This window comes from Allokutzneria multivorans (assembly GCF_039537405.1).
In the GTDB taxonomy this organism is placed as follows: Bacteria; Actinomycetota; Actinomycetes; order Mycobacteriales; family Pseudonocardiaceae; genus Allokutzneria; species Allokutzneria multivorans.
Genome location: NZ_BAABAL010000022.1, coordinates 1 through 56,808, shown reverse-complemented (window position 1 = coordinate 56,808; position 56,808 = coordinate 1). Strand labels below are relative to the sequence as shown.

The 56,808-nt window shown below is 70.3% G+C and carries 55 protein-coding genes, 1 pseudogene and 1 riboswitch (1 of these 57 only partly in view); of the genes and pseudogenes, 23 read left to right on the top strand and 33 right to left on the bottom strand.

Annotated features, from left to right (window positions below; translation table 11 throughout):
• A protein-coding gene (locus tag ABD798_RS33745; RefSeq protein ID WP_344884393.1) for a LysR family transcriptional regulator crosses the window boundary here: on the top strand, nucleotides 1-829 show its 3' portion. Its footprint begins 74 nt before the window's first position; only the last 829 of its 903 coding nucleotides appear in the window; the start codon falls outside the window, past its left edge; its stop codon occupies nucleotides 827-829.
• Nucleotides 830-952: 123 nt separating this feature from the next.
• Here ABD798_RS33745 and ABD798_RS33740 read toward each other — a convergent pair whose 3' ends face one another.
• Together ABD798_RS33740 and ABD798_RS33735 are read right to left on the bottom strand one after the other, a co-directional pair.
• Nucleotides 953-2,410, bottom strand: coding sequence for a leucyl aminopeptidase (locus ABD798_RS33740; RefSeq protein WP_344884390.1), 1,458 nt, complete (start codon nucleotides 2,408-2,410; stop codon nucleotides 953-955).
• 126 nt (nucleotides 2,411-2,536) lie between these two features.
• On the bottom strand, nucleotides 2,537-2,704 hold the full coding sequence (locus ABD798_RS33735) for a DUF3117 domain-containing protein (protein WP_086819543.1): 168 nt from the start codon (nucleotides 2,702-2,704) through the stop codon (nucleotides 2,537-2,539).
• Nucleotides 2,705-2,900: 196 nt separating this feature from the next.
• Here ABD798_RS33735 and ABD798_RS33730 point away from each other — a divergent pair, with 196 nt between their 5' ends.
• Both ABD798_RS33730 and ABD798_RS33725 read left to right on the top strand, forming a co-directional pair.
• Nucleotides 2,901-3,701, top strand: a complete 801-nt coding sequence (locus ABD798_RS33730) for a PaaX family transcriptional regulator (RefSeq protein ID WP_344884383.1) — start codon at nucleotides 2,901-2,903, stop codon at nucleotides 3,699-3,701.
• Between the two features lie 19 nt (nucleotides 3,702-3,720).
• Nucleotides 3,721-4,533, top strand: a complete 813-nt coding sequence (locus tag ABD798_RS33725) for an enoyl-CoA hydratase-related protein (protein ID WP_344884380.1) — start codon at nucleotides 3,721-3,723, stop codon at nucleotides 4,531-4,533.
• A gap of 154 nt (nucleotides 4,534-4,687) precedes the next feature.
• Here the strand turns inward: ABD798_RS33725 and ABD798_RS33720 are convergent, their stop codons facing one another.
• From ABD798_RS33720 to folP, 7 genes are read right to left on the bottom strand one after another with little or no spacing between them, the layout of a single operon-like run.
• A complete protein-coding gene (locus tag ABD798_RS33720) occupies nucleotides 4,688-5,236 on the bottom strand; it encodes a DNA-3-methyladenine glycosylase I (protein ID WP_344884377.1) in 549 nt (182 codons plus the stop codon).
• A 34-nt stretch (nucleotides 5,237-5,270) separates the two neighbouring features.
• Nucleotides 5,271-5,714, bottom strand: coding sequence for an SRPBCC family protein (locus ABD798_RS33715; RefSeq protein WP_344884374.1), 444 nt, complete (start codon nucleotides 5,712-5,714; stop codon nucleotides 5,271-5,273).
• On the bottom strand, nucleotides 5,711-6,031 hold the full coding sequence (locus tag ABD798_RS33710) for a DivIVA domain-containing protein (protein WP_344884371.1): 321 nt from the start codon (nucleotides 6,029-6,031) through the stop codon (nucleotides 5,711-5,713). The genes ABD798_RS33715 and ABD798_RS33710 overlap by 4 nt, the downstream gene beginning before the upstream one ends.
• A gap of 39 nt (nucleotides 6,032-6,070) precedes the next feature.
• Entirely contained in the window at nucleotides 6,071-6,715 is a 645-nt protein-coding gene (locus ABD798_RS33705) for a permease prefix domain 1-containing protein (protein WP_344884368.1), read from the bottom strand.
• Entirely contained in the window at nucleotides 6,697-7,035 is a 339-nt protein-coding gene (locus tag ABD798_RS33700) for a PadR family transcriptional regulator (protein ID WP_086819536.1), read from the bottom strand. Before ABD798_RS33700 ends, ABD798_RS33705 begins: the two co-directional genes overlap by 19 nt.
• Nucleotides 7,032-8,000 (bottom strand): glucosyl-3-phosphoglycerate synthase, encoded by a 969-nt coding sequence (locus ABD798_RS33695; protein ID WP_344884363.1) that lies wholly within the window; start codon nucleotides 7,998-8,000, stop codon nucleotides 7,032-7,034. The genes ABD798_RS33700 and ABD798_RS33695 overlap by 4 nt, the downstream gene beginning before the upstream one ends.
• 13 nt (nucleotides 8,001-8,013) lie before the next feature.
• Nucleotides 8,014-8,910, bottom strand: a complete 897-nt coding sequence (gene folP / locus ABD798_RS33690) for a dihydropteroate synthase (protein WP_425549316.1) — start codon at nucleotides 8,908-8,910, stop codon at nucleotides 8,014-8,016.
• A gap of 124 nt (nucleotides 8,911-9,034) precedes the next feature.
• On the opposite strand from folP, the gene ABD798_RS33685 reads away from it, so the two are divergent.
• Nucleotides 9,035-10,612, top strand: a complete 1,578-nt coding sequence (locus ABD798_RS33685) for a CocE/NonD family hydrolase (protein WP_344884357.1) — start codon at nucleotides 9,035-9,037, stop codon at nucleotides 10,610-10,612.
• 19 nt (nucleotides 10,613-10,631) lie between these two features.
• Complete coding sequence (locus tag ABD798_RS33680) at nucleotides 10,632-11,201, top strand: GNAT family N-acetyltransferase (protein WP_344884354.1); 570 nt, start codon at nucleotides 10,632-10,634, stop codon at nucleotides 11,199-11,201.
• Here ABD798_RS33680 and ABD798_RS33675 read toward each other — a convergent pair.
• On the bottom strand, nucleotides 11,198-11,977 hold the full coding sequence (locus tag ABD798_RS33675) for an LOG family protein (protein WP_344884351.1): 780 nt from the start codon (nucleotides 11,975-11,977) through the stop codon (nucleotides 11,198-11,200). The two genes, ABD798_RS33680 and ABD798_RS33675, sit on opposite strands and share 4 nt — an antisense overlap.
• A gap of 81 nt (nucleotides 11,978-12,058) precedes the next feature.
• Nucleotides 12,059-13,135, bottom strand: coding sequence for a succinyl-diaminopimelate desuccinylase (gene dapE, locus ABD798_RS33670; RefSeq protein ID WP_344884432.1), 1,077 nt, complete (start codon nucleotides 13,133-13,135; stop codon nucleotides 12,059-12,061).
• 50 nt (nucleotides 13,136-13,185) lie between these two features.
• Here dapE and dapD point away from each other — a divergent pair, with 50 nt between their 5' ends.
• Nucleotides 13,186-14,169, top strand: a complete 984-nt coding sequence (gene dapD, locus ABD798_RS33665) for a 2,3,4,5-tetrahydropyridine-2,6-dicarboxylate N-succinyltransferase (protein ID WP_344884348.1) — start codon at nucleotides 13,186-13,188, stop codon at nucleotides 14,167-14,169.
• A 26-nt stretch (nucleotides 14,170-14,195) separates the two neighbouring features.
• Nucleotides 14,196-15,506 (top strand): DUF2185 domain-containing protein, encoded by a 1,311-nt coding sequence (locus ABD798_RS33660; protein ID WP_344884345.1) that lies wholly within the window; start codon nucleotides 14,196-14,198, stop codon nucleotides 15,504-15,506.
• Between the two features lie 26 nt (nucleotides 15,507-15,532).
• Here ABD798_RS33660 and dapC read toward each other — a convergent pair whose 3' ends face one another.
• Together dapC and fdxA are read right to left on the bottom strand one after the other, a co-directional pair.
• Complete coding sequence (dapC, locus tag ABD798_RS33655; RefSeq protein WP_344884342.1) at nucleotides 15,533-16,645, bottom strand: succinyldiaminopimelate transaminase; 1,113 nt, start codon at nucleotides 16,643-16,645, stop codon at nucleotides 15,533-15,535.
• On the bottom strand, nucleotides 16,642-16,968 hold the full coding sequence (gene fdxA, locus ABD798_RS33650; protein WP_344884339.1) for a ferredoxin: 327 nt from the start codon (nucleotides 16,966-16,968) through the stop codon (nucleotides 16,642-16,644). The genes dapC and fdxA overlap by 4 nt, the downstream gene beginning before the upstream one ends.
• Before the next feature lie 154 nt (nucleotides 16,969-17,122).
• Here fdxA and ABD798_RS33645 point away from each other — a divergent pair, with 154 nt between their 5' ends.
• From ABD798_RS33645 to ABD798_RS33635, 3 genes are all read left to right on the top strand, one after another.
• On the top strand, nucleotides 17,123-17,851 hold the full coding sequence (locus ABD798_RS33645) for a GNAT family N-acetyltransferase (RefSeq protein ID WP_344884336.1): 729 nt from the start codon (nucleotides 17,123-17,125) through the stop codon (nucleotides 17,849-17,851).
• Nucleotides 17,852-17,916: 65 nt separating this feature from the next.
• Nucleotides 17,917-18,315 carry a hypothetical protein gene (locus ABD798_RS33640; protein WP_344884334.1) on the top strand — a complete coding sequence of 133 codons (399 nt, stop codon included), beginning with the start codon at nucleotides 17,917-17,919 and terminating at the stop codon, nucleotides 18,313-18,315.
• Nucleotides 18,312-18,905, top strand: a complete 594-nt coding sequence (locus tag ABD798_RS33635; RefSeq protein WP_344884331.1) for a DUF3558 domain-containing protein — start codon at nucleotides 18,312-18,314, stop codon at nucleotides 18,903-18,905. The genes ABD798_RS33640 and ABD798_RS33635 overlap by 4 nt, the downstream gene beginning before the upstream one ends.
• Here the strand turns inward: ABD798_RS33635 and ABD798_RS33630 are convergent, their stop codons facing one another.
• The 10 genes from ABD798_RS33630 to ABD798_RS33585 form a co-directional block, all read right to left on the bottom strand.
• Nucleotides 18,906-19,304, bottom strand: coding sequence for a hypothetical protein (locus ABD798_RS33630; protein ID WP_344884328.1), 399 nt, complete (start codon nucleotides 19,302-19,304; stop codon nucleotides 18,906-18,908).
• Nucleotides 19,304-20,173: an N-acetyl-1-D-myo-inositol-2-amino-2-deoxy-alpha-D-glucopyranoside deacetylase gene (mshB, locus tag ABD798_RS33625; protein WP_344884324.1), complete on the bottom strand. Its 870-nt coding sequence runs from the start codon at nucleotides 20,171-20,173 to the stop codon at nucleotides 19,304-19,306. The genes ABD798_RS33630 and mshB overlap by 1 nt, the downstream gene beginning before the upstream one ends.
• A 256-nt stretch (nucleotides 20,174-20,429) precedes the next feature.
• A complete protein-coding gene (locus ABD798_RS33620; protein WP_344884321.1) occupies nucleotides 20,430-21,470 on the bottom strand; it encodes an ABC transporter ATP-binding protein in 1,041 nt (346 codons plus the stop codon).
• Nucleotides 21,467-22,600 (bottom strand): ABC transporter ATP-binding protein, encoded by a 1,134-nt coding sequence (locus tag ABD798_RS33615; RefSeq protein ID WP_344884318.1) that lies wholly within the window; start codon nucleotides 22,598-22,600, stop codon nucleotides 21,467-21,469. Before ABD798_RS33615 ends, ABD798_RS33620 begins: the two co-directional genes overlap by 4 nt.
• Complete coding sequence (locus ABD798_RS33610) at nucleotides 22,600-23,520, bottom strand: ABC transporter permease (RefSeq protein WP_344884314.1); 921 nt, start codon at nucleotides 23,518-23,520, stop codon at nucleotides 22,600-22,602. The genes ABD798_RS33615 and ABD798_RS33610 overlap by 1 nt, the downstream gene beginning before the upstream one ends.
• Complete coding sequence (locus ABD798_RS33605) at nucleotides 23,513-24,511, bottom strand: ABC transporter permease (RefSeq protein WP_344884311.1); 999 nt, start codon at nucleotides 24,509-24,511, stop codon at nucleotides 23,513-23,515. The genes ABD798_RS33610 and ABD798_RS33605 overlap by 8 nt, the downstream gene beginning before the upstream one ends.
• 218 nt (nucleotides 24,512-24,729) lie before the next feature.
• Nucleotides 24,730-26,502, bottom strand: a complete 1,773-nt coding sequence (locus tag ABD798_RS33600) for an ABC transporter family substrate-binding protein (protein WP_344884308.1) — start codon at nucleotides 26,500-26,502, stop codon at nucleotides 24,730-24,732.
• A 481-nt stretch (nucleotides 26,503-26,983) separates the two neighbouring features.
• Nucleotides 26,984-28,768: an ABC transporter family substrate-binding protein gene (locus tag ABD798_RS33595; protein WP_344884305.1), complete on the bottom strand. Its 1,785-nt coding sequence runs from the start codon at nucleotides 28,766-28,768 to the stop codon at nucleotides 26,984-26,986.
• Nucleotides 28,769-29,087: 319 nt separating this feature from the next.
• Nucleotides 29,088-30,998, bottom strand: coding sequence for a translational GTPase TypA (gene typA, locus ABD798_RS33590; RefSeq protein WP_344884302.1), 1,911 nt, complete (start codon nucleotides 30,996-30,998; stop codon nucleotides 29,088-29,090).
• Nucleotides 30,999-31,366: 368 nt separating this feature from the next.
• Nucleotides 31,367-31,672, bottom strand: a complete 306-nt coding sequence (locus ABD798_RS33585; RefSeq protein ID WP_344884299.1) for a YciI family protein — start codon at nucleotides 31,670-31,672, stop codon at nucleotides 31,367-31,369.
• A 203-nt stretch (nucleotides 31,673-31,875) separates the two neighbouring features.
• Between ABD798_RS33585 and trpS the strand changes: the two genes are divergently transcribed.
• Complete coding sequence (gene trpS, locus ABD798_RS33580) at nucleotides 31,876-32,847, top strand: tryptophan--tRNA ligase (RefSeq protein ID WP_344884296.1); 972 nt, start codon at nucleotides 31,876-31,878, stop codon at nucleotides 32,845-32,847.
• Between the two features lie 99 nt (nucleotides 32,848-32,946).
• On the opposite strand, the gene ABD798_RS33575 is transcribed toward trpS, so the two are convergent.
• From ABD798_RS33575 to ABD798_RS33565, 3 genes are read right to left on the bottom strand one after another with little or no spacing between them, the layout of a single operon-like run.
• The gene (locus ABD798_RS33575; RefSeq protein ID WP_344884293.1) at nucleotides 32,947-33,792 is read right to left on the bottom strand and encodes an NUDIX domain-containing protein; all 846 of its coding nucleotides are present in this window, start codon (nucleotides 33,790-33,792) and stop codon (nucleotides 32,947-32,949) included.
• A gap of 18 nt (nucleotides 33,793-33,810) precedes the next feature.
• Nucleotides 33,811-35,154 carry a sensor histidine kinase gene (locus tag ABD798_RS33570; RefSeq protein WP_344884291.1) on the bottom strand — a complete coding sequence of 448 codons (1,344 nt, stop codon included), beginning with the start codon at nucleotides 35,152-35,154 and terminating at the stop codon, nucleotides 33,811-33,813.
• Nucleotides 35,151-35,852 (bottom strand): response regulator transcription factor, encoded by a 702-nt coding sequence (locus ABD798_RS33565; RefSeq protein ID WP_344884288.1) that lies wholly within the window; start codon nucleotides 35,850-35,852, stop codon nucleotides 35,151-35,153. Before ABD798_RS33565 ends, ABD798_RS33570 begins: the two co-directional genes overlap by 4 nt.
• A 145-nt stretch (nucleotides 35,853-35,997) precedes the next feature.
• Here ABD798_RS33565 and ABD798_RS33560 point away from each other — a divergent pair, with 145 nt between their 5' ends.
• Genes ABD798_RS33560 through ABD798_RS33550 form a run of 3 tightly spaced genes read left to right on the top strand, consistent with a single transcriptional unit; the run spans nucleotide 35,998 to nucleotide 38,956 of the window.
• Nucleotides 35,998-37,107 (top strand): LolA family protein, encoded by a 1,110-nt coding sequence (locus ABD798_RS33560; RefSeq protein WP_344884285.1) that lies wholly within the window; start codon nucleotides 35,998-36,000, stop codon nucleotides 37,105-37,107.
• 2 nt (nucleotides 37,108-37,109) lie between these two features.
• On the top strand, nucleotides 37,110-38,093 hold the full coding sequence (locus tag ABD798_RS33555; RefSeq protein ID WP_344884429.1) for an ABC transporter ATP-binding protein: 984 nt from the start codon (nucleotides 37,110-37,112) through the stop codon (nucleotides 38,091-38,093).
• Entirely contained in the window at nucleotides 38,090-38,956 is an 867-nt protein-coding gene (locus tag ABD798_RS33550) for an ABC transporter permease (RefSeq protein ID WP_344884280.1), read from the top strand. Before ABD798_RS33555 ends, ABD798_RS33550 begins: the two co-directional genes overlap by 4 nt.
• Before the next feature lie 45 nt (nucleotides 38,957-39,001).
• Here ABD798_RS33550 and ABD798_RS33545 read toward each other — a convergent pair.
• The 3 genes and pseudogenes from ABD798_RS33545 to ABD798_RS33535 form a co-directional block, all read right to left on the bottom strand.
• A pseudogene (locus tag ABD798_RS33545) lies at nucleotides 39,002-39,709 on the bottom strand (ABC transporter ATP-binding protein); the annotation flags it as partial.
• Nucleotides 39,709-41,304 carry an ABC transporter permease gene (locus ABD798_RS33540; RefSeq protein WP_344884277.1) on the bottom strand — a complete coding sequence of 532 codons (1,596 nt, stop codon included), beginning with the start codon at nucleotides 41,302-41,304 and terminating at the stop codon, nucleotides 39,709-39,711. The gene ABD798_RS33540 and the pseudogene ABD798_RS33545, both read right to left, overlap by 1 nt.
• 3 nt (nucleotides 41,305-41,307) lie before the next feature.
• Nucleotides 41,308-42,351, bottom strand: coding sequence for a thiamine ABC transporter substrate-binding protein (locus ABD798_RS33535; protein ID WP_344884274.1), 1,044 nt, complete (start codon nucleotides 42,349-42,351; stop codon nucleotides 41,308-41,310).
• A 41-nt stretch (nucleotides 42,352-42,392) separates the two neighbouring features.
• Nucleotides 42,393-42,503, bottom strand: a riboswitch (TPP riboswitch).
• 48 nt (nucleotides 42,504-42,551) lie between these two features.
• On the opposite strand from ABD798_RS33535, the gene ABD798_RS33530 reads away from it, so the two are divergent.
• Entirely contained in the window at nucleotides 42,552-42,884 is a 333-nt protein-coding gene (locus tag ABD798_RS33530; RefSeq protein ID WP_344884272.1) for a 4a-hydroxytetrahydrobiopterin dehydratase, read from the top strand.
• A gap of 449 nt (nucleotides 42,885-43,333) precedes the next feature.
• On the opposite strand, the gene ychF is transcribed toward ABD798_RS33530, so the two are convergent.
• Complete coding sequence (gene ychF / locus ABD798_RS33525; RefSeq protein WP_344884270.1) at nucleotides 43,334-44,413, bottom strand: redox-regulated ATPase YchF; 1,080 nt, start codon at nucleotides 44,411-44,413, stop codon at nucleotides 43,334-43,336.
• A gap of 127 nt (nucleotides 44,414-44,540) precedes the next feature.
• On the opposite strand from ychF, the gene ABD798_RS33520 reads away from it, so the two are divergent.
• On the top strand, nucleotides 44,541-46,037 hold the full coding sequence (locus ABD798_RS33520; protein ID WP_344884426.1) for an AlkA N-terminal domain-containing protein: 1,497 nt from the start codon (nucleotides 44,541-44,543) through the stop codon (nucleotides 46,035-46,037).
• A gap of 83 nt (nucleotides 46,038-46,120) precedes the next feature.
• Nucleotides 46,121-46,600 carry a methylated-DNA--[protein]-cysteine S-methyltransferase gene (locus ABD798_RS33515; RefSeq protein WP_344884423.1) on the top strand — a complete coding sequence of 160 codons (480 nt, stop codon included), beginning with the start codon at nucleotides 46,121-46,123 and terminating at the stop codon, nucleotides 46,598-46,600.
• A 6-nt stretch (nucleotides 46,601-46,606) separates the two neighbouring features.
• Here the strand turns inward: ABD798_RS33515 and ABD798_RS33510 are convergent, their stop codons facing one another.
• Together ABD798_RS33510 and ABD798_RS33505 are read right to left on the bottom strand one after the other, a co-directional pair.
• Entirely contained in the window at nucleotides 46,607-49,558 is a 2,952-nt protein-coding gene (locus ABD798_RS33510; protein ID WP_344884266.1) for an AAA family ATPase, read from the bottom strand.
• Nucleotides 49,555-50,706, bottom strand: a complete 1,152-nt coding sequence (locus ABD798_RS33505; protein ID WP_344884263.1) for an exonuclease SbcCD subunit D — start codon at nucleotides 50,704-50,706, stop codon at nucleotides 49,555-49,557. Before ABD798_RS33505 ends, ABD798_RS33510 begins: the two co-directional genes overlap by 4 nt.
• Before the next feature lie 321 nt (nucleotides 50,707-51,027).
• On the opposite strand from ABD798_RS33505, the gene ABD798_RS33500 reads away from it, so the two are divergent.
• Both ABD798_RS33500 and ABD798_RS33495 read left to right on the top strand, forming a co-directional pair.
• The gene (locus tag ABD798_RS33500) at nucleotides 51,028-52,002 is read left to right on the top strand and encodes a DNA recombination protein RmuC (RefSeq protein WP_344884420.1); all 975 of its coding nucleotides are present in this window, start codon (nucleotides 51,028-51,030) and stop codon (nucleotides 52,000-52,002) included.
• Nucleotides 52,003-52,182: 180 nt separating this feature from the next.
• Nucleotides 52,183-53,085 (top strand): DUF6542 domain-containing protein, encoded by a 903-nt coding sequence (locus ABD798_RS33495; protein WP_344884261.1) that lies wholly within the window; start codon nucleotides 52,183-52,185, stop codon nucleotides 53,083-53,085.
• A 106-nt stretch (nucleotides 53,086-53,191) separates the two neighbouring features.
• On the opposite strand, the gene ABD798_RS33490 is transcribed toward ABD798_RS33495, so the two are convergent.
• Complete coding sequence (locus ABD798_RS33490) at nucleotides 53,192-54,160, bottom strand: 4-hydroxy-3-methylbut-2-enyl diphosphate reductase (protein WP_344884258.1); 969 nt, start codon at nucleotides 54,158-54,160, stop codon at nucleotides 53,192-53,194.
• A gap of 157 nt (nucleotides 54,161-54,317) precedes the next feature.
• Here ABD798_RS33490 and ABD798_RS33485 point away from each other — a divergent pair, with 157 nt between their 5' ends.
• From ABD798_RS33485 to ABD798_RS33470, 4 genes are read left to right on the top strand one after another with little or no spacing between them, the layout of a single operon-like run.
• Complete coding sequence (locus ABD798_RS33485; protein WP_344884255.1) at nucleotides 54,318-54,800, top strand: lipid droplet-associated protein; 483 nt, start codon at nucleotides 54,318-54,320, stop codon at nucleotides 54,798-54,800.
• Nucleotides 54,801-54,831: 31 nt separating this feature from the next.
• Nucleotides 54,832-56,055: an exodeoxyribonuclease VII large subunit gene (xseA, locus tag ABD798_RS33480; RefSeq protein WP_344884417.1), complete on the top strand. Its 1,224-nt coding sequence runs from the start codon at nucleotides 54,832-54,834 to the stop codon at nucleotides 56,053-56,055.
• Between the two features lie 22 nt (nucleotides 56,056-56,077).
• On the top strand, nucleotides 56,078-56,512 hold the full coding sequence (locus ABD798_RS33475; RefSeq protein ID WP_344884252.1) for a hypothetical protein: 435 nt from the start codon (nucleotides 56,078-56,080) through the stop codon (nucleotides 56,510-56,512).
• The gene (locus tag ABD798_RS33470; RefSeq protein ID WP_344884249.1) at nucleotides 56,509-56,751 is read left to right on the top strand and encodes an exodeoxyribonuclease VII small subunit; all 243 of its coding nucleotides are present in this window, start codon (nucleotides 56,509-56,511) and stop codon (nucleotides 56,749-56,751) included. The genes ABD798_RS33475 and ABD798_RS33470 overlap by 4 nt, the downstream gene beginning before the upstream one ends.
• The last annotated feature ends 57 nt before the right edge of the window (nucleotides 56,752-56,808 follow it).

The window sequence follows — 56,808 nt, the reverse complement described above, 5'->3', positions numbered from 1 at the left end:
ACAGCACATCACCCATGTCGCCGAGCGCCTCGGAGTGCCGCAGCCGACGGTCAGCCGCTGGCTCGCCGAGCTGAGCCGATCCCTCGGCGCACCCGTCGTCGTGCGCTCCGGTCGCGGCGTCCAGCTGACCCGCGCGGGCCGGATGCTCGCCGAGGCCGCCACCCAGTCGCTCGGCGCGCTCGAACCGGGCTGCCGCCGCGCGGCCGAGGAGGCGGACCCGAAGGGCGGCCACGTGGCTTTCGGTTTCCTCCGAACGATGTCGCCGTGGGTGCCCGCACTGCTGCGCGAGTTCAAGCTCCGCCGCCCCACCGTCCGCTTCACCCTGATCCAGAGCGCACATCCGACGGTCCTGGAGAAGCTGCGCGAGGGCGCGATCGACCTCGCGCTGACCGCGCCGCTGCCGCTGGAGGAGCCCGACCTGGAGAACCATCCCTGGGTGGAGCAGGAACTCGTGCTCACCGTGCCCGCCGATCACCGCCTCGTCGCCCGCAGGCGCGTCCGCCTGCGCGAGGTCTCCGACGAGCCGTTCGTGACGACCAAGCCCGGCTACGGCCTGCGCCAGATCACCGACAAGGTCTGCGCCGCAGCGGGTTTCACACCGCAGCTCGCCTTCGAGGGCGATGACGTGGACACCGTGCGCGGCATGGTCAGCGCGAGCCTCGGCGTCGCCGTCCTACCCCGCGCCGACCCGCCCGCCCGAGGCGTCGTGGAGCTGGCGATCACTCCCCGCCCCACGCGAACCGTCGGCCTGGTGTGGGTGGCAGGCCGACCGATCCCCGCCGCAGGCCGTGCTTTCCGCGACTTCGCCATAGCCCACGCCCACTCCTGATCACCCTCCGCAACACCACACGGCTCCCCCAGCCCGCGTTTACGTACCCAATGTGACATTTGTTTCGCGAGACGTAACCAATGCCACATTGGGTCGATAGCGGAGCGTGAGTGAGGGCGGGGGTTAGGGGAGGTAGGAGGCGGCGAGGGTGATCAAGGTGCGGGCGGCGAAGCCGGTGCCGCCGGGGTTCACCTCGTCGTAGGCCTTCTCCGCGCGCGCCGGGCCCGCGATGTCCAGGTGCGCCCACGGCAGGTCGGCGGCGAACTCGCGGAGGAACAGCGCGGCGGTGATGCCACCGGGGCCGGGCGGGCACTGGCGGAGGTCGGCGATCTCGCTGCGGACGTCGGCGGCGTGCGCGTCCAGCAACGGCATCTCCCACCAGGACTCCCCGGTGTCGGCACCGGCGGTGGTGATCCGCTTGGCCAGCTCGGGCGAGGTCGCGAAGACACCGCCGGTGCGCAGGCCCAGCGAGACCTTCATCGCGCCGGTCAGCGTGGCCACGTCGACGAGCACGTCGGGTGCGTGCTTCTCGACCGCGTAGGCCAGTGCGTCGGCGAGCACCATGCGGCCCTCGGCGTCGGTGTTGGTGACCTCGGTGGTCTTCCCGCCGTAGTGGCGCACGACGTCGCCGGGGCGGTAGGCGGTGCCGGAGACGTGGTTCTCCGCGCAGGGAACGAGACCGGTCACGCGGATCGGCAGCCCGAGCGCCGCGATCCCGCGCAGCGCGGCGATCACCGCTGCCCCGCCGGACATGTCGGTGCGCATCAGGTGCATGCCCTCGGCGGGCTTGATCGAGATGCCGCCGGTGTCGAAGGTGATGCCCTTGCCGACGAGGACCAGGTGCGGCGTGCCTTCGGTCACCGCAGCGGGCTTCCAGGACAGCTCGACGAGGCGGGGCGGGCGGGTCGAGCCACCGCCGACCGCGAGGACTCCGCCGAAGCCGTGCTTGGCGAGCCACTTCTCGTCGCGGATCCGCACGTCCAGCGCGGAGCAGGCCTTGCGCGCGGTCTCGGCCAGCCAGGCCGGGTCCTTGATGTTGGAGGGAGTTCCCGCGAGGTCGCGAGCGAGCGCGGTCGCCTCGGCGAGGACCACTGCGCGAGCGACGGCTTCGGCGACGTCAGCCGAGTCGCTGAGCAGCTCGACGGACTTCACCCGCTGCGGGCGCTCGCCGGTGACCTTCAGCTCGTGACCGCCCAGCACGGCACCGAGCGCGAACTCGCCCGCCAACTCCGGCGCAAGATCACCCGGAAGCGCGATCTGGATCGGGCGTGGCGCCTCGTCCAGCTCACGAGCGCGCGCGGTGGCGACGCGCACGAGCGCGGCACCGGCGGCACGCCAGTCGCGCGGAGAGCCGTCGCCGACGCCGACCAGCCAGCCGGGGCCGTGGGTCAACGGGAGCGGGTTGACCTCGGTCGCAGCACCGGTCACCGCGAGCGCGCCGAGCAGATCCACATCGAGGGCACCCGAGCGCAGCTCCGGTCCGGTGCCCGCGATCAGCACGCGCAGGCCGTCACGGCGGGCCTTGGTGGTCACCGACACGCGCGGCAAGGGAGTGGGCACGGACGGCGACACCGGGGGCACGGGGACTCCTCGTTCACGGGACGACTTCACGACAACGAGTCCCCGGGTCGCGTGCGTGACGCGCCGGGGACTCGGTGGGACTGCGGGGTGTGGCCGGGCGAGCGCCCAGCCGACTGCGCGGTGGGATTACTCCACGACAGCCTTCAAGGCTTCGCCCAGCTCGGCGGCCTCATCTGCCGACATCTCAACGACGAGCCTGCCCCCACCTTCCAGCGGGACGCGCATCACAATGCCGCGTCCTTCCTTGGTGACCTCAAGGGGACCGTCGCCGGTCCGGGGCTTCATGGCCGCCATAGCGTGCTCCCTCCGTCAACTTCTTCCCCACGGCACATCCCCCGACGTGCCGCTTATGGAGCCCATTCTCCCCCATATGGCCGCACGAGAGAAACCGAACCGATCACTTCGTGTCTCCGTCGATGCACAAGGCCGTCTCGCGTGTCCGTTCCGGGGTGGTGGCCGAGCCGTCAATTCACTGTCAAAATCGCCCATCGTGCGGGCACGTTCAGCGTTGTTCGATGTCTACGGTGGACACCTCAGGCAGCGGGGTGGCACCGCGACCATTGCCGCCCTGGTGCGGTTGCTCGAACCACTCGGATTCGCACCACCCGCCGTGCGCACGGCCGTCTCGCGCACCGTACGGCAGGGTTGGTTGCGCCCGGTCAGGCTGCCCGCGGGCCCCGGTTACGCGATGACGGCCCGCGCGGAGAAACGACTGGACGAGGCCAGCGCGAGGGTGTTCCGCACCCGACCACCGTCCACTTGGGACGGTCGGTGGCACGTGGTGGTGCTCGAGGACCTTCCCGCACGGCCGCAGCGGGACCAGCTGACGTCCTCGCTGAAGCTGATCGGCTACGGCGAACTGGGCCCGGTCACCTGGATTTCCCCGCGCCCGTCACCGGAACTGACCGATCTGCTCGCCGTCGAGGGAGCCGCGGCGCGGATCTTCCACGGCGAGCACGACGGCGACGACGCGGAGCTGGCGGGCAGGGCGTGGGACCTCGACGCGCTCGGCTCGGACTACCAGAGCTTCGTCGAGGACTGGTCCGGTCGAGTGTCCACAGTGGACCCCACGGAGCACCCGGCCGCGTTCGCGGTGTCCCAGGAACTGTTGCACGCCTGGCGAAAGTTCCTCTTCCGCGATCCCAGCCTGCCGCCCGAGCTGCTGCCGCCGGACTGGCCGGGGCACATCGCCGCGCGCTTCTTCGACCAGCAGACCGAACGACTCGCGACCGCCACGAACGAATTCATCGAGAGCTGTCTCGGCAACACCCGAACACCATCGAGCGCCTGAGCGGAAAACGGAGATCAGCGTGGGACAGGACCGTGAGAATAATCACGATGCCGAACTTCTGGTCAGCGACAGCGACGGCGTCCGAACGCTCACCCTGAATCGGCCGGATGCCTTCAATTCGCTCACCGTGCGGCTCAAGGAAGAGTTGCTCGCCGCATTGCACGACGCCGCGGGCGATGCCGCCGTTCGCGCTCTGGTGCTCACCGGATCGGGCCGCGCGTTCTGCGCCGGGCAGGACCTCAAGGAGCACGTGCGGTTGCTCGCCTCCGGCGACCCCGCGCCGCTGAGCACGGTCGAGAAGCACTACAACCCGTTGACCCAGGCGCTCTTCCGGATGCCGAAGCCGGTGATCGCGGCCGTGAACGGGACAGCGGCCGGAGCCGGGGCCTCGCTGAGCTACGCGTGCGATCTGCGCATCGCGGCGCGCTCCGCCAAGTTCCTGCTCGCCTTCGCCAACGTCGGCCTCGCGGCGGACTCCGGCGCATCGTGGACGTTGCCGAGGCTGATCGGCTACGGCCGGGCCATGGAGCTGATGCTGCTGGCGCAGCCGGTCGGCGCCGAGGAAGCGCTGCGGATCGGCATGGTCACGCGCGTCGTGGACGACGGCGAAGCCCTTGCGGAGGCTCAGAAACTGGCCGCGCGGATGGCTGCGGGCCCGACCACCGCCTACGCCAGGATCAAGCAGGAGATGCTGGTCGCGGCGGGCTCCGACCTGACCGAGGCGCTCACCGAGGAGGCCGCCGCCCAGGCCGCCGCCGGGCAGACCGCCGATCACCGCGAGGCCGTCGAAGCCTTCGTGGAGAAGCGCGAAGCCCGCTTCACCGGCCTGTAGAGGTTCCCCGGTCTTCAAGACCACCGAACCCCCGCTCCAGCCATCGCCAACGACAGCAAACCCTCCGGCACCGCAGGGGGTTTGTGGCGGTTGGCGACAGTAGGGGTGGGGGTTTGCTGGTCTTGAAGACCACCCAACCCCCGTGGCGGGGGGGCTACGCGCGCCAGCAGGTCGCCACGTGGTCGTTGACCATGCCGGTGGCCTGCATCAGCGCGTAGCACGTCGTGGGGCCGACGAAGCGGAATCCTCGGCGCTTCAGTTCCTTGGCCATCGCCTTCGACTCGGCGGTCACGGCGGGCACGTCGGCCAGCGTGGGCGGACGCGCGCCGTCGGACGGTGCGAAGGACCAGAGCAGGTCATCGAGCGGGACGTCCAGCCCTTCGACGGCGCGCGCGTTGGCGATGGTGGCCTCGATCTTGGCTCTGTTGCGAACGATTCCCGCATCCACGAGCAGCCGCTCGACGTCCTTCTCACCGAACTCCGCGACGGCGGCGATGTCGAACCCTGCGAACGCGGTGCGGAAGTTCTCGCGCTTGCGCAGGATCACCAACCACGACAGGCCGGACTGAAACGCCTCCAGGCTGATCCGCTCGAACAGCTCGCGCTCGCCGCGTAGCGCAACGCCCCACTCCTCGTCGTGATAGGCGATGTACTCCGGCGCTGAGGTGACCCAGCCGCAGCGGGTCCGGACGTCGGTGCTCATGCCGCCTCCGCTGGGAAAATCGCGTCGTCGGTGCTCACGTGTACTCCTCGCAGAACTCGGCGAACCGGTTCAAGGAGTACCGCACACCCCCGACAAAGAACGGTCGCACCACGGGCCAGCCGACCGCGCCCACGACGCCGAAGGGCAGGTACAGGTCCTCGCCCCACACGAAACGCGAGCGCCCCGGCCCGTCCTCGCGGACCGCGAAGATCCCGGGCCCCTGCACGGGCCACCCGGTGTGCAGGACCTGGCAGCGGTGCGGCGGGTCCCACACGGTGATCTCCATGTGGTCGGTGAAGCCGACGCCCGCCTTGCCGGTGAAGGCCGCGAGCGTGGAGCCGACGCTGCGGCCGTCGCCCTTGGTTACGCGCACGGTGGTGCCGAGCATCCACTCGTGCTGGCGGTCCCAGTCGGTCGCCGCCGCCCACACCGTCTCCACTGGCGCGGCGACGGCGACCTGCAGGGCCAGGCGGGTCACTGCTGAGCGTCCTGCTCGACGACGGGCAGCTGCTGCCGCTCCAGCTCTTCGACGCGCGCCCGGAGCGTGTCCAGCTCACCGGCGACGCGTTCGAGCACCCAGTCGACCTCCGACATCTTGTAGCCGCGCGCGGCCTGCTGGAACCGCAGCGTGCGCAGGTCCTCACCGCGCGCGCCCGCGGCGGGCAGCTGGGTCGGCGACGCGCCGGGGGGCAGCGGAGCGAGTTCCTCGCCTCGGCCGAACACCAGTGATGCCAGCAGGAACACCACTGCGGCCACGAGGATCATGATCAGGAGGTAGATCAGGGCGGTGGTCACGCCGAAGATCGTGGCACGAACGCCCGCCGGGAGCAGCCCTCAGGCCGCGGCCGACACGGTGAAACAGCGCCGGGTCATGCCGACCAGCCGCACCATCACCACGAGTCCGAAGCCCAGCGTCGCCAGGATCGCCGGTGACAGCAGCAGTCCGAGGTTGAAGTAGGCCGTCGCGGTGATCAACGCGCCCTGGAGCACGACGCAGGCGGTCAGCGCGCCGGTGCTGAACGATCCGGCGAGGCGCCCGAAGGACCGGCCCGAGCGCTGGCACCTGCGCAGCCGAGGACCGCCCACGAGAGCGAGCACGCCGAGCACGGCGACGACGACCCACGCGTAGTTCACGACCGAGGCCAGCACCGGGACCCACGACGGCGAGGTCGGCCAGCGCCCCATGAAAAGCAGGTGCACCACCAACATCGCGGCCAGCAGCGCTCGCATCGTGCGCGCGCCTTGTGCCACGGCGAGCTCTTCCTGGTACTCGTCGGCGATCAGTGACAACGGGCCGAACTCGGCGACCGCGCGGGCCTGCGCGGTGGTTTCGGGGAAACCCGCGTCCCGGTAGGTCGACGCGGCGTCGTCCAGGCTGTTGCGCGCCTCGGCGAGCAGATCCGCCTTCGCCGCCCGAGGCCCGTCCAACCGGGCGCCGAGCCTGTCGATGTAATCGCCTATCAGGCTTTGGCCGGCCACGGGCCGCTCCCGAGCACGCCTTCGATGGCCACGGTGAACTCCCGCCACGCGGTGCGCTGGTTGGCCAGCTCGCGTTCGCCGGAGGGGGTCAGCTTGTAGGTGCGGCGCTGCCTGCCGGAGACGGTGCTCCACTCGCTGCGCACGAAGCCACCGCGCTCCAGGCGTCGCAGTGCCGGGTAGACGGTTCCGGTCGGCAGGTCGAGCGCTCCGCCGCTGCGCAGCTGCAACGCTTCGATGATCGCGTATCCGTGCAGTTCCCTGCCGTCCAGCGTGGCCAGCAGCAGAGCGTCCAAATGCCCGCGCAAGGCGTCCGACTTCACATCGACGAGTGTAGTGCCCCTCGGCCGTTCAGGGTAGTGCCACTACTTATTCCCAGCACCTGGCGCATCGGCGGCCGGTCGGCGAGCGCGACCGTCGTGGTGTCCGGCAACCACTCCCCCGCGACCTGGGCGAACTGGACGAACTCCGCGCTGCCGGGATTCGAGGCACCACAACGCGACATCGCCGCGCCGAGGATCTGCCGGGCCATCACGCCGAGCTGGGCCAGCGAGCGGTTGCGGTGCTTGCGGACTCCGAGGTTGACCTGCGCCAGCCCGGCGAGGCCGAAGTGCGCGTGCGCGTCGAGCAGCAGTCCGATCTCCACGCCGTAGCCCGCCGCGAACGGCACCGACTCCAGGAACGACCTGCGGGCCGCGTACTCGCCGCCGAGCGGCTGGATGATCCCGCCGAGCTCGGGGCGCAGCGCGGACAGCACAGGCCGTGCCAGAAGCTCGGTGACACGCCCGCCACCGGAGCTCTCCAGCCGAAGCGGGCGCCGGTAGAAACCCTTGACCAGCTGGACCTCCGGCCGCGCCAGCAACGGCCCGAGCAGTGCGACGACGAACCCCGGGTCGAAGTCGACGAGGTCGGAGTCCAGGAACACCACAAGATCGCCCGTGGTCGCCGCGAGCGAGCGCCACAGCACCTCGCCCTTGCCGGGAACCGGTGGCAGCTCCGGCAGCACGTCCTCGCGGCGCACCACCCTCGCCCCCGCTTCCACGGCGACCGCCACCGTGCGGTCGGTGGAGCCGGAGTCCACCACGACCAGCTCGTCGATCAGTCCGAGCAGCGGCAGCAGGGCGGTGACGATCGCGCCGACGGTGCCCTCTTCGTCCAACGCGGGGAGAACGACACTGACGCGCTGAGAACCCTTGCGGGCCAACAGCTCCTCAACCGTCCACTGTGGATCTTGCCAGGTGTTCTCGTCGAACCACTCGTCGAACCACTCGTTGAGCCGGGGGTGCACGGGACCAACCCTGTCACGCCAGCGCGCGCAGAACCCGCGCGGGCGGCCGGGTCCCGGCGATGCTGGCCACCATGTCCACCACCTGACGGGTCCTGCCGACCTCGTGCGCACGGAACACCCGAGCTCCCGCCCACGCGGCCACCGCCGTCGCGGCGAGGGTGCCGTCGACCCGTCCGCTCACGTCGACGTCCAGGGTCTCGCCGACGAAGTCCTTGTTGGACAAGGCCATCAGCACCGGCCAGCCGGTCGCGACCAGTTCGTCCAGCCGTCGCAGCAGCTCCAGCCCGTGCCAGGTGTTCTTGCCGAAGTCGTGCGTCGGGTCGATCAGGATGCCCTCCTTGGGCACGCCCAGCCCGGCCATCCGCTCGGCGAGCGCGACCACCTCGTCGGCGACCTCGGCCACCACGTCGCGGTAGTGCGCGCGGTGCGGGTCGGTGCGCGGGGCGAGCCCGCCGGTGTGCGAGCACACGATGCCGACGCCGAACTCCGCCGCGACCTCGCCCAGCAGCGGGTCCGCGCCCGCCCACGTGTCGTTGAGCAGGTCGGCGCCCGCCTCGCAGACCGCCCTGCCGACCTCGTGCCGCCAGGTGTCCACGCTGATCACCAGCTCGGGGTGGCGCTCGCGGACCGCGGCGACGAAGGGGACCACCCTGCGCGCCTCCTCCGCGGCGTCGACGACCTCGCCGTGGGAACCCGCTCTGACGCCGCCGATGTCGACGATGTCCGCACCCTCGGCCACGGCCAGGTCCACCGCCGCCATCGCGGCACCGTCGGTGAAGGTGGCGCCACGGTCGTAGAAGGAATCCCTGGTGCGGTTGACGATCGCCATCACCAGCGCGCGATTCCCCGGCACCTCGCGCGTGCCGAACTTCAACGGAGTCACCCCGTCGATCGTGCCAGGCGGCACCATCCCCCGATCGGGCCGCGGTGAACGTGAAGCGCGTCACACGTTCTTGCTACTTGCGAGTAGGCAGCCGTCTACTGCTTGCACCACTGTGACTCACGTCACCGGCGACAAGTCACCAGGAGTGCCCGTGCGACGCCTGTCCTCCCTGCTCACGGCGGCCCTGCTCACCGTCGGCCTCACCACAGCCATCAGTCCGGCAGCCACAGCCGCCGGACTCACCGCGCGCTACGACCGCATCCCCGCGAGCGGCGGGGTCACGCTGACCGCCCGCGTGTACACCCCGTCGAGCACCGGAAAACACCCGCTTGTCGTACTGCCCGCGAGCTGGAGCGCGCCGACGCTGGAGTACGAGATCCCCGCCCGCAAGCTCGCCGACCGCGGCTACGTGGTGGTGTCCTACACCCCGCGCGGCTTCTACACCTCCGGCGGCAAGATCGAGGTCGGCAGCGCCAACGACGTGGCCGACGCCCGCGCGGTGATCGACTGGGCGTTGGCCAACACCCCCGCCTCAGCCGACCAGATCGGCATGGCGGGCATCTCCTACGGCGCGGGCTTCAGCCTGCTGACCGCCGCCGCCGACCCGCGCGTCAAGGCCGTCGCCGCGCTCAGCACCTGGTCGGATCTGGAGAAGTCGTTGGGCGCCAACGACACCTGGAGCGCGCAGGGCATCGCCGGGCTCGGCGCCGCCGGCAAGCTGACCGGGCGCTTCGGCCCGGAGCTGGACGCGATGCTGGCCAACGTGCTCGCCAACGAGCGCGAGCCCGTGAAGACCTGGGCCGCTCCGCGCAGCCCCGGCAGGAAGCTCGACCAGCTCAACGCCAACAAGCCCGCCGTGCTGATCGCCAACGCGTGGCAGGACGGCCTGTTCCCGCCGGACCAGGTCGTCGAGCTGTTCAACGGCCTCAAGGGCGCGAAGCGGCTCGAACTGGCTCCCGGTGATCACGCGACCCCAGAGGCGGTCGGTCTCGCGGGCCTGCCCAACGACACCTGGGAAACGACCTACCGCTGGCTGGACCACTACCTCCGGGGCACCGACAACGGCGTCAACGCCGAGCCGCCCGTGCGGCTGAAGCCGACCATCGGCGGGGCCGCGCGGAACTTCGCCAGCTGGTCCGCGCTGACCTCCTCGACCAGCAGGCGCTACCTCGGCGACGTGAACCCGCTGATCGGGCGCACCGGCGAGCTGGCGACGAGCGCGAAGACCGGCTGGACGCACACGGCCAACGGCGGCGTCGACACCGTCGCGGACTCCGGCCCGGTGCTGCTCGCCGGGGGCGCCACGCAGATCGGCCTGCCCGTCGCCGGCTGGCTGCCCGCCGTCAGCAGGCTCAACGCAGGTGTCTGGCAGACCGAGCAGATGTCAAGGCGCACAACGGTTTCCGGTACTCCAAAACTGCACGTGACGGTGACTCCGAGCGCGTCGGACACCTCGCTGTTCGCCTACCTCTACGACGTCTCCGGTCTCGGTGTCGGGCGGCTGCTCTCGCACAAGCCCGTCACGCTCGTCGACCGCAAGGCCGGTGCCGCGCAGCAGGTCGACGTGACCTTGCAGCCCGTCCTGCACGACGTGGAGGCGGGCCACCGGCTGGTCCTGGTGATCGACACGGTGGACCCGAGGTACGCGTCGGAGACCACGCTCGGCGAGCGCCTCACCTTCACCTCGCCCGCCGCGTCGCCGTCCTACCTCGACATCCCGCTCGGCTGAGCTGTCCTGGGGTCGACCGGTGCTGATCACGACGGAGCGGTTGTCGCTGCGGCCGTTCACCCCGGACGACGTGGACGACGTGCTTGCCTACCAACGGCTTCCCGAGGTCGCCCAGCACATGCGCTGGGCGCCTCGCGGTCGCGAGCAGGTGGTGCGCGCGGTCGAGCAGTTGGTGCGCGAGAACGAGCTGCGGGAGGAGGGCGACTGCCTCAGCCTCGCGGTGGTGCTGCCGGGGAAGGCGACCGTGATCGGCCAGGTCGAGCTCGTCTGGCGAAGCGTGGAGCACCGCCAGGGCGAGGTCGGCTACATCTTCAACCCGGCCCACCAGGGCAAGGGATTCGCGACGGAAGCGGCCCGCGCGGTGCTGGGGCTGGGCTTCGAGGAGCTGGACCTGCACCGGATCATCGGGCGCTGCTCGGCGCGCAACACGGCATCGGCGGCACTGCTGGCACGCCTGGGAATGCGCCGTGAAGCGCACTTCATCGGCACCGCGCTCGACGAGGACGGGTGGCGTGAGGAGTACGTCTTCGCGATGCTGCGGGACGAGTGGCGGGCGCACACCGCGCCCGCCACGCCCGACGCGCTCTAGTGCGCGTCCTCCCAAGCCTTGTAGGCGTCCTTCACGATCTGCAGCGCCTCGTCGACGTCGTCGGTGACGTGGACCAGCGCGAGGTCCTTCTCACCGATCTTGCCGTGCTTGCACACGCTGTCCCGCAACCAGTCCGCGAGGCCGCCCCAGTACTCGCTGCCGAAGAGGACAACCGGGAACTTGGTGACCTTCTTGGTCTGCACCAGGGTCAGCGCCTCGAACAGCTCGTCGAGCGTGCCGAAGCCGCCGGGCAGGCAGATGAACGCCTGCGAGTACTTCACGAACATCGTCTTGCGGACGAAGAAGTAGCGGAAGTTCACCCCGAGGTCGACCCACGGGTTGAGCCCCTGCTCGAAGGGCAGCTCGATACCGAGGCCGACGGAGAGCCCGCCCGCCTCCTGGGCGCCGCGGTTGACCGCCTCCATCGCGCCGGGGCCGCCGCCGGTCATGACGGCGAAGCCCTCCTCGGCCAGCGCCTTGCCCAGCGTCTGGCCCATCGTGTACTCGGGGTGGCCCTCGCGGGTGCGCGCCGAGCCGAACACGGTGACCGCGCGCGGCAGCTCGGCGAGCGCGCCGAAGCCCTCCACGAACTCGGCCTGGATGCGCATGACCCGCCACGGGTCGGTGTGCACCCAGTCCGACGGGCCACGGGAGTCCAGCAGCCGCTGATCGGTCGTGGTCGCCTCGACGCTGTGCTCACCGCGCAGGGTCACCGGCCCCCGCTGCTTCTCCGGGGTGTTCCCGTCGCCACGGGACTTCGCGTTGTCATCAGTCATGTTTCTCACCCTCACGACGCTAGAGCCGGATGATCACGAAGAAAGCCGCTCCGCGCCATCACTTCGGTGGAATCGAAGGGATCAGCTGACGAACTTTCTCAGCACGTCCGCGCAGTGGGTGATCTGCCACGCCGGAACGTGCTCCTCCTGGGTGTGCGCGAGCTTCGGGTCACCGGGGCCGAAGTTCACCGCGGGCATGCCCAGCGCGGCGAAGCGGGACACATCGGTCCAGCCGAGCTTGGCCACCGGGGTCGCACCGCCGGACGCCGCGATCAGCTCCTGCGTGACCGGCGCGTTCAGCCCCGGCAGTGCTCCGGCCGCGCCGTCGGTGACGGTCAGCTCGAAGCCCTCGAAGACCTCCTGGAGGTGCGCGAGCGCCTGCTCGGGGCTGCGGTCGGGGGCGAAGCGGTGGTTGACGCTGACCACGCACTCGTCCGGCACCACGTTGCCCGCGACGCCGCCGGTGATCTTCACGGCCTGCAACCCCTCGTGGTAGCGGCAGCCGTCGATCTCCGGCTGGCGCGGCACGTAGTCGCTGAGCCTGCGCAGCAGTTCGCCGGCGCCGTGGATCGCGTTGACACCCATCCAGCCGCGCGCGGTGTGCGCCCGCTTGCCGGGAACGCGCACGTCGACGCGCATGGTGCCCTGGCAGCCCGCCTCGATCGCGGCGTCGGTCGGCTCGCAGACGACGGCGAGGTCGCCGCGCAGCCACTCCGGCAGATCGCGCTGGATGCGGGTGAGCCCGTTCAGCTCGGCCGCGATCTCCTCGCAGTCGTAGAACACGAACGTCAGGTCGAAGCGCGGCTCGGTGACGGTGGCGGCGAGGCTGAGCATGACCGCGTCACCGCCCTTCATGTCCACCGTGCCCAGGCCGTGCAGCACGAGCTTCTCGCCCTCGGTGGAGCGGGAGTGCGGCATGTTCTGGTTGACCGGCACGGTGTCCAGGTGCCCGGCGAGCACCACGCGGGACGCGCGGCCGAGGTTGGTCCGCGCGAGCACCGCGTTGCCGCTGCGGATGATCTCCAGGTGTCCCGCCTGAGCGCGCAGAGCCGCCTCGACGGCATCCGCGATCACCGCCTCGTCGCGGGAGACGCTGGGGATGTCCACCAGGGCCGCGGTCAGCTCGACAGGGTCAGCGGTGAGGTCAAGAGGCGGGATCACACGCGGCACGCTACAGAAAATTCTCCGTGGGCCGTTACCGTGCAGGCGTGACGCACACTCCTGACCCGCAGACCACCGGCGCACTGGGCGTCGGCCTCGCCACGATCGCCGCTGACGGCACCGTGCTGGACACCTGGTTCCCCGCTCCCGAGCTCACCGACTCCGGCGAGTCCGGCACCAAACGCCTCACCAGCGAGGAGACCATCGCGGCCCTGGGTGATGCTGCGCGCGCCGCTCTCGGCGCGGACACCGAGCGCGGTGTCGAGGTCGTCGGCGTCCGCACCGCCATCGGCAAGCTCGACGACGCCCCGGTCGACGCGCACGACGTCTACCTGCGCCTTCACCTGCTCTCGAACCGCTTGGTCCAGCCGCACGGGCAGAGCTTGGACGGCATCTTCGGCCTGCTCGCCAACGTCGTGTGGACCAACCACGGCCCGTGCGCCGTCGAGGGCTTCGAGCAGACGCGCCTGCGGCTGCGCGCGCGTGGCCCGGTGACCGTGTACAGCGTGGACAAGTTCCCGCGCATGGTCGACTACGTGATGCCCACCGGCGTGCGCATCGGTGACGCCGACCGCGTCCGGCTCGGCGCGCACCTGGCCAGCGGCACGACCGTGATGCACGAGGGCTTCGTGAACTTCAACGCGGGCACCCTCGGCGCGTCCATGGTCGAAGGCCGGATCTCGGCGGGCGTGGTGCTCGGCGACGGCTCCGACCTCGGCGGTGGCGCTTCGATCATGGGCACCCTCTCCGGCGGCGGCAAGCAGGTCGTCGCGGTCGGCGAGGGCTGCCTGATCGGCGCCAACGCCGGAGTGGGTATCTCCCTCGGTGACGACACCGTCGTCGAGGCCGGTCTCTACGTCACCGCGGGCACGAAGGTGACGGCGGAGGACGGCAGTGTCGTGAAGGCGCGCGAGCTCTCCGGCGTCTCCGGACTGCTGTTCATCCGCGATTCGGTCTCCGGCGCGGTGAAGGTGAAGTCGCGCACGCCCGGCGGCTTCGAGCTGAACGCCGTGTTGCACGCCAACGACTAGGTCCTGCCCGGTGGCATGATGAGCCCGTGCCGGAATTGCTGGGGCGGGCGTCCTTCCCGTCGGGTGATCTGCTCCTGATCGACTTCGGCTTGCTCCGGCTGTGGTCAGGTGATCAACCGCCACTGCTGCCCGAGGAGCTCGCGCCCGCCGAGGTCGTGGCGAAGGCGAACGCCGCGGCGGACTTCGAGATCGTCGGTCCGCAGGCCGCCGCGGCAGCCGCACGGCTGGACCTCGCCGCCGTCAAGGGGCGGTACGCCTTCGACCTGCCGGAGGGCAGTGGCTCCGTGGCTGAGGCGGTCGCGCGCACCGGGCTCGAAGCGACGGTGCGGCAGGTGCCGAGGATGCCGCACCACACGCGGGTGCAACGGCTGCTCGACGATCTGCCCAGCGGCGCCGAGGTGCCGTTCCACGGCGGTTGGGGCGTCGCGGTACGTGGTCTGCCGACCCGGTCGCTGCGGGTGCTGGGTGAGCGGATGGAGCCGGGCGAGGACCAGCAGCGGTGGCGCTCGGTGTGGGTGGAGTGCGCGGAAGGCGTGCCCACCGAGTCCGTCGAAGCCGGGTACGTGCTGGTCGACGAGGCTCGGCTGATGTTCGCCGATCCGACCGCGTTGAACTCGTGGGTCAACGACGAACCTGGCGACGGGCTCTTCGACCTCGCGTTCTGGGGCGGGGACGAGGAGCAGGTCGCGACGAGGCTCGCCGCGACCAAGGCGGAGGACGAGTACCTCTGGACCGATCTCACCGTCGACCAGGTTCGGCCGCTGTACCACCAGTTGCAGTCGTTGCGGGACAACGGTTTGAGGTTCGCGTTCGACCTGCGGCCACACGACGACCACTTCCGCGTGCTGAAGCAGATGCGATCGTCCTCGACCGAGTCCGGAGTGATCGAGGTCGGCGACGCGCTGATGACCGGCTGGTTCACCAGTTGGGGCGACGGCGCGTTCCCGGTGTACCGCGACCTCGCCGAGGACGGCACTCTGTTGCGCGTCCGCGTGGAGCTGGGTGCTCCAGAGATCGTGACCCGCCAACGGCGACTGGAACGGCTGTACTTCGGCGACCTCGCGAAGATGGCGATCGTGTCCGTCCGCGTGGCCCGCGACGGTGCGCCCGTCGCGTGGCTGTACCGCGAGGAGCCCGACCGCGAGGAGGACAGCGGCTGGCGCGTGTTCGCGGGCGACGAGACGCAGGAGTACATCGACGACGCGCGCAACGCCGCGATCCTGCCGCTGCGCGAGCTGATCAGCGCTGATCCCGCGTTGGAGGCGGTGTTCGAGCAGCCGCCGGGCTCGGCGTTCGAGCGGGCGGACGGCGTGTTCGTGCCGGCCGACGAGCACTAGCTCCCGTGCGCGCCCGCTGAGAACGATCAGCCCGCGAGGCGGTCGGCCGCGGCCGCGACGCGCTCGTCGGTGGCGGTGAGGGCCACGCGGACGTGCTTGCCGCCGCTGGGCCCGTAGAAGGTGCCGGGGGCGACGAGGACGCCGCGCTCGGCCAGCCACGCGACCGTGGTCCACGCGTCCTCGTCCCGGCTCGCCCAGAGGTACAGCCCGGCTTCGGAGTGGTCGACGCGAAAACCGTTGGCCTGCAACGCTTCCAGCATGACCTTGCGTCGTCCGGCGTAGCGGTCCCGTTGCGCCACGACGTGGTCGTCGTCGTTCATCGCCGCGGTCATGGCCGCCTGCACCGGGCGCGGCATCATCATGCCCGCGTGCCTTCGCACCTCCAGCAACCGCTTGACCAGCACCGGATCGCCCGTGACGAACCCGGCGCGGTACCCGGCGAGGCTGGAGGTCTTGGACAGCGAGTGCGCCGCGACGATGTCCGCGAGGCTGCCGCCGTGCACCTCGGGTGAGAGCACCGAGGCCGGGCGGGCCGTCCACGGCAGGTCCAGGTAGCACTCGTCGGAGGCGATGAACGCTCCGACCTCGCGGGCCGCGGCGACCAGCTCGGCGAGCGCCTGAGCGGGCAGCACGCGACCCGTCGGGTTGGACGGCGAGTTGACCCACAGCAGTGTGGTGCCTGCCGGGGGGAGCTCGCCGTCGCGCAGCCGGACCACCTCGGCCCCGGCCAGCCGCGCTCCGACCTCGTAGGTCGGGTAGGCAAGCTCGGGGATCGCGACGACGTCGCCGGGGCGAACGCCGAGCAGGGTGGGCAGCCATGCCACCAGCTCCTTGGAGCCGATGGTCGGCAGCACCGCGTCGTGGTGGAGACCGGTGATGCCGTGCCTGCGCTCCAAGGCGCCCAGAACCGCCTCGCGCAGGGCGGGAGTGCCGTGCGTCAGCGGGTAACCGGGCACGTCAGCGACAGAGCCGAGCGCGGTGGAGATGACCGGGGCGACCGGGTCGACCGGGGTGCCGACCGAGAGGTCGACGATGCCTCCAGGGTGCGCGCCCGCGGTGGCCTTCGGGCCGGCGAGCGCGTCCCAGGGGAAGTCGGGGAGGTCAGGACCGCCCCGGTGCGCGGAGGCCGGGCCGATCAATGCTCCGACGCCTGCGGCGGCAGCGCGGCGACCATCTTGTCGTCGGCCTTGATCTTGCCGATCTTGGAGGCGCCGCCGGGCGAGCCGAGGTCGTTGAAGAAGTCGACGTTCGCCCTGGTGTAGTCGGTCCACTGCTCGGGGACGTCGTCCTCGTAGTAGATCGCCTCGACGGGGCAGACCGGCTCGCACGCACCGCAGTCGACGCACTCGTCGGGGTGGATGTAGAGCATCCGATCACCCTCGTAGATGCAGTCGACGGGGCATTCCTCGATGCATGCCTTGTCCAGCACGTCGACGCAGGGTAGGGCGATCACGTAGGTCACAGCGGTCTCCTGCTCCTTGTCAGTTCGGCCGCGCGGTTCGGGTCGCACGACTCCCGCCAGTATCCCCCGAGCACCATGAAGAGTGTCACCCGGTGCCGCTTCTCACAGAGAAATTCGAATGCGATCCCGGCTGGTGAACGCCGAGGATGCGCGGGTGTCGAGCGACGACGAAGCCCTTGAGCTGCTGTGCGCCCGCGCCTGGCCCGCCGTGGCCGAACTGCGCGTCGGTGACTGGCGCGCTCGCACCGCCGGGGGCTTCACCGGCCGCGCCAACTCCGCACTGCTGCTCGGCTCGCCCGGCATGCCCGTCGCCGACGCCCTCGCCAAGGCCGCCGCGTTCGCCCGCGAGCACGGCCAGCCGCCCCGCGCGCACGTGATCACCGACAGCCACTGGGAGCCCTCGCTGCTCGCCGCAGGTTGGCGCCCGGAGGTCGAGCACTCCGGCATTCCGTCCTTCGTGCAGGTAGGTGCTCTTGAAGCGTTCCTGGCTCCGCACCGCGCCGAAGTCCGCTCGGAGCCGTGGTCGCAGTGGTGGCCGCTCATCGTCGGCCGCGCTTCGCCCACACCCGCCGAGCACCACGTCCTGACCTCGGCCGATGCCGTCGGCTACGGCGCCGTCACCGTCGACGGCGAGGTTCTCGCCGCCGTTCGCGGCGCTGTCGTCGACGGCCACCTGCACTTCGCTCGACTCGCGGTGCGCCCCGACGCCCGCCGCCGCGGCCTGGCCCGCGATCTGCTCGCCGGTCTGGCTTCCTGGGCCCAAACCCTTGGTGCGCAACGCTATGTGCTCCAGGTTTCGCACAACAACGCGCCCGCGCTCCGCCTCTACGAGACCCTCGGCGCCCGCACCCACCACGCCTACCGCTACTGGGTGCCTGCCTAGCTTTGCGCGCGTGGCAAACCGTCCTCCCGTAGCGTGGAAGGCCGGTCGGAGCGGGGGGCTCAGCCATGGTCAACGTCCACGACGGCGCGGGAAGCGGTCGCCGCCCTCCCGCGCAACCGACGCCGGAGCCTGCTCCAACGCACGTCATCGACGTCGAGCCGTACATGATCCCTGTGCTGGCCGCCACGTTCGCCGAGCAGGCCGCTCTACTGCGCAAAGAGCTGACAAAGGCGCGCAGCGCCCTTCGAATACGCGAACCGTGGCTCGGTGACCCAGTCAGCGTCGAGGCGACCAGGCTGTTCAACAAGCACCTCACCGACGACGAGTTGTCCCTGGTGAACGTGCTCAGCCAACTCCGCGACCAGTACCAGGCCAACTACGAGGCGCTGATGGCCGCCGCGAAGCAGTACAACATGGTCGAGCAGACAAACTCCGCCCTTCTCGAACGGGGAATCACGCCGTGAACCACCGCCGCATCACTGCGCTTCTGATCAGCCTCACCGCGGCGGCGTCGGTGACAGCGTGCGGCCCCAGCGAAGATCCCCTGCCCGGACCGACGTTGCCAGCGCCGAGCACAACCCGCGCGTTCCCAGCTCGGCCGAAGACCATCTCCTTGAAAGACGTCGATCCCTGCCAGCTGCTCACGGACCAGCAACTGGAACAGCTGACCTACGGCAAGAACCGCCTGCCAGACAAGGGAAGTCGCCTCGGTGAGGCGCAGTGCAGCGTCGGCAACGACTTCGGTCCGATGCCCCGTCTGGGCTCGCTGATCTCACTCGTCATCTCGGAGGACATCACCACCTGGCTCACCCCAGAACGCCAGCAGGGCCTCGAAGGTACCCGACAGATCTCCATCGCTGGCTACCCGGCGCTGGAGATCACCGGGAAGCTCACCAAGGACGACTGCCAGGTCGTTGTCGACGTCGCGGACGGGCAGTACCTGGACGTCCTCGCGGCTCCGAACCACGGCCGTGGCGCCAGCCCGGAGCCGTACTGCGTCGAGGCCAAGCGCGTCGCCGAGATGGTGATGGCGACACTGCTCGCCAAGCAGTAGCTAGGTGCGGGCCGGGGTGGTGCCGAGGACGCCGCCAAGGACGACGGCGCCGGGCAGGGCTCCGACGGCGAGCATGGCCAGTGGGCGCCAGTCGTTGGTGAGCAGCAGGTCGCCCCCGGGACCGGCGATGCCGAAGCCGATCACGGCGAGCAGCCACACCAGCAGCGGAGCGCCCGCGACCGACATCCGCGTCGACAGGCCCGCCGCGAGCTTGACCAGCAGGGGCGTGGTCAGGCCCGCGACGAGCACGGACAACGGCAGCGGCCAGTTCGCCTCGACGCCGACGCCGGGCGCGAGGTCGCGCACCCGCAGCGGCAGGAACGCGAGCTCCGCGACGGCGAGCAGGACGGCGTCGACGAGCAGGACGACGAAGAACAGGCGGTCTGCGGCTGAGCGCACTAGCGTCCGGCCCCTCCACTAGCGACGGGGACGCCGAAGAGGTCCGTCTCGGCGCCGTCGGCACTGCCCTTGGCCAGCACGTAGTACTCCGAGCTCACCAGCGGCTGGGCGATGCCGTTGGACAGCGCGTAGGCCGCCGTCCCGTCGCCAGCCTGCCAGACCTGCACCTGGGTCGCGTGCGCGCGCAGTGCGCCGATCTTGGCGGTGAGGTGCTCGGAGACGTCGACCGCGGTGGTGATCTCGGCGTCCTCGGTGACCGGCAGCTCGCCGGGCTCGGGCAGCCGGAACGGCAGGCCCTCGACCTCGGTGAGCGCGGCGACCCCCGCCTCGGTGTCCGCGCGGGAGGTGACCGCGTAGAACACCCGGTCGACGTCGGGCACCCGCTCGGTGGCGGCCATGGTGACCTCGTGCGCGCGGATGTGGTCGGGGTGGCCGTAGCCGCCGTTGGGGTCGTAGCTGACGACGACCTGGGGCCGCAGCTCGCGCAGCACCGCCTCCAGCGCCCCGACCTGCTCCTCGAAGTCGCCGTTGACGAAGGCCCTGGGGTGGGCGTTCGCGGCGGTCTCGACCATGCCGGAGTCGCGCCAGCGGCCGGGGCCGCCGAGGAAGCGGTGGTCGGCGATGCCGAGCGCGCCACAGGCGGAGCGCAGTTCGCCGACCCGGTAACCCCCGAGCTGGTCGGCCGCGTCGGGGCCGAGCCCGCGCAGGCCTTCGGGGATGACCTCACCCTCTTCGCCGAGGGTGCAGGTGATCACGGTGACGTGCACGCCCTGTGCCGCGTACCGCGCGATCGTGCCGCCGGTCCAGAGACTCTCGTCGTCCGGGTGTGCATGGACCAGCAGCAGCCGTGGTGGAGCCGTCAGTGTCACCGGATCAGCGTAGTGGCGGGGTTGTCAACGCTTCGCACCGTGGTCACCCCGATCGAGGGGAATATTCGCCTCTATGACTGGATCGGGTCTTCTTTGCAGGTGAACACCTAGATAACCAAGATCGAATGCGTGTCGTCGTTCATACTCTCCGGCCGCCCCGCACCCACTCGTCCGAAGATCGACATGACGCACAGCGACCACATGCGAAAGCGCCCCCCGCACGAGGTGCGGAGGGCGCAGGCGCACTGCGAACGGGCTACACGACTTCCTTGACCTCGGCGAAGTGGCAGGCGGAGAGCGTTCCCCCGGTCCTGCGCTCCAGCTTCGGCTCCTCGACCGCGCAGATGTCCTGCGCCTTCCAGCAGCGGGTGCGGAAGCGGCAACCCGACGGCGGGTTGACCGGGCTCGGCACGTCACCGGTGAGCACGATCCGCTGGCGCTGCCGCTCGGCCGTCGGGTCGGGCAGCGGCACCGCGGACAGCAGCGCCTGGGTGTACGGGTGGCTCGGCTGGGCGTAGATGTGCTCCCGCTCGCCGATCTCCACGATCTTGCCCAGGTACATCACCGCGACCCGGTGCGAGATGTGCCGCACCACCGACAGGTCGTGCGCGACGAACAGGTACGCCAGCCCGAACCGCTGCTGCAGCTCCTCCAGCAGGTTCACCACGCCCGCCTGCACCGAGACGTCCAGCGCGGAGACCGGCTCGTCCAGCACCACGAGCTTGGGGTTCAGCGCCAGCGCGCGGGCGATGCCGATGCGCTGCCGCTGCCCGCCGGAGAACTCGTGCGCGTAGCGGTTGCGGTGCTCGGGGTTGAGGCCGACCAGCTCCAGCAGTTCGTCGACCCGGCCCTGGACGTTGCCGTCGTAGCCGTGGATCTGGAACGGCTCGGAGACGATGTCGTTGATCGACCACCTCGGGTTCAGCGAGGCGTAGGGGTCCTGGAACACGATCTGCATGTCCCTGCGGACCGGCCGCAGCTGCTTGGTGGTCAGCTCCGTCAGCTCGCGCCCCTCGAACTTCACCGAGCCCGAGGTGGGCTTGTGCAGCTGGAGGATGGCGCGCCCGGTGGTGGACTTGCCGCAGCCGGACTCACCCACCAGGCCGAGGGTCTCCCGCGCGGCCAGGTCGAAGGTCAGCCCGGAGACCGCCTGCACCTCGCCGACGGTGCGCGGGATGACCCCGCCACCCCGGATGGGGAAGGACTTCACCAGGTCGCGGACCTGCAGCAGCGGCTCGGTCCTCGTGCTGCCGTCGCGGGTGTCCTGCGCGGCGGAGTCAGCGGTGTTGACGCTCATGGGGTCTTCTCCTCCTCAGCCGCGATGCGGGCCTCCACCGCCGCCAGGTCCTCGGCGACGGGCAGGCTCGGGTCGGCCGCGGCCAGCTCGGCGGGGTTCTCCACCGTGCCGATCTCGCTGTGCGCGAACAGCTTCTTCGGTTCCGGGTGCTGGGCCAGGTGCTCCCAGCGGATGCAGCGCGCGGAGTGCCCGTCGACGCCGACCCGCAGCAGCTCGGGCTCCGCGGTGGTGCAGTCGTCGGTGACCAGCGGGCACCTCGGGCTGAACGCGCAGCCGGGCGGCAGGTTCATCAGCGAGGGCGGCGCGCCCTTGATCGGGGTGAGCCGCTGGCCGATGAGCCCCGCGTGCGGGATCGAGCCGAGCAGGCCGACCGTGTACGGCATCCTCGGGCTCTCGAAGACCGTGTTGACCTGGCCGGACTCCACGACGGTCCCGCCGTACATGACCTGGACCCTGTCCACCATGCCCGCGACGACACCGAGGTCGTGGGTGATCATCATGATCGCCGCGCCGGTGAGGTTGCGGATCTCCAGCAGCGTTTCGAGCACCTGGGCCTGCACCGTCACGTCGAGCGCGGTGGTCGGCTCGTCGGCGATGATCAGCTCGGGGTCGTTGATGATCGCCATCGCGATCATCGCCCGCTGCCGCATACCGCCGGAGAACTCGTGCGGGTACTGCTTGGCCCGCCGGTCCGGCTGCGGGATACCGACCTGCTCCAGCGAGGCGACGGCCTTCTCCCACGCGGTCTTCTTCGGCACCGCGTGGTGCGCCCGGTAGGCCTCGGCCAGCTGCCAGCCCACGGTGTAGACCGGGTTCAGCGAGGTCATCGGGTCCTGGAAGATCATCGCGATGTCGTTGCCGCGGATCTTCTCCAGCGCCCGGCCCTTGAGCCCGACGATCTCGGTGCCCTTGAACGCGATCGAGCCGGAGACCTTGGCGGTCTTGGGCAGCAGGCCCATGATCGCCGAGGAGGAGACGGACTTGCCGGAGCCGGACTCGCCGACGATGCCGAGGACCTCGCCCCGGTCCAGCTCGAAGGACACGCCGCGGACCGCGTGCACGACGCCGTCCTCGGTCGGGAAGTCCACGCCGAGGCCCTCGACGGTGAGCAGTTTCTCGGAAGTGGTCATCAGGCACGCACCTTCGTCTGCCTCGGGTCGAACGCGTCGCGCAGACCGTCGCCGATGAAGTTGATCGTCAACGAGATCAGCACGATCACCACGAACGGCGCGTAGAACAGCCACGGCCGGTCCTGGAACTGCGAGTAGTTCTCGATGATGATCAGGCCGAGCGAGGTGTCCGGCGGCTTCACGCCGAGGCCGATGAAGGACAGCGCGGCCTCGGAGAGCACCGCCGTCGCCACCGCCAGCGTCGCGTTGACCGTGATGATGCCGGTCAGGTTCGGCAGGATGTGCTTGAAGATGATCCGGCTGTTGCTGGCACCGAGCGCCTTGGCCGCCTCGATGAACTCGCGTTCGGCGAGCGAGAGGGTCTGGCCGCGGTTGATCCGGGCCACCTGCATCCAGCTGAACAGGCCGAGCACGATCGCCACCGTGTACCAGCTGGCGGGGAAGGCGTGCACCGCGATGGCCACCAGTGCCAGCTGCGGCACGATCAGGAACAGGTCGACCAGGCGCATGACGAAGGTGTCGACGGCCCCGCGCAGGAAGCCTGCGACCGCGCCGAGGGTCACGCCGATGATCGTCGCCATGAACGCGACGACCAGCGCGATCAGCAGGGAGTACTGCGTGCCCTGGAAGATCAGGGCGAGCATGTCCTTGCCGATCTGGCTGGTACCGAGCGGGTGCTCGGCGCTGGGCGATGCGAAGGACGAGCCACCGGTGTAGGTGATGTCGTACTTCCAGAACGCGCCGCCGAAGACGGCGCCCAGTGTCAGCAGCACGAGGATGACCAGGCTGGCCATGGCCAGACGGTGCCGCATGAAGCGGCGCAGGACGGTCTGCCACTGCTTGCGCGCGCCGGTGCCGAACTCGTAGCTCGACGACGCCGCCCCCGCTGCCGGGGTCTCGGTGATCTGCGGGTTAGCCAAGGCGAATCCTCGGGTCCAGGATGCCGTAGAGGATGTCGGCAACGAGGTTGAAGACGACGACGAGGATGGCGGTGATCATCAGCCACCCCATCAGCATCGGTGGGTCGAACTGCTGCACCGCGCTCACCAGGAGGTTGCCCATCCCGTTCCAGCCGAAGACGCGCTCGGTGATGATCGCACCGCTGAACACCGCGCCGATGTTGAGCGCGGCCAGGGTGGTCACCGGGATCAGCGCGTTGCGGAAGGCGTGCCGGAAGATCACCCGCGCCGGGCGCAGGCCCTTGGCGTGCGCCGTCCTGACGTAGTCCGAGCTCAGCGTCTCCAGCATCGAGGCCCGCTGGAACCGGCTGTACGCGGCGAAGCTGATGGCTCCGAGCGCGATGGTCGGCAACAGGAACGTGCCGGTGTAGAGCCGGAACTGTTCGAGGACGTCGCCCTTGAACCCGCCGACAGGTGGGCCTGCCGTTGTCAGCCAGCGCCTCATGCCGAGACCGGTCAGCACGTCGTTGAACTGGATGCCGTAGGTCTTGACCACGATCGCGACGCAGAACACCGGCATCGAGAACATCACGAACGCCGTGGAGGTCGCGAGGTAGTCGAAGATGGAGTACTGCCGGACCGCGGCGAGCACGCCGACGGCGATGCCCAGCGTGACCGCGAGGACCTCGGCCCCGAGCACCAGCTTGAAGGTGGTGCCGAAGGCGGTGGTGACCCGGTCGAAGACGTCGGCCCTGGCCTGGCCCAGCGCGATGCTGGTCCCCCAGTCACCGGACAAAAATGAGGTGAGCCAGTCCCAGTAGCGTGACAGGATCGGCTTGTCGAGGCCGAGTTCGAGGGCCAGGTTCTGGATGTCGGCCTCGGTCGTGCCGGGACGGCCGCGCAGCCCCGACAGGGGATCACCGGCCGAGGCGACCATGAGGTAGGCGAGGAAAGATCCGATGCCGAGGATCGGGATCGAGACCAGTAGTCGCCGAAGAATGTAGCGAACCACGTTGTCTTCCTTGGTGGGAGCGAGTTCGGGGGCGAACACACCGCTTGTGGCGGCTCGGGGAACGCCGTTCCGGGAGACGCGCAGCGCGAACCATACTCGCCGGTAACCGGATTACGAGTGGTCCGACAAAGCTTCGAATACGAAGCGGGCCGGGACCAGGTGAAGTCCCGACCCGCTTCGAGTTCTCTACTTCGTTCTACCGCTGCGAGGTGCGGAGATCAGGAGATCTCCCACTCCCACGCGTTCCAGGTCGAGCCGTTGCGCGAGTGGTAGCCGACGTTGGTCACGTTGTCGTTGAACGCGATCAGGTTGGCCAGCGAGAACAACGGCAGCGAGGAGTAGTCCTCGGCCATCGCCTTGTTCGCCTTCTGCAGAGCGGCGTCGCGGACGGACTCGTCGAACTCGGTGTCGACCTTCGGCATCTCGGCGTCGACGGTCTTGTTCGAGTAGCCCTGCCAGTTCTGGCCACCACCGGTGATGTAGATCGGCTTCTTCTCCGACTTGAACGGCGAGCCGACCCACGCGAACAGCGCGACGTCGTAGTCACCGTTGCTGACCCGCTCGTCGAGGAAGTTCGGGTCGGTGTCGTCCTCGATCTGGATACCGGCCTGGCGGCAGGAGGACTGGATCAGCTCCACGGTCTGCTTGCGCCGGGGGATGTCGGTGTGGCTGATCTTGAAGGAGGCCTTCTGGCCGCCCTTCGCGAAGATGCCGTCGCCACCCTTGGCCCAGCCCGCGGCCTCCAGCGTCTTACCGGCCTTGGCCGAGTCGGCGGGCATCACCGAGGTGAAGTCGTCCTTGTAGCCGGACTCCTCGGCCATGAACAGCAGGCTGCCCAGCGGCTTCGCGGCCGGGTCGACGCCCTTGACCAGCTTGTCGACGATCTCGTTGCGGTTGACGCACTCGGCGAAGGCCTGGCGGAAGGCCTTGTCCTGGAACAGCGGCCGCTTGAAGTTCAGGTCGAGGTGCTCGAAGGTCGCACCCGCCTTGGCGGAGTACTTCACGCCCTGCGAGGACAGCTCGCGCAGCTGACCGGCCAGCACCGGCTCGGCCTGCGGGGCGATGATCTGCATCTCGCCGTTCTGCAGCGCCTGCTTCTGCGCGGTCGGGTCGGCGATGCTCTTCATCGTGATGGCCTCGGGGCCACCCGGGTTGCCGCCCCACTTCTCGTTGCGCACGAAGCGGACGAACTGGCCCTGCTGCCAGGAGTCCATCTTGTACGGACCCGAGGCGGGCATGATCTCCTTCTTGAACCCGTTCCAGCCGGTGTTCCAGAAGGTGGCGACCTTCTCCACCTCGGGAGAGGTCGGGGTCACCTTGGTGACGTCGGCGACGCCGGTCTCCTTCTCCAGGATGTGCGCCGGGAGCATGGCGGCCTTGTCGAAGATGCCCTTGTAGTCCGCGTACGGCTGGCTGTACGTGGTGACGAAGGTCAGGTCGTCCTTGCACTCCGGGGTGATGTACTCGTACCCGGTGGTGCCGGCCGGGGTGAAGTAGCTGCTCTTGCCGTCCGGCTTCTTCGCCTTACCGCTCTGCGAGAGCCAGGCCAGGTAGAAGTCGTCGCAGTCCCAGGCGGCGCCGTCGGACCACTGCACGCCCTTCTTGATCTTGTACGTGATGACCTGCGGGCTCTTCGAGGTCTCCTCGACGGCGTCCATCACGTCGCCGTTCAGCAGAACCTTGTTGTTGATGTCGACGAAGAAGGGCTCCGTCAGGATCAGGTTCGCGATCAGCGTGTTGTTGAAGTTGTTGCCGTCCGCGGTCTGGTTGTTGTACGTCGTGTACGGAGCATCGTGACCGACGACGACTTCCTTGCCCGACTTCACCTTGGGCGCCTTGTAGATGCCGTCCGGCTGCGAACCCTTGGCAGCCGTCAGGACACCTCCGCTTCCGGAACCGCCGTCGGTACCGCCACCTCCACCGCAGGCGCTCAGCGTGAGGACCCCAACGGTCAGCACGGCGAACGCGGAGACAGCCTTGGATCTCCTCATGGACACGAGCCCTCCTAGCGCTGGGACACCACACGGCCGATCGGGGCCATGCTGACCCATCATCAAAGGACGCGCCTTCTCACTGCCCTCGACCGGCGCGTCGGGTTGCACGCTAGGAAGCCAACTCGGCGACGGTCATCCTCCGCCCGTCGATCGTGACCAAAGGGTAACTCAGGTATGACGGAGGGTGACTAGTCAGTTACCGAACGCCAGAGTTCGTTTTCCGAACGGTAACTTACACAGATTTTCCACCGTGAGTACGTAATCTTCGACAAGGCGTCCACCCGTTCGAACTACATGCCGGAACTCGTTCGGACAGAGTGACCGCCGTCGCATCGACGGATCGTCACGGCCTCGGTCCGATAGGGCGACGGGCTGCTCCGGCACCCCCGGCGGTCGAGCACGCCCATAACCGACGACGGAGCGTGAGCCTCGGCGAGGTCCGGCCCCGCGCCGGGCACCCGCGCGGGCAAACGATGGCTCACTTCGTCGGCGGGGGCAGTGTCGGCGTCGGTGTCGCGCTGCTGGAGACGACCGGGACGCGCTTCCAGTCGGCCGCTTCGACGAACGGGCCGACCAGCGGAGGGCCCGCCGTCACGCCCGCGACCTCCTGGCGGGTCACCAGGGTGTCGCTGAGCTGGAACAACGGGATCGACACCGTCTGCTGCCAGAGCGCGGCCTCGATCCCGGGCAGCGCGTCGGCCAGCGGCATCGAGCCGGTCAGCGCGCCGTCGATCACCGGCTGCAGCGCCCGGTCGCAGAAGCTCGCGGGGTTGGGGCGGCCGACCGGGACCCCGCCGTCGCTGTCGCTCTCGGTCCAGCAGCCGAAGTTCGAGGCCAGCACGGTCGCCGGGTCCTCACCGAAGACCTGCGGCACGACCGCGATGTCCACGCCGCTGTCCACCGACGCGCCGGGCTGCTGCGCGGGCGAGAGCATGTCGCCGTAGAGCTGGTCGCCGACCGAGGTGACCACGCGGGCCGGGATCGACGCGCCCGCGAGCTGGCGCTGGAGCTGGTGGGCGACCATCACGTACGGCTCGTTCTCGGCGGGCGCGGCGATGATCAGGTTGAGCTGCTGGCCGTTGCGCATCCACGCCCCGGCCTGCTGGGTGTAACCGGCCTCGACCATCAGGCGCTCGACGGCGGCCAAGTCGGGCTTGCCGCTGCCGGGAATGCCTTGGGGCATCGTCGGTTTGTAGCCGCGCTGCGAGGGCGCGTAGACGTGCGCGTCGGCGCGCAGCTGAGCGGAGGGGCCGTTGCCGGTGCCGACCCCGATGAGCGCGTCGCGGTCGATCGCCGCGGCGACGGCCGCGCGGACCCGGCTGTCGGACAGGCGCGCGCTGGCCGGGCGCAGCAGCAGCTGGAGCACCGTCGGCCTCGGCACGGTGGTCAGCGAGACGGTCTTGCCCAGTTCCCGCAACGACTCCATGGCGATCTGGTCGGGTCGCAGCAGTGACATCTGGTCGTTGCCGCTGCGCAGCGCCGAGACGAGGCCGTTGTGGTCGCTCTTGCGGAGCACGATGCGGTCCAGCACGGCGGGCTGGTCCCAGTAGCGGTCGTTGCGCTCCAGGACGACCTCGCCGCGGTCCACGTCGACGCTCTTCAGCGTGAACGGGCCGCCCGAGGCGGGGAAGCTGCTCTCCATCGCGCCGAGCCAGCCGCCGGGGGCGTCCTTGAGCAGGTGCGCGGGCAGCAGGTTGGCGAACAGCGAGCGCCAGCCCGGGTAGGGCTTGCGGAAGGCGACCTCGACGGTCTTGCCGCTGTCGCGCGAGGAGATGCCGGAGATCAGCCGGTAGCCCGCGGAGTTGACCACGCCGGGCGAGGAGCGCATCTGCTGCCAGAGGTAGTCGAAGTCCTCGGCCGCGATCGGCGCGCCGTCGGACCAGGAGGCGTCGCGGCGCAGCGTGTAGGTGACCGTGAACGGCTCGGTCTTGGTGACCTGGGCGGAGCTGACGATCGTGCGGTCCAGCACCGGGGCGCCGTCCGGGCCCGGCCGGTGCACCGAGGGCAGCAGCAGCGCGCCCAGCGTGGTCGTCAGCGCGGACTGGTCGGCGAGGGTGTGCGGGTTGAACCCGCGCCGGAGGGTGTCGATGCCGACGACGACCTCGGTCAGGTTCGGCGCCTTCGACGGCGTGATGCTCGGGGTGGAGGTGACCAGTTGCGGCGGCGGCAGGTCGGTGCAGGCGGAGACCCCGGTCAGGGTGGCGCACAGCAGCGCGAGCAGCCGCCTCGATCTACCAGGTCTGTTCTCCCCTGCGGAGCCCACGCGGCACACCTCCCGTTGCTCGTGTCGTGAGTCGGCGTCCTCGTCACGGCCAGCTCGGAAGGACGTGTTCGGCACGAGGCTGCCAGACGGGGCGCCCGGCGCCGTCGCCGGTACCCCGACCGCGACGAACACCAACCTACTTGGAGTTGGCCCCTCCTCTGGTGACGTGCCGCCGCCGTTCCGGTTGCGCGAGCCGATGATCTTGCGCGCGAAAGCCCCCCACCGGGGTGTCAGGACCGACGTCCCGCCAAAGGAGCCACTGACGGATGAGGGCCCGCCGGGACGAATCCCGGCGGGCCCTCAGCGGTTCGGGTGGTGCTCAGTTCAGGCGCTTGGCGCGGGCGCGCTCACGGCCGCGCAGGTGCGAGTCGAGCACCAGCTTGCGCACGCGGACCACGGTCGGCGCGACCTCGACGCACTCGTCGGAGGCGCAGAACTCCAGCGCCTCCTCCAGCGAGAGCTTGCGCGGACGGGCCAGGGTCTCCATCACGTCGGCGGAGGACTGGCGCATGTTGGTCAGCTTCTTCTCGCGGCAGACGTTGACGTCGAGGTCCTCCGAGCGCGGGTTCTCGCCGACGACCATGCCCTCGTAGGCGTCCGCGCCGGGCTCGACGAAGAACGTGCCGCGGTCGGCCAGCTGGATCATCGCGTAGGCGGTGATCGCGCCGGTGCGGTCGGCGACCAGGGAGCCGGTGTGCCGGGCCCGGATCTCGCCCGCCCACGGGTGGTAGCCCTCGAAGACGTGGTTGGCGATGCCGGTGCCGCGGGTCTCGGTGAGGAACTCGGTGCGGAAACCGATCAGGCCGCGGGCCGGGATCACGTACTCCAGCCGGATGCGGCCGGTGCCGTGCCCGCCCATGGTCTCCATCTGGCCCTTGCGGTTGGCCATGAGCTGGGTGATCGCACCGAGGTGCTCCTCGGGCGAGTCCACGGTCAGGCGCTCGAAGGGCTCGCAGAGCTTGCCGTCGATGGTCTTGGTGACCACCTGCGGCTTGCCGACGGTCAGCTCGAAGCCCTCCCGGCGCATGGTCTCCACCAGGATGGCCAGCGCCAGCTCACCACGGCCCTGCACCTCCCAGGTGTCGGGGCGCTCGGTGGGCAGCACGCGCACGCTGACGTTGCCGACCAGCTCGGAGTCCAGGCGCGACTTGAGCATCCGCGCGGTGATCTTGGTGCCGCCGTTGCGACCGGCCAGCGGCGAGGTGTTCACGCCGATGGTCATCGAGATCGCAGGCTCGTCCACGGTGATCCGGGGCAGCGGGCGCGGGTCCTCCAGGTCGGCGAGGGTGTCGCCGATGGTGATCTCCGGGATGCCCGCGATGGCGACCAGGTCACCGGCGATGGCCTCCTCGGCGGGGACCCGGTCCAGCGCGTCGGTGATCAGCAGCTCGGTGATCTTGACGCGCTGGGTGGAGCCGTCCTCGCGGCACCAGGTGACCTGCTGGCCCTTCTGGATGCGGCCGGCGTGCACGCGGCAGAGCGCGATGCGGCCGAGGAAGCTGGAGGCGTCGAGGTTGGTGACCAGAGCCTGCAGCGGGGCGTCCACGTTCGCCTTGGGCGCGGGCACGTAGTCCAGCAGGACCTTGAACAGCTCGTCCAGGTTCTCGGTCTCCGGCAGCTCGCCGTCGCCGGGCTGGGCCAGCGAGGCGCGGCCCGCGCGGGCGGAGGCGTAGATGACCGGGAGGTCCAGGATCGCGGCCTGGTCGACCTCGATGCCCGCGGACTCCAGGTCGGTGGCGAGCTCCAGCAGCAGGTCGTGGGTCTCCTCGACGACCTCGGCGATGCGGGCGTCCGGGCGGTCGACCTTGTTGACCACCAGCACGACCGGCAGGCCTGCGGCGAGGGTCTTGCGGAGCACGAAGCGGGTCTGCGGCAGCGGGCCCTCGGAGGCGTCCACCAGCAGCACGACGCCGTCCACCATGGCGAGGCCGCGCTCGACCTCACCGCCGAAGTCGGCGTGGCCGGGGGTGTCGACGACGTTGATGGTCACCGGGCCGTCCGGGGTCTCCCGGCGCACCGCGGTGTTCTTCGCGAGGATGGTGATGCCCTTCTCGCGCTCCAGCTCTCCGGAGTCCATGACCCGGTCGACCAGCTCGGCTCGGGCGGAGAAGGCGCCGGACTGCCGCAGCATGGCGTCGACGAGGGTGGTCTTGCCGTGGTCGACGTGCGCCACGATCGCGACGTTGCGCAGATCAGTCCTGGTGCGTTCGGTCGTCGGTGCGGTGGGCACGCGGGGGCTCCTCAAGTGAAATGCCAGGGGGCGGCCACCGGCTCCTACGCGCACGTGACCCACTTGGAGGATAGCCGCTGACGGAGCGTGCTCCCTACCGCCCACAAGATCAGGCAAGCCTAACCTAGCCTGATGGCACCGGTACTCCGACGACAGGGACGTGGGCGCGCGTGGGCAAGGGAAAAGTCAAGAAGAAGTGCTGCCGGTCGAAACCCCGGTGCAAGCGTTGCCCAGTCCTCGCGTTATTGAAGGACAAAGAGAAGGCAAAGAAAAAGAAGAAAAAGTAAAGGACACCCGCCGGCCCCCGGACTCCGGACAACCGACGGGACACACAAGTCCTCTTCTGGGTGAACCCCGACTGGTTTTACCTAGGAGGCTTCGCCGAGCGCCTCGTTGTAGGCGAGCATCCCCCCGTCCGTCCTCGTGCACCGGAAGTCGATCACCTGGTAGCGCGCCATCCTGCGCAGGACCAGCGGATCCCTGGCCAGCACCGCGTCCAGCTTGCCCCGGGCCATCGGCCGGGCGATGACCACCCGGCCCTCACCGCCCGGCCTGCCCCCGGATGCGAGGAAATAGCCCGATTCGTACTGTTTGGTCATCCATTCGGCGTGTTCCGCGAGAAGGTAGTCGATCTCGTCAATGGGGGCTGTATAGGTGAGCAGCGCGATATACATGCCATTGACGGTAGGACTCCCCGATCTTCGGGTCGAGAAGCGTCAGTGATAGAATCTCAAAGTATGCGCATTCTTAATCTGTGGTGGCGCCGCTCCCGGCGGCCATAAGGATTAATCGCGCATTCCCGACACTTCGGCCGCCGCGTGGGCGGCCCCCGCTGTGTCGAGGGTCTCCTCGCGGCTCACCCCTGAGGAGCTGCACAGTGACCGAACTCTCCGGTATCAGGACCAGTGGCCCAGCACACCTGGGCAACTACCTGGGCGCCGTGCGGCGGTGGGCGGCCGGTCAGCGGCCGGACGACGTCTTCCTCGTCGCCGACCTGCACGGCATGACCACCACGCACAGCCCGCACCGCCTGCGCCAGTACGCCCGGCAGGCGTTCGCGCTGCTCATCGCCTCCGGCGTGGACCCGGAGCGCGCCGTGGTGTTCGTCCAGTCCGACCTCGTCCGCGAGCACGCGGCGCTGACCTGGGTGCTGGAGTGCACGTGCACCTACGGCGAGGCCAAGCGGATGCGGCAGTTCCGGGAGAAATCCGGCGGACAGGACTCGGTGCGGCTCGGCCTGCTGACCTATCCCGTGCTCCAGGCCGCGGACATCCTGCTCTACGGCGCGGACCGGGTGCCCGTCGGCGAGGACCAGCACGAGCACATCGAGCTGGCGCGGGCGCTGGCCAACCGCTTCAACGGCACCTACGGCGAGGTCTTCGTGGTGCCCGAGGGCGTGGTCCCCGCTGTCGGCGCGGGCATCAAGGACCTGGCCGAACCCACCCGCACCATGGCGAAGTCCTCCGGTGAGACGCCCGGCGTGGTGTTCGTGCTCGACTCCCCCGACCTCATCCGGCGCAAGGTCGAGCGGGCGGTCATCGAGGACCTCGGCGAACTCCGCTACGCACCGAAGGAGCAGCCCGGAGTGTCCAACCTCCTGGAGATCCTCGGCGCGTGCACCGGCGTCAGCCCGCGCGAGATCGGCGCCGGCATCGCCGACCTCCAGCAGCTCAAGGCAGCCGTGGCGGACACCGTCGTCGACGTGCTGCGCCCTGTCCGCGAGCGGATGACCGACCTCCTGGCTGACCAAGCGGAACTCGACCGCCTCCGCGCTTTCGGCGCCGCGCGAGCCCGCGACCGCGCCACCCCACGCCTGGAAGCCGCCCTCAAAGTCGTAGGCCTCAGCTGACCGCTTAAGCCCTGAACGGGTCGTTTGGTGCACTCAACGCACTAAACGACCCGTTCAGCTCCTTCAACGCGTCAAAGGAGCCGTTGGGGGCGGCCGGGGTCAGAGGGTTTCGGTGAGGAGGGCGTGGAGTTCGGGGAGCAGAGCGATGTCGGGGTCGAGCCAGTCCAGCTCGGCCAGGCGTTCGACCGGAACCCATTCCACCGCAAGGTGTTCCAGGGCTTCGGGCACCGCATCGCCGTCCGCGAGCGTGGCCGCGTAAGCACGCATCAGGTAGCCCTTGGGCAGCGGCACGTCGGGGCCGAAGCGCGCGCCGACGGTGACCCGCGCGCCCAGCTCTTCGACGCACTCGCGGATCAGCGCGGCCTCATCGGTCTCCCCGGCCTCGACGCGCCCGCCGGGCAGCTCCCAACGCCCGGCGAGGTGCTCGGGGTAGGACCGCTGCTGCGCGAGCAAGTGTCCTTTGTGGACGATCGCGGCGGCGACCACGACCGGAGCGCGACCGAGCGAGAGAACCCGCGAGCGCACCGCGTTTCCCCTGCGCTGCAACAACTTCAGCACGAAACGACGCATCAGCAGGACATCGGCGGCCGAACCGATCGGGCCCCACGGGGACAACCAGCGAACGGAATCGGTGACCAGGGTCCCGGCGCCGGTCTCCGCGAGCGTGATGTCGTGCCGGAGCCGCCGCACGAGCTGATCGGTGGAAGCCAGCTCGGAAGAGATGCCGGAGTCGTCGGCGCGCACGATCTTGGTGCGCATCGGAACGCGAACGCCGGGCACGAGCGGGACCTGGAAGCTCAGCTCGTCACCGACGCAGAGCAGGTCGCCGCGAGCAGTGCACTGAGCGAGCGGACCGGTGGCCCGGACGACGGAGACATCGCGGACGGCCGCCGCCACGGTGCGGATCGGCGCGTCGATGAGCAGGGTGGACCTCAGAACCGGCACGAGCCCGATCTTGGCACGTCAGGATCTGTAGGTCTGCCAGCGGATCTCCAACCGAGCGCCGCCCTCCGGCGAAGCACCGGCGCGCACGCTGCCCTCCCTGCGGTGCACGACATCGGCCACCATCGCCAAGCCCAAGCCGGCGCCGCCCGAATCGCGGTCACGCGCGCCGTGCACGCGGTAGAAGCGGTCGAACACGCGCTCGCGGTGCTCCGGCGGGATGCCCTCGCCGTCGTCGTCGACGACCAGGCGCGCCTGCGGCCCTGCGGGCAGCACCATCACGCGCACCTGGCTCTTGGCGTAGCGGCGGGCATTGCGCAGCAGGTTGTCCAGCACGAGCTCAACCTCCTGCCCGGTCGCCCGCACCCACACCGGCACGAAGGTCTCCACGCGCACCAAAGGCCCGTCGTCGGGCTGGCGGCGCACGACGTCGCGGACGAGGCCGGTCAGCTCGACGGAATCCACCGGAGGGAGCGCGGCCGTGTCGGAGCGGGCGAGCTTGAGCAGGTGGTCAACGACCTCCGACAGCCGTTCCGCCTCGATCGCGACCTCTTCGAGGACCTCCTGTGCCTCGTCAGGATCGGGGTAGGCGACGGCCACCTCAGCCTGAGCACGGATCGACGCCACCGGGGATCGCAGCTCGTGCGCGGCGGCGCCGCTGAACTGGCGCATGCGCTCGGCGGACTCGTCACGGCGAGCCAACAGGCTGTTCAACGCCTCAGCAAGGGCGTGCAGCTCGTCGCGCGCCTCCGGCAGCGGCAGCCGTTGCCCAGCAGGCAGGGCTTGAGCGGCCGAGCGCATCCGCTCCACCGGGCGCAGCGACCAGCGCACGGTGACCCAAGCGGTGAACGCGACCGCCGCAGTGCCGAGCAACGCCACGGGCACGAACCAGACGGCGATGTTCTCGAAAAGCCGCAGGTGATCGCCTGCGTCCAAGCCCGCGAGAACCAATCGCTGCGAGCCGTCGGGCGCGCTCGCGACGGTCGGCAGCCACCTGGTCGAGTCGTAGTTGCGGGAGACAGTGATCGCCTGGCCCCCGAGCAGCGAGCGGACCTCGGCCGGGTAGAGGTCGGGGTCGCCGATGCCGTCCTGGGGCTCGCCGGCGGTGTTGAGCACGCGGACCTGCACCGCGCCCTGCATCCGCTCGGCGGGCGTGCCCGCGGAGACAGAGCTGGACGCGGCGGTCAGCACCTTCTTGAGCTGACCGTCCATCTGGTCGGTGAGCCCCTTGGTCAGCACCAGCGACATCACCTGCGCGAGCACCAGGAATCCGCCGAGCGCGGCCGCCGCGGCGACCATCGTGATCCGGCCGCGCAGGCTGCGGCCGCGCCACCAGTGCTGGACGGCGCCGATGGGGTTCCTCATGTCTCGGCTGCGGTCTCGTCGCTCGCCAGGTAGCCGTGTCCGCGCACGGTGCGCACGAGGTGCCCGGCTCCGGCGGCGTCGAGCTTGCGGCGCAGGTAGCCGACGTACACCTCAACGGCGTTGCGGGTGGCGGCCTGCTCGTCGCCCCAGACCGCGCGCAGCAGGTCGTCCTTGGCGACGACCGTCCCCGCGCGCCCGGCCAGCGCCGTGAGGAGCGCGTACTCGCGGGGGCTCAGCGAGATGGGCTCGCCCTGCCAGAGCACCTCGCGCGCGGCCTGGTCGATCTCCAGGCGCCCGAGGCGCAGCCGGGACCGGCCGGAGCCGCCCTCGGCCGCCTTGCGCCGCAAGAGGGCCTTGACCTGGGCGACCAGCACCATGAAGGAGAACGGCTTGACGATGTAGCCGTCCGCACCCAGGTCGAGCCCGTCGGCCTGGTCGACCTCGCCGTCCTTGGCGGAGAGCATCAGCACCGGCGTGGTGACACCGTCCGCGCGCAGGTGCTGGAGCACCCGGTAACCGGAGAGGCCCGGCAGCATGATGTCCAGCAGGACGAGGTCGAAGGCCCCGGTCAGCGCCGCGCGCAGGCCGCTCGGCCCGTCCTCGGCGGTGACCACGTCCATGCCCTCGGCGCGCAGTCCGCGCTGAAGGGCTCTGCGCACTCCGACCTCGTCGTCCACTACGAGCACCCGTGGCTTCACGAGCACAGCATGCACTTACCTGAGAGTCTTGGGGTTCACCCTCTCAGTGCTCTCTCAGCGAGCGGCAGCGGTCTCAGGTCTATCTCAGCGTCGGGCCTGCACAGTCGTCATCACGGAGGGAAACCCGTCCGAGGAGGAGACGAACATGGATCGCAAGAAGGCCACAGTCGCAGCAGCCGCGGTCGGGGCGCTCGCAGGCGCGGTCGGGCTGACCGTGCTGGCCATGCCGTCCGGTGCGGGTGCCGCTCCCGTGCTGCCGCCGGTGAACCCGGAGCAGCTGGTGCAGTCGGTGCTCAGCCAGAAGGAGATCCCGGCGCTGGGGGGCACCGTCGAGGGCAAGGCCAACCTCGGTCTCCCCGCCATCCCCAACATGCCGATCGACCTGAGCGGCGTGTCCGCGAAGATCTGGTCCGACGGCACCGGCAAGGCCCGGGTGAGCACGAGCCAGACCGGCGGCGAGAAGATCATGGTCAACGACGGCACGACCGCGTGGACCTGGGACTCCAGCACGAAGGTCGCCACCAAGCACACCTTCGACAAGTCGCAGGCCCCCAAGGAGCGCCCGGCCGAGCTGAACGACCCGGCGAGCGCGGCGAAGCAGATCATCGACGTGGTCCGCCCGCACAGCAGCATCTCGGTGGACGGCACGGCCAGCGTCGCCGGTCGCGACGCCTACGAGCTGGTGCTCGCGCCCGCCCCGAGCGAGCGCACGCTGCTGCGTGAGGTCCGCGTCGCGGTGGACGCGGAGAAGCGCATCCCGCTGCGGGTGGTCGTGCTGGCCAACGGCTCCAGCGAGCCGGTCGCGCAGGTCGGCTTCACCAAGCTCGACATCGGCGCCCAGGACCCGAAGCTGTTCACCTTCACCCCGCCCGCGGGCTCGAAGGTCGAGGACAGCGCGACGAAGTTCAAGGACGTGGAGCGCAAGCGCGAGGAGTTCGAGAAGAACCACAAGCCGGGCGAGGCGCCCAAGCTGCCGGAGACCGACCTGGTCAAGGTCGTCGGCGAGGGCTGGGACACCACCGTCGCCGGGCGCCTGCCCAAGTTCGACGAGCTGCCCAAGGACAAGGACGGCAAGTCCGTCCAGAACCCGATGGAGCTGGTCAAGCAGTTCGGCGCCAAGGTCGAGGGCCCGTGGGGCAAGGGCTACCTGATCACCACCAAGGTCGGCACCGGCCTGCTCACCGAGGACGGCCGCTTCGCCGCGGGCGCCGTTCCGTCCCAGGTGCTCATCGAGGCGATCGGCACCGTGAAGTGAGTCTGAGCACCGAGCCGCTCGCGGCGACCGGTGCGGCGGGGGCGGCGAAGTCCGCCGCCCCCGCCCTCGCGGCGCGCACCACCGGCCTTCGCAAGGTCTACGGAAACACCGTCGCGGTCGACAGCGTCGACCTCGAGGTCCCGCAGGGCGCGGTGCTCGGCCTGTTGGGACCCAACGGTTCCGGCAAGACCACCACGATCAGGATGCTGCTCGGTCTGACCAGGCCGAGCGCGGGCAGCGTCGAGCTGCTCGGGGTGCCCATGCCCGACGGCGCCGACCGCGCGCTGCCGCACGTGGGCGCGCTGGTGGAGGGGCCCGGGTTCCACCCGTTCCTCTCCGGGCGGGAGAACCTCCGCCGCTGCGCCGCCGCCGAACCGCTGCTGCCGACCGAGGGGATTTCCAGGGCCGTCGACGGCGCGCTGGAGCGGGTCGGTCTCGGGCACGCGGCGACGCGCAAGTACCGGGGTTACTCGCTCGGCATGAAGCAGCGGCTCGGCCTGGCCGCCGCGCTGCTGGTGCCGAGGCGGCTGGTGGTGCTCGACGAGCCCACCAACGGGCTGGACCCCGCGGGTACCAGGGAGATCCGCGGTGTCATGGCCGAGCTGCACGAGGCGGGGACGACGGTGGTCGTGTCCTCGCACCTGCTGGCCGAGGTCGAGGCGACGTGCACCCACGTGGCCGTGCTGCACCAGGGCACGGCGGTGGCACAGGGCTCGCTCGCCCAGCTGCTCGACGGGGGGACGCCAACCCTCACAGTGTCCACAGAGGACGTTCAACTCGCAGTGGACACTTTGCGGGACAACAGAATTCCGTACAAGTCCGATGTGGACGGTGTACGCGCGGAGCTGGTCTCCGTGACGTCGCAGCAGGTGATCGAGAAGCTCGTGCTCGCCGGGGTGGGCGTGCGCGAGGCGCGGCGCGAGCGGACCGGGCTCGAAGAGCTGTTCGCCAGGTTGACGGAGTCCGACGTGCGGGAGGGGTCATGACGACGGCATCGATCGCCTCGCCGGATCTCCTGGAGAAGACGCCCAAGGCGCCTCTTGGCAGGCTGCTGCGCTCAGAGCTGCGGTGGGTGCTGCGGCGGCCGAGGACGCTCGCGGCCTTCGGGGTGCTCGCCCTGGTGCCGATCGGGCTCGGGGTCCTGATGAGCATGCTCGACATCGGCGGCACGCCCGTCGTCGGCGGCCCACCGATGCTGGCCTCGTTGCTGGGCAACGGAATGGTGCTGCCGCTGGCGGCGATGAGCATGGCGATGCCGCTGCTGTTGCCGATGGTGATCTCGATGACCGCGGCCGATGCGATCGCCGGTGAGTCCAGCCACGGCACGCTGCGGGGGCTGCTGATCGCGCCGATCGGCCGCACCAGGCTGGTCGTGGTGAAGACGGTGGGCGTGGCCGCGGTGAGCGCGATCGCCGTCGCCGTGCTCGCGGTGCTGGGGATCACCGCGGGGGTGGTGTTCACCGGCACGACGGAGTTCACGTCGATCTCGGGGACGGCGCTGAGCTTCGGAGAGGGCGCCGGACGAGTCGGCCTCGCCGCCGCGTGGGTGTGGCTGCAGATGTTCGCCGTGGCCGCGATAGCGCTGGCGCTGTCGTCGCTGACCGACCACCCGCTAGTGGTGCTCGCGGTCATGATGGGCACGCTGATCGTGTTCGCCGTGCTCGGGGGGATCGCCGACCTGTCGTGGCTGCACCCCATGCTGTTGACGACCGGATGGATGTCGCTGATCGACGTGATCCGCGATCCGATGGAGACAGCGGCGCTGACCGAGGGGGCGGCCCGCGCGCTGTGCTACATCGTGATCGGGTTGTCAGCGACCGTGGCGCGCATGGCGACCAAGGACAGCTGAGTCGGGGATCGGCGAGCCGCAGCAGGGGCAGCTCGCCGATTCGCCGGTGTGGCCGAGGAAAGCTGCGACGTCATCGTCGGCCGGGCGCTTCCGAACTTCGTGGGGAGTGCCCGTCTGCACGATTTTTCCCTTGCGCATCAACGCGATTCGATCCGCCAGCGCGAAAGCCTCACCGTGGTCGTGGGTCACCAGGAGCGCGGTGGCACCGGCGCGGCGCAGGAGCACGGCGAGATCAGCGGCCAACTGCTCGCGCAGCGCGCGGTCCAGCGCGGACAACGGTTCGTCGAGCAGCAACAACTTCGGCCGAGGAGCGAGGGCACGCGCCAGCGCGACGCGCTGCTGCTCTCCTCCCGACAGCTCCGTGGTGCGTCGCGAGCCGTAGCCGGGAAGGCCGACCAGCTCAAGCAGTTCCGCCACCCGCTCGGCCTGGGCCCGCTTGTCAGCGCCCCGCATGCGCAGCCCGAACGCCACGTTGCCCGCCACATCGCGGTGCGGGAACAGTTGACCGTCCTGGAAGACGAGGCCGAACTCCCGCCGGTGCACCGGCACTCCGGCCAGGTCCACGTCGTCCCAAGCCACCGCGCCGGAGCTGCTCTGCTCCAGGCCCGCGACCGCGCGCAGCAGCGTGGACTTGCCGCAACCGGAAGGCCCGAGCAGGGCGAGCACCTCGCCGTCGCCGATCTCCAGGTGCACGCCGGACACGGCGAGGTTCTGTCCATAGTGGACACTCAGGTTGCTGAGCCGCAGGCCCATCAGAACTCTCCCAGGGCTTCCGAGCCGACGCGGACGCGCTCGACCAGCGCGACAGCGGCAACGGTGACGATCATCAGCAGCACGCACGAGGCGTAGGCCATCTGCACGTTCAGCTCTCCCGGGCGCGAGATCAGCCGCGAGACCGCCACCGGCAGCGTCGGTGCGTCCGGCCGCACGAGGAAGCTGGTCGCGCCGAACTCGCCCAGCGCCACCACATAACCGAATCCCGCGGCGGCGAGCAACGAGCGACCCGCGAAGGGGAGGTCGACCTCGCGCCACACCCGCAGCGGCGAGGCTCCGAGCGTCGCGGCTGCCTGGCGGAGGCGGTCGTCGATCGCGCGCAGCACGGGAAGCACGGTCCGGATGATCAACGGCATCACCACGAGCGCCTGCGCGAACGGCACCAGGACCGGCGACGAGCGGAGATCTCCGGGCAGCGAGTCCATCGTGACGAGGTAGCCGAACCCGACGGTCACGGCGGAGACCCCGAGCGGGAGCATCAGCGCCATGTCCATCGCCTCGGCGAGCCGACCGCGCCGTCGCCGCAGTTGGGACAGCACGACCGCCGCGAGAACTCCGAGGAACATCGCGAGCAGGGTCGCGTCGAACGCGGTCCGCAACGAGTTCACCGCCGCGGCCAGGCCTGACACGCCCAACGTCGACTCCGCCGCGTCCCCCGCGAGCGCCGTATACCCGGCAAGACTCCAACCGTCCCTTGTGGACAGTGACTGGACGATCAGCGAGAACACCGGCAGCAGCAACAGAACCACGACCGTCAGCGCCGCGCCCACCACGACCCACTCAGCGCCTTCGGGTCTTCGAGCCGTCTCCGCGCTTCGCCGCAGGGCCAACGCGGTCTCCCGCCTGCGCCGGGCGATCGCACCGGCGAGCAGCGCACCGACCACCGCGACGAGCTGCACGAGCGAGAGCGCCGCAGCTCCCGGCAGGTCGAGCAACTGCACCGTGCGCAGGTAGATCTCGGTCTCCAACGTCCGGTACTCCGAACCACCGAGCACCAGGACCACGCCGAAACTCGTTGCACAGAAAAGAAAAACAACGGCCAGGGCCGAGCCGATCGCGGGCGCCAGCGCGGGCAACGTCACCGAAGTGAAGGCGCGCCAACGAGAAGCACCCAGCGCACGCGCCGCATCTTCGGCTCGGAGATCGAGGTTCGCCCACAGGCCGCCCACCGTCCGCGCCACCACCGCGACGTTGAAGAACGCGTTGGCCAGCACGATCGCGATCACTCCGCTGTCGCCGAGCAACGACCGGAAAGCCATGCCCACCACCAGTGTGGGCAGCACGAACGGGATCGTGACGATCAACCGGACGAACCCCCGCCCGCGCACGGCACAGCGCGCGAGCAGGTACGCCACGGGGAGCCCCGCCAGCAGAGCGACCACCGTGGACGCCGCTGCCTGGCCGAGCGTGAACGCCACCAGTTCCCAGGTCTGCGAGTCCGCGAGCACCGCGCCGACCCCGGACTCCCCCAGCCCCAGACCGATGATCGCCGCGACCGGCCAGGCGAAGAACACGGCGAGGAACAGCAGCGGAACCGCCGCTCCCACGCCGAGCGCGATCTTCGTACCGCGCACCCGTCAGCCCTGCACGACGGACCGCCACAGGGCGAGCCAGCGCTCACGGTCGCGGTCGACCTGCGGCGCGGGCAGCTCAAGGGCCTTGGTCGGCAACGGCGCCGCCGCCTGCCAGGACTGGGGCAGCGCAACGCCTTCGCGCGTCGGGTAGACGAACATCTGCTCAGCCAGCTGCGACTGCACCTTGTCCGACAACAGGAAGTCCACGACCTTGCGCGCTCCATCGGTGTTCTTCGCACCGGTGAGCACGCCCGCGTACTCGACCTGCCGGTAGCACCCGCCGAGCAGCGCCTTCGTGCGCGGCTTGCCGTCCGGACCGACCTCGGCCGACGGCGAGGAGGCGTAGGACACCACCAGTGGGCGCGGTCCCTTGCCGGAGGAGCCGGAGAAGTCCTGCGTGTAGCTCTGCTCCCAGCCGCTGGCGACCTTGACGCCGTTGGCCTTGAGCTTGGTCCAGTACTCCGCCCACCGCTCTTCGCCGAAGGTGGCCACCGTGGCGAACAGGAAGGCCAGGCCCGGGGACGAGGTCGCCGGGTTCTGCACGACGAGCAGGTCCTTGTAGCGGGGATCGGTCAGCTCCGCCAGCGAGGTCGGCTCCGGAATGCCGCGCTGGGCGAGGAAACCCGTGTCGATGTTGAGGCACACGTCGCCGACGTCGACCGCGCTGAGCTTGTCCTCCGCCCCCGCGACCGCGTAGCGCTGCGCGCCCTTGGCGGCTTCGGGGCTGCGGTAGGCCTGGAGCAGGTTCTGCCCGATCGCGCGCGAGGCGTAGGTGGAGTCGATGCCGAAGACCGCGTCGGCCAGCGGGTTGCCCTTGGTCAGCACCAGCTGGTTGGTCATCTCGCCCGCGTCGCCGCGGCGGCTGATCTCGATGGTGATGCCGGTGTTCTTGGTGAACTCGTCCAGCACCGGCTTGGGCAGCGCGAACGAGTTGTGCGTGACCAGGACGACCTTCTCGCCGCCGGTCCCCGCCTCGCCGCCGCCCGTCAGCGAGCACCCGCTGATCAGCGCGAGCACCATCAGCGCTCCGAGTGTTCTGCTCCGCACTTCGTCCCTCCTGGTCGCCGTTGTCGTGACCACGAGGCACCGCGTGCGGCGCGCAACCTCCCTACACCGGCATGACCCGGATCAGGTTCGTACGGTCGAGGGCTGGCTGCCCTCCTCTCAGCCCGGCATACCGGGCTCCCGTGGCGGCCCCAGCCTACGTCGGACTCGCGCCCGGCGGGAGCCACGGCCACCATGAGGAGATGGCCGAACTGCTGAACGACGAACAGGTGACCGAAGCGCTCAACGCCCTTCCGCACTGGCGCCAGCAGGGCAGAGAGCTCGTCCGCACCGCCGAACTGGCGAGCTTCACCGATGCGATCCGGGTGGTGAACCGTGTGGCGGAGATCGCTGAGAACGACAACCACCACCCGGACATCGACATCCGCTGGCGCACGTTGACCTTCCGGTGCTCGACGCACTCCGAGGGCGGGGTCACCGCGCTGGACGTGTCGCTCGCCGGGGAGATCGAGGGCGTGCTGGACTCGCTCAGCGGTCCCAGCGGCGGAACGGTGCCACCACACCCCCGGGCGTGATGACGCACGTCTCCATGGTGCCGCCGACCTCGGCGACGCAGAGGTCGCCGCTGCCCGCCCACGTGCCGTTGGCTCAGAAGCAGCCCTCGCCGCCGGAGAACTTCTTCATGCCCGGCACCTGGAACCGGGTCTCCACCGGACCAGCGAACGAATCGGGAACTGGTTTCCAGGCGACCGTCAACCGGCGCGCACAGGACCTCGACCCGGCCGGAGGACAGGCGCGGCCAGGCGTCCGGGATGAAGCGGCAGAAACCGCGCTCCGGGTCGACGGGTCAGGACCGCACGATCGCCTTCTTCCGCCCCCACGGGTCGGTCTCGTAGACCTGACCGCGCGGCACCTCCTCGCACGAGAGCCAGGGTGTTCCACGGCATCGCCCCGCCCGCGCAATAGATTGACGCAATCATTACATCAATGCGTCACCCGCTGGTGCGGGGCGGCCGATTCCTGGCTAGACGTTGAAGCGGAAGTCGACCACGTCGCCGTCGGCCATCACGTAGTCCTTGCCCTCCATGCGGACCTTGCCCGCCGAGCGCGCCGAGGCCATCGACCCCGCGTCGACCAGGTCCGCGAAGGAGACGATCTCCGCCTTGATAAAGCCGCGCTCGAAGTCGGTGTGGATGACACCGGCGGCCTGCGGGGCGGTCCAGCCCTTGCGGATGGTCCACGCGCGGGACTCCTTGGGGCCCGCGGTGAGGTAGGTCTGCATGCCGAGGGTGTGGAACCCGGCGCGGGCCAGCGAGTGCAGGCCGGGCTCCTCCTGGCCGATGGTCTCCAGCAGCTCGCGCGCGGACTCCTCGTCCAGCTCCAGCAGCTCGGCCTCGACCTTGGCGTCCAGGAACACCGCGTCGGCCGGGGCGACCAGCTCGCGCAGCTCCTTCTTGCGGGCCTCGTTGGTCAGCACGCCCTCGTCGGCGTTGAAGACGTAGAGGAACGGCTTGGTGGTGAGCAGGTTCAGCTCGCGCAGCTCGGTCACGTCGACCTCGGCCTGCGCGGAGAAGAGGGTGCGGCCGCCGTCGAGGATGTCCTTGGCCTTCTTGGCCTCCTCCAGCGCCGCGCGCCGGTCCTTCTGGACGCGGGCTTCCTTCTCCAAGCGGGTGAGCGCCTTGTCCAAGGTCTGGAGGTCGGCGAGGATCAGCTCGGTGTTGATCGTCTCGATGTCCGACGTCGGGTCGAACGTGCCGTCGACGTGGATCACGTCGGGGTCCTCGAAGACCCGGACGACCTGGCAGATCGCGTTCGCCTCGCGGATGTTGGCGAGGAACTGGTTGCCAAGGCCCGCACCCTCGGAGGCGCCGCGCACGATGCCCGCGATGTCGACGAAGGACACGGTCGCGGGCACGATGCGCTCGCTGCCGAAGATCTTCGAGAGCTGGTCGAGCCGCGCGTCGGGCAGCGGGACCACGCCGACGTTGGGCTCGATGGTGGCGAACGGGTAGTTCGCGGCGAGCACGTCGTTGCGGGTCAGCGCGTTGAACAGGGTGGACTTGCCCACGTTGGGCAGCCCGACGATGCCGAGGGTGAGACTCACGTCTGGGGAGTCTAGGTGCCCGCCCGAGCGCCTCCGGCCACGGGCGGGGAGAACGCCCGCTCCCCCGGTGATCGCCGCGGCGGATTTCCGCCAGCCGAGGCACCGCGCTGCTGGCAGCATCGGTGTCGTGCTGGTCGATTCCGAGCGTGCCTACCGGGCCGTCGCCTCCCGCGACGCCCGCTTCGACGGATGCTTCGTGCTGGCCGTGCGCACCACGGGCATCTACTGCCGCCCGTCCTGCCCGGCGATGACGCCGAAGCGCCGCAACGTCGAGTTCTTCCCCACCACGGCCGCCGCCCAGTCCTCGGGTTACCGAGCCTGCCGCCGCTGCCTTCCCGACGCCGTGCCCGGCTCCCCGGAGTGGGACCTGCGCGCCGACCTTGCGTCCAGGGCGATGCGGCTGATCGGTGACGGCGTCGTCGAGCGCGAGGGCGTGCCGGGGCTCGCCCGCAGGCTCGGCTACTCCGAGCGGCACCTGTCCCGGGTGCTCACCGCAGAACTGGGCGCGGGACCGCTCGCGCTGGCCCGGGCGCACCGGGCCCACGCCGCGCGCACGCTGATAGAGACGACGGCGCTGCCGTTCGCCGACATCGCCTTCGCCGCCGGGTTCTCCAGCGTGCGCCAGTTCAACGAGACCATCCAGGCCGTCTTCGCCACGTCACCGTCCGTGCTGCGCGCGGGCGCGCAGAAGCGCCGCAGGTCGGACGCGCCGGTCGAGCCGAGGACCGGGACGATCAACCTGCGCCTGCCGTTCCGCCCGCCCATGGACGCCGAGGGCACGCTGGCTTTCCTTGCCGCACGGGCGATTCCGGGTGTGGAGCACGTTGAGGCGGGCATCTACTCCCGCGCCATCGCGCTGCCGCACGGCGCCGCGACGGTGCACCTGGAGCCCACGCCGACCCACGTGCACTGCCGTCTGCGCCTGGTCGACCTGCGCGACCTGGGCGCGGCCGTGTCCCGCGTCCGCAGGCTGCTCGACCTGGACGCTGACCCGCTCGCCGTTGACGAGGTGTTGTCCGCTGACGCCTCCTTCCGCTCGCTCGTGACCGCGACACCCGGCATCCGGGTGCCCGGCACCATGGACGCGCACGAAATGCTCGTGCGCGCACTGCTGGGCCAGCAGGTGTCCGTCGCCTCGGCCCGCACCAGCGTCGACGCGCTGACCCGAGCGCTCGGCGTCCCGCTCCCCGCCGCTGAGGGACAGCTGACCACGCTGTTCCCCACGGCGGAGGCCATCGCCGCGCACGGTGCCGACGTGCTCACCGGCCCGAGCAAACGCGTCGACGCGGTGCTCACCGCCTGCGCCGCGCTCGCGGACGGGTCGCTGGAGCTGCACATCGGCCGCGACGACGCGGAGCTGACCGCCGAACTCCAGGAACTGCCCGGAATCGGCCGCTGGACCGCCGACTACGTGGCCATGCGGGTCCTCGGCACGCCAGACGTCCTGCTCGCCACGGACACGGCCATGCGCAAGGGGGCCGGAGCGCTCGGACTACCGTCCGATGTGGACGGTCTCCGGACCCGCGCCAGGTCCTGGCGTCCCTGGCGGTCCTACGCCGGAATGCACCTGTGGCGCGCCGCCGCGCTGGCCGCATCCACCTCGACCGCAAGGAGAACCGCATGAGCACGGCCACCCGATCCACGGCGACCAAGCGCCCCACCGGCAAACACACCAGCAGCGTCGTCACGACCGCCCACTCCGCGACGGTGGACACGCCGATCGGGCCGTTCACCGCGATCACCGCGGAGGACGGCGTCGTGCTGGCCTCCGGCTGGACCGGCGCCGTTGACGACCTGCTCGTGGTGATCTCGCCGAGCCTGCGCCCGGCCGAGGTCAGGCCCCGCACCGAACTCGGCGCGGTCACCAAGGCGATCCGCAGCTACCACGCCGGTGAGCTGGACGCGGCGGCCGAAGTGCCCGTGCGGCAACGCGGTGGGGAGTTCATGGAGCACGCGTGGACCACGCTGCGCACCGTGCCCGCCGGCAAGCCGGTGACCTACGCCGACTACGCCACCCTCGCCGGGCGCCCCCAGGCGGTTCGCGCGGCCGCGTCCGCGTGCGCTCGCAACGCCGCCGCGCTGTTCGTGCCGTGCCACCGGGTCTTGCGCACCGGTGGTGGGATCGGGGGCTTCCGGTGGGGTGTCGAGGCCAAGCGCTGGCTGCTGGACCACGAGGACCTGGGATGATGTCGTTCAGCCGGTGACCACCTCCAGACTGGAGCCGGTGGTGTCCCGCGCCTTGCGCACCCGCAGCCGGGTCGGGATGCGCTGGCGCAGCTCCTCCACGTGCGAGACCAACCCCACGACGCGCCCGCCGGCCCGCAGCTCGTCGAGGGTGTCCATCACGAGGTCGAGGGTGCCCGCGTCGAGGGTGCCGAAGCCCTCGTCCACGAACAGGGTGTCGAGCAGCGCGCCACCGGTCTCCGCCGCGACGACGTCGGCGAGACCGAGCGCGAGGGCGAGCGAGGCCAGGAAGGACTCCCCGCCGGAGAGCGTCTTCGCGGGCCGGGTCCGCCCGGAGTAGCCGTCCAGCACGTCGAGCCCGAGCCCTCCGCGCGTGCCCCGAACCCCCGCGGCGTCGGAGTGGACGAAGGAGTAGCGCCCCTGACTCATCCGCTGCAGGCGTTCGGTGGCCGCGACCGCGACCTCCTCCAGCCGGGCGGCGAGGACGTAGGAGCGCAGCGACATCTTCCTGGTGTTCTGCCCACGGCCGTTGACGACGTCGGTCAGAGCGTTCAGCTCCGCGAACTCGGCCTCCAGCGGCGCGAGCACTGCCCACGCCGCGCGGAGTTCGCGTCCCAGACCGATCACGTCGTCCCTGCGCCGCTGCGCCGCGTTCAGCTCGCTGAGCGCTGCCGAAGCGACCGCGCCTGCCTCCCGCGCGGCCACTTCTGCTTCAGCCACGTCCACCGGCGCAGCAGGATCGACGTCAGCGAGTTCAGGCTCCGCCAGCACGGATTTCGCTGCGGCTTCCCTGCGGTCCAGGTCTCGGATCCGTCGCTCCAACCGCTCGCGGTCGGCCTCCTCCATCACAGCGTCCAAGGCCGCATCGAGGTGATCGAACCCGGCTTCGGCAACGGCGGACAACACGGTCGCGCGCTGGCGGTCCGTGCGGTCCTCGGAGTCCGCGAACGCCCTGCGCGCGTCGATGAGCGAGATCAGGGCCTTCGCGGTGTCAAGAAGCCACGTACGCCTGGCCGGAACGTCGGGGTGGTCACCACGCGCCTCGTCCAGCCGCACCGCGCGACGCTCGATCGCTTCGGTGAGTACCGCCTGCTCTGTCGTGCGAACCGCCACCGAGCGATCAGCCTCACCGTGTTCCCTGCGCGCCTGGTCGAGCTTGGCCTCCAGCTGCTCCAGTTCTGCCTCCCGCGTGCGCACCGCAGCAGCCGCCGCATTGGCCGTCCTGTGCTGCGCGTCGACCTCGGCCAGCAGCTTCTTCAGCTCGTCGGCGCTCCGACCGTCGAGCCTCTCCCGGAGCGCGGCAACGGCTCGTTCGGCTTCCCGCACTGCCTCACTGGCCGAGTCGCGACGGCGAAGTGCTTGCTGTTCAACGCTTTCTGCTCGGCGTTCGTCGGCTTCGGTCACTCGCTCCGCCGTGCGGCTCGCGGGCGAGGGGTGCTCCTCGCCACCGCACACCGGACACGGCTGCCCCTCCGCGAGGCCTTCCGCCAACTCGGCCGCGATGCCGTGCAGACGGCGTTGCCTCAGGTCGAGCAGGAGTTCACGGGCGTTCTGGTGCTCGTCCACCGCGCTTCGGAAAGCCGCAGCCGCATGCTCGTGGGCGTTCTCAGCCTGCGGCAGGGCCTCCGCGTCACGCACCAGCGCACGCAGTTGGTCCCGCCGCCCAACGAGATCCTCCAGCCTCAGCGCCGCGTTCTTCGCCTGGTCGACGGCGGCCCGGCAGCCGGTGATCCGTTCCGGAAGGGCGCTGATGATCTCGTCGAGCTCCTTGACCCGCCTGCGGAACGTCTCCAGCTCCCGTTCCACCTGCACCAAGCGCACACGGTCGTGCTGCTGTTGCTGGGCTTCCACCGCGAGTTCGGCGAGCTGACCCGCGAGTTCCTGAGCTTCCGCGGCCTTGGACCGCAGCTCCTCCACCGAGCTGCCCTCGTCACCGACCCGCGTCGCGGTTCGCTCCACCGCGTCCCGCGCTCGCCGCAGCTCGGCCTCGGCCCTGATGAGCACCGCGTGCGCCTCACGGACCGGAACCGCCTTCCGCGCGGCGGTCAACGCCACGGCCCACGCCTGCCGCTCCGCACGCATTCCGTCCACAGTGGACAGTTCAGTGGTCGCGACGCGCACGCGCCGGACGCGGTCGGCCAGCTCGCGACGTCGCACGAGTTCGGCCTCGGCCAGGCCGCGCACGCGCTTCGCCTCGTTCTCCTTGTCCGCTGCCTGGTCAACAACGGCCGTGCAGGACGCGATGAGCCCGTCGAGCCAGCCCTCCTCGTCCTCGGAGAACTCCGTCCCCGAGGCCTGTGCGACACGTGCGACGAGCATCCGCGCACCCTGCTGCCGCTCGTCGAGCTTGCGACCGGCTTCCCTGCGGTGCTCCATGAACCACTGCTCGACCTCGCGGAACCGCTCGGTGCTGAACAGCCTCTCCAACAGCTTCTCGCGCTCCGAGGTGTCGGCACGGAGGAAGCGGGCGAAGTCGCCCTGCGGCAGCAGCACGACCTGGAAGAACTGCTCCGCGCTCATCCCGAGCAGCCGCTGGACCGTCCTGGCCACCTCGTCGATCCGGGTCACGCCCTCGCTGGCGTGTCCGGGTGGGGCATCGCTCAGCCAGGTCAGCGAGGCCTTGGCGTTCTGCGTCGTCTCACCGCCACCACGGCGCTTGGGGCGGAGGTACTCCGGGCTCCTGGCGATCCGGAGACGGTGGCCCTGCAGACTGAAATCGAGCACGACCTCGGTCGGCGTGTCCCTCTCGGCGTAGTCGCATCGGAGCCGCTTCGCCTCGTCGCGCGCGCCCGGGACCCTGCCGAACAGCGCGAACGCCACGGCGTCGAGGACCGTCGTCTTCCCGGCGCCGGTTTCCCCGTGCAGCAGGAACAACCCGTCCTCACCCAGCGCGTCGAAGTCGACCTCCTCGCGCCCCGGGTAAGGACCGAACGCGGTGAGTTCGAGCCTGTGCAGCCTCACACCTGCACCTCGGTTTCCCGGACCGACTCGATCGCCGAGTCCAGCAGACGCCGCTCGCGCTCGTTCGGCCCCGCACCGCGGCAGTCGTCGACGAACCGGTGGGAGATCTCGACATCGCTGCGCCCGCGCACCGCCTCCACGTAGCGCAGCGGCGCGTCGTCCGCTCCGGCCGGGCGGAAGTCGATGTGCACGGCGTGCGGGAAGCGTTGGTGCAGCCGTCTCATCGCGTCGAGCGGGCGCACGCGATCGGTGAGCACGACGGACAGGTACTTGTCCTCCAACTCCGCGTGCACGGGGTCTGCCAGGAGGTCCTCGATCTCGCCGGAGACCGTGGCCAGCCCGCGCGGCGCCGGGAGTTCCACGCGCCGCACCTCGGTCAGCCCTGAGGCGTCCAGGTCGACCAACCACACCGATTTGCGTTGCCGCGTCTCGGAGAACGAGTACGCGAGCGGGCTCCCGGAGTAGCGGAGGTGTTCGGCGAGCACCTGTGGTCCGTGCAGGTGCCCGAGAGCGACGTAGTCGACGCCGTCGAAGACCGCGCCGGGAACCTGTTCGACGCCGCCGACCGCGATCTTGCGCTCGGAATCGCTGCCCGCCCCGCCCGTGACGAAGGCGTGCGCGATCACCACCGACCGCGTGCCGGGCGCACGTTCTCCCAGGTCCTCACGGACACGACGCATCGCCTCCGCGAGCACCGCGGTGTGCCCTCGCCCCTCCGTCATCCCGAGCGCCCTGCGCGCCGGGTCCGGGTCGAGGTAGGGGATGCCGTAGAACGCGACGGGTCCGTGCTCGTCCGCGAGCAGAACGGGTTGGTGCAGCGAGGAGATCCGGGTGCGCAGGTGCAGTCCGCCAGCGGCGGCGAACTCGGCGAAGGCCCCCATCCTCGGCGCGGAGTCGTGGTTCCCGGAGGTGATCACGATCTGCGCGCCCGCCTCGCGCAGCGAGCGCAGCACCAGCACGCACGTCTCGACCGCCTCCGCCGAGGGCACGGCTCGGTCGTAGAGGTCGCCGGCCACCACGACGACGTCGACCCGCTCCTCGGCCACGAGGTCGGCGAGACCCGTGAGCACGGCGGTCTGGTCGGCCAGCAGGTCCCTCCCGTGGAAGGTGCGGCCGACGTGCCAGTCGGAGGTGTGCAGCACTCGCATGGCAGTCACGGTAGACACAGTCGCCGGGAATTCCCGGCAATGCCAAGGGCAAGTCGCGGCCTGGGTGGAAATCGTCTCACCGGGGCCGATCGGCGCGCGATCCACGTTTTGTTCTCACAACTCGCTTTTCGCCCGGTCAGGGGTCGCAGTGTGCGCGCGAAACGGCGCTCTGACGGCACTTCGCGACCGGCGAAGTTGTCTGGACACGGTGAAACGAATTCCACCCAAGCCCCACCCCGGCTCCACATTGTCGGGGCGGCGGTACATCATCGCGGTGTGACATCCGTTGTGATCACCGCACTCGCCGTGCTGGCCCTGCTGATGGGCGGCGCGCTGTTCATGCTGTGGCGCCTCTACACCGACGGCGTGCGGCGCACCGACATGGCGATGGCCATGGTGGAGACCGAACGCGGCCGGGGCAGGGAGCAGCAGGCCGCACTGCGCAGGTACGAGGTGGCCTTCTCCTCGGTGACCGGCAGGGGCGAGCTCGGCGAGCAGGTGCTGGCGGAGACCGCGCGGGCCCTGGGACTGCGCGAGGGCCTGCACTTCACGTTGCAGACCGACCTCGCGGGCGGCGGTTCGGCGAAGCCGGACCTGTTGCTGCTGGTCGGCGGCGACCGCAGGGTGCCGGTCGACGCCAAGGCCAGCATGGCCTGCTGGGCCGAGGCTGTGGAGACCGACGACGCCGCCGAGCGGGCCGACGCCCTCCGGGTGCACGTGCGCAACATCCGGTCCAGGGCGACGGACCTCGCGGGCAAGGGCTACCAGCGGTGGGCCGACGCGATCTACGGGACCATCATGTTCGTGCCGTCGGACGCGGCGGTGGTTGCGGCGCTGGACACCGACCCGAACCTGCTGCGCTGGCTGCTCGACCGGCGGATTTTCCTCTGCGGCCCAACGGGTTTCGCCGTCCTGGCCTCGGCGGCGCTGTTCGCCGCGACCGAGCGGACGCTGGTCGAGGACATGGAGAACGTGCGCGCGCAGGCGGCCCGCGCGCACCGGTCGGCGAGCAACGCGGTGGAGGCGGCCAACCTGTCGAGCACCCACCTCCAGCGGTTCCTGTCGGCCCGGCGCCGCGAACTGGACGCGCTGGACAGCTTCAGGGGTTCGGCGCAGCCGCTGACCGAGGCGGCGGCGAGCCCGACGCCGATCCCGGCCGTTCGGCACTCCGAGGAGCTCTCCGGTTCGGGCAACGGTGAGGTCAGTGCTCACGGCAGCGGCCAGGGCAACGGCCAGACCAGTGGAGTCGGCGGGCAGCGGTTCGACGGGCAGGGGGTGGTCGACGACGAACGCTGACCGGGCGGGGCGAGGCGGCCTGGATCACCGTTTCGGGTAAGTCCGGACACGTCGAATTGCGGAGGCGGTCTTCACGTTTCCTGGAATACCGCTGGTGAATGACGTTCCAGTGGAGTGGTCGAGCCATCCACATCACTCCATGCTGCGGACGTTGACTCCGCACGGACTAACGTGGAACGGGTGACCGCCACACGCGACCGTCGAAGCGACGTCGGGCCAGACCCGCGCTGGGCGCTGCGCTCCGCTTTCAGCGACAACGGCATACCGTGGTGGGCCGCAGCAGGGCTCGCCGCCGGTGTCTCGGCGGTCATCGCGTTCATCGCGGGTCCGAACGGTTTTCTGTTCTCGGCGTTCTTCTTCCTCAGCTGCGTGGCCGCCGTGGCCATGGTGCAGCGGATCGCGATCTTCGGTCCGATGGTCCAACCGCCACTGGTCATGGTGGGCGTGGTGCCGATCGTGGTGCTGCTCTCCGGCGCGGGCGGCGAGGGGCTGTCCGGCAAGGCGCTGAGCATCGGCAAGCCGCTCATCGAGTCGTTCCCGACGATGGCGCTGACCACCGCGGTCACCATCGGCATCGGCGTGGTCCGCATGTTCAACCAGCGTCGGCCCGCCGAGGACGCGGGCGAGCCGGAGGCGAGGCGTCCGTCTCGGCCGTCCGGTCGGTCGACGCGGGACGAGCGGCGCGAGGACCGCTTCGACGACCGCGGCGGGCGCGAGGAGCGCGGGAGGGACGACCGCGGACGAGGCGACGAGCGCGCGCCGCGCGAGCGGGCCCAGCGGCCGCCGCAGGCGGACCGGCCGCGCCCGGGCGTCCGTGAGCGAGGCGAAGCCGACCGAGCGGGAAGGCCCGCGCGCGGGCAGCAGGACCCGCGTGGCGCTCGGCAGCAGCCGCCGTCGCGCGCGCCGCGCCCCGCGCAGGGGCAAGGCCAGGGTCGGCAAGGCCAGGGGAAGAGTCCGGGCCAGGGCCAACAGCCTCCGACGCCGCCGCGCCAGCAGCCGCCGCGTCCAGGGCCCGGCGGGCGTCCCCAGCAACCGCGTCAGCAGCCTCCTCAGCGGCGTCCTCGTCGGGACGACGGCTACTGAGCCCTGCCCGCGGCGCGGCGCCCACAGCACGACAAGAGCCCGGTGACGGTGTCACCGGGCTCTTGCGTCGAGATCGAGCGTGTCGGTTCGGACGCGCTGGCCGGGCTCAGGAGTTGGCGACCTGCTTGAGGTCGCGCTTCAGCTCGCGCGGGAGCTGGAAGGTGATCCGCTCGTTGGCGGTGGTCACCAGCTCCACGTCCTCCCAGCCGCGCTTCTCCAGCATCGCCAGCAGGTCCATCACCAGGATGTCCGGCACGGACGCACCGCTGGTCACGCCGATGGTGCCGACGCCGTCCAACCAGGACGGATCGACCTCCTTGGCGTAGTCGATCAGGTAGGAGGCCTTGGCGCCGTACTGCAGCGCGACCTCGACGAGGCGCACCGAGTTCGACGAGTTCTTCGAGCCGACGACGAGCACCAGATCGCAGTCAGGCGCCATGGTCTTCACCGCGACCTGGCGGTTGGAGGTGGCGTAGCAGATGTCGTCGCTCGGCGGGTCCTGCATCTCGGGGAAGCGCTCGCGCAGCTGCTTCACCCGGACCATCGTCTCGTCGACGCTCAGCGTCGTCTGGGACAGCCAGACCACCTTGGACGGGTCGCGGACCTCGACCTGGGCCGCGTCCTCGGCGGTGTCGACGAGCCGCACGTGGTCGGGGGCCTCACCGGCGGTGCCCTCGACCTCCTCGTGCCCCTCGTGACCGATGAGCAGGATGTCGTAGTCGTCCCTGGCGAAGCGGCGCGCCTCGTTGTGCACCTTGGTCACCAACGGGCAGGTGGCGTCGATGGTGCGCAGGTTGCGGTCGGCGGCCTGCTCGTGGACGGCGGGCGAGACGCCGTGCGCGGAGAAGACGACGAGCGCTCCCTCCGGCACCTCGTCGGTCTCGTCCACGAAGATCGCACCGCGGTCGCGCAGGGTCTCGACCACGTACTTGTTGTGGACGATCTCCTTGCGGACGTAGACCGGGGCGCCGTAGGTCTCCAGCGCCTTCTCGACGGTGATCACTGCTCGGTCCACGCCTGCGCAGTAGCCACGGGGATTTGCCAGCAGCACGCGCTTGGGCTTGGAGGTGGTCATACCCCCACCCTACGGACGGGCGCGCGCACGAGTCATCCCACCGTCGACTGAGCGCACTGGGCCAAACGGGAACACCGAGCCTAGTTGATCGAGGTCTCCTGGACCGGAGGACACGCACGAGTTCCCAGGCAGGACCGAACTGAGGCAGGCTAGGCGCATGAAGTCCTTGCCACTGCCACTGCGCGTCGCCGCTGGTCTGGCGGTCACGGCCGTGGAACAAGCCCGGAAGCTGCCGCAGTCCCTAGCCGGGCTGCCGGTCACCGTCGCGAGCGTCGCCATGCAGGCGTCCATGCGCGCGCAGCAGCACCTCACGGAGCTGGCGATCAAGGGCGATGAGGCGCTCGCCACGTTCCGCCCAGCCGAGGAGGCCCCCGAATGGGCGACCTTCGACGAGGACGTCGATCTGAGCACCCCCGCCGAGACCACGGCCGCCGAGGCCGAGCCGGTGGAGAGCGAGGACGGCGATCCCGAGGCCCTGCCCGGCTACGACGACCTCACCTTCGCCCAGCTGCGCGGGCGGCTGAAGTCGCTGACCGCTGAGCAGCTGGACGACCTGCTCGCCCACGAGCGCGCGCACGCCGACCGCGAGGCGTTCGTGCGGATGCTGTCCAACCGGCTCGCCACCGTTCGCGGCACGTGACCGCCGACGCGCTCTTCCCAGTGGAGGCGGCATCGTGAGCGCTCCGAGCAGCGCCGAAGAGCCCTGGCCGGTACGCACGGTCGCCCGCAAGATCGCCGAGTGGATCAACCGCCTCGGCGCGGTGTGGGTGGAGGGCCAGCTCACGCAGATCTCCGCGCGCCCGGGTACGGGCACGGCCTTCATGACACTGCGCGACCCGGCAGCGGACATCTCGCTCACGGTGACCTGCGCGCCCGCGCTGTTGCGCGGCATGGAGCTCTCCGAGGGCAGCCGCGTGGTGGTGCACGGCCGCCCCTCCTACTTCGCCGGGCGCGGCACGCTGAGCCTGCGCGTCGACGAGATCCGCGCGGTCGGCGTCGGCGAGCTGCTGGCGCGGATCGAGCGGTTGCGGCAGCTGCTGGGCGCGGAGGGGCTCTTCGACTCACGGCGCAAGCGGAGGCTGCCGTTCCTGCCCAACCGCGTCGGCCTGATCACCGGACGCGCCTCCGCCGCGGAGCGGGACGTGCTGACCAACGCCCGCGCGCGCTGGCCCTCGGTGCACTTCGAGGTGGTCAACGTCGCGGTGCAGGGCCCGACGGCGGTGCCGCAGATCGTGGAGGCGCTCGGGAAGCTGGACGCGGACGCGGCGGTGGACGTCATCGTGCTGGCCAGGGGCGGGGGCAGCGTCGAGGACCTGCTGCCGTTCTCCGACGAGACGCTGTGCCGCGCGGTCGCCAAGTGCCGGACGCCGGTGGTCAGCGCGATCGGCCACGAGCCGGACACCCCGCTGGTCGACCACGTCGCGGACCTGCGGTGTTCCACGCCGACGGACGCGGGCAAGCGCGTGGTGCCGGACATGGCCGAGGAGAGCGAGCGCATCAGGCAACTGCGGAATCGTGCCCGCCGAGCTCTACACGGATGGGTGGATCGGGAACACCGGTTGCTGAACGCGCTGCGCAGCCGGCCGGTGCTGGCCGATCCGATCACGCCGCTGCGGAACAGAGCTGACGAGGTAAGGGGCCTGCGCGATCGGGCCCGGCGCGTGGTGCGCGCGGAGCTCGGTGCGGCGTACACCGGCCTAGAAGCGACTAAAGCACGCTTGACGACCTTGGGACCTGCGTCCACTCTGGCCCGCGGGTACGCGATCGTCCAACGCCTCGCACCCGACGGGAGCACACACGTGCTGCGCCATCTGGCCGACGCTCCCCCGGGAACCAGCTTGCGCGTGCGCGTCGTGGACGGTTCGGTACACGCCGTCGTGCCCGAGGAGTCCTAACAGCGCTGAACGGAGGTGTGCGGTGCCCTTTCCGGCCCGAGAGCCGACGTTCCTGCCGTTGACCGTAGCCGCTGCCCGAAGTGCGGCGGACAGCCAGGTCGGTCCACCGGAGCGCGGGAGCGCGCAGGTGGTGCGGCGGCGCGCCGAGGAAGCCAACGCCGCTGCGGCCGAGTGCTGGTCAGCGCTGCTGGGCGGCTGCGTGTCCGCGGCACGGCTCGGCCTTCCGGCTAGGCTGCGCGCGTTGTCCGAGGCGACGTCGATCTACGTCGGCGACGTCTGGTGGCTCGGCGACGGTTCGGCCCACCGGCGCAGGGTGACCGCGGCGGAGGACCGGATCGGCGAGGCGCTCTTCGAGGGCGACGGGGCCGAGTTCGCCGAGGCCTTCATCGGATACGACCAGGCGGTGGCCACCGCGGTGGTCCGGGTGCAGAGCAGGTTGGGGAGTCCCACAGCGTGAACGACAGCGGCGCGAGCACGGAGCTTGATCCCGAACTGGCCGCGCTGGGCTACGAGGCCGCGCGCGAGCAGCTCGCCGACGTGGTGCGCAAGCTGGAGGCGGGCGGCCTCTCCCTGGAGGACTCGCTGGCGCTGTGGGAGCGCGGTGAAGCGCTCGCCAAGGTGTGTGACCGCCACCTCGCCGGAGCGCGGGAACGGGTCGACCAGGCGCTGGCCTCCGTCGAGGGCGACGACCGCTAGCTGTACTGGCCTGGGACGTTGCGAACGGTCCGACACGTGATCGGATGATCTTGGAAT

What these genes read in the sequence shown, in the direction of transcription:
- ABD798_RS33720 (WP_344884377.1), bottom strand. Translation starts at nt 5,236, where the DNA reads ATGAGCACCGACGTCCGGACCCGCTGCGGCTGGGTCACCTCAGCGCCG.
- ABD798_RS33500 (WP_344884420.1), top strand. Translation starts at nt 51,028, where the DNA reads ATGGGCGGCGCGCTGTTCATGCTGTGGCGCCTCTACACCGACGGCGTG.
- ABD798_RS33620 (WP_344884321.1), bottom strand. Translation starts at nt 21,470, where the DNA reads ATGAGCGTCAACACCGCTGACTCCGCCGCGCAGGACACCCGCGACGGC.
- ABD798_RS33675 (WP_344884351.1), bottom strand. Translation starts at nt 11,977, where the DNA reads ATGACTGATGACAACGCGAAGTCCCGTGGCGACGGGAACACCCCGGAG.
- ABD798_RS33550 (WP_344884280.1), top strand. Translation starts at nt 38,090, where the DNA reads ATGACGACGGCATCGATCGCCTCGCCGGATCTCCTGGAGAAGACGCCC.
- ABD798_RS33560 (WP_344884285.1), top strand. Translation starts at nt 35,998, where the DNA reads ATGGATCGCAAGAAGGCCACAGTCGCAGCAGCCGCGGTCGGGGCGCTC.
- ABD798_RS33640 (WP_344884334.1), top strand. Translation starts at nt 17,917, where the DNA reads ATGGTCAACGTCCACGACGGCGCGGGAAGCGGTCGCCGCCCTCCCGCG.
- folP (WP_425549316.1), bottom strand. Translation starts at nt 8,910, where the DNA reads ATGGTGCCGCCTGGCACGATCGACGGGGTGACTCCGTTGAAGTTCGGC.
- ABD798_RS33570 (WP_344884291.1), bottom strand. Translation starts at nt 35,154, where the DNA reads ATGAGGAACCCCATCGGCGCCGTCCAGCACTGGTGGCGCGGCCGCAGC.
- ABD798_RS33585 (WP_344884299.1), bottom strand. Translation starts at nt 31,672, where the DNA reads ATGTATATCGCGCTGCTCACCTATACAGCCCCCATTGACGAGATCGAC.
- ABD798_RS33485 (WP_344884255.1), top strand. Translation starts at nt 54,318, where the DNA reads ATGAAGTCCTTGCCACTGCCACTGCGCGTCGCCGCTGGTCTGGCGGTC.
- ABD798_RS33505 (WP_344884263.1), bottom strand. Translation starts at nt 50,706, where the DNA reads ATGCGAGTGCTGCACACCTCCGACTGGCACGTCGGCCGCACCTTCCAC.
- ABD798_RS33600 (WP_344884308.1), bottom strand. Translation starts at nt 26,502, where the DNA reads ATGAGGAGATCCAAGGCTGTCTCCGCGTTCGCCGTGCTGACCGTTGGG.
- ABD798_RS33735 (WP_086819543.1), bottom strand. Translation starts at nt 2,704, where the DNA reads ATGGCGGCCATGAAGCCCCGGACCGGCGACGGTCCCCTTGAGGTCACC.
- ABD798_RS33530 (WP_344884272.1), top strand. Translation starts at nt 42,552, where the DNA reads ATGGCCGAACTGCTGAACGACGAACAGGTGACCGAAGCGCTCAACGCC.
- ABD798_RS33615 (WP_344884318.1), bottom strand. Translation starts at nt 22,600, where the DNA reads ATGACCACTTCCGAGAAACTGCTCACCGTCGAGGGCCTCGGCGTGGAC.
- ABD798_RS33490 (WP_344884258.1), bottom strand. Translation starts at nt 54,160, where the DNA reads ATGACCACCTCCAAGCCCAAGCGCGTGCTGCTGGCAAATCCCCGTGGC.